Raw genomic sequence first — 57,671 nt, 5'->3', positions numbered from 1 at the left:
TTCACCTATCTGATGAATGCCATGAAGTACTGGTCAACAGCGCGACTGTTTCGCGTGAACTCGCAGCAGTAATGGTATTAGTGACAAGAAGGTTTCACGAGATCTCAAGTGAACAATATGCACACCTTGAACAAGACAAAGCCTTGTTAGTCGGTTTTCTCGCAGACATTGGCCTATTTTGCTTGGTTAACGAATATCATCTGTACCTTGAAAAAGGCAATTACTTAAATCCTGATCTTGCGATGCAGATTTTCCAATCTCGCTGTGCCTTAACCAGTGAGCAGGTCCTCAATACCTGGGGCTTCGACCGCGATTTTATCGAAGTGGCCTCAAACCAAGTGAAGCAAATTGAACGCCCTGAAGTCTCCTATCTCGACGTTGCCCGCATTGCCAATCATATCTTGCTATTCCGTAAGCAAGACCATGATGCTCTTGAAGAGCACGAGGTAGAGATCAACGTTGATGGCGCAGATGTCATGTATCAGTTAACTTCACTGAGCGAGCAAGACTTCCAAAACAAAATTGCTGAAGTCATGCATTCTACAGGCATGTAATACCACCTCCAGCCAATAGCGGCGATCATTAAGGATAACAAAAGAGGCTACACGCGATGTTTTCAGGGATGTTGTTTATTTTTACGCCGCTATTTATTGGCTACCTATTTCCCATTTCGAATACTGAAAAACTCGATGCCATCAACCGAGCAACGTCTTGGCTTATCTATGTCATCTTATTTCTAATGGGACTCAGCCTCGCCGCTCTGGACAACTTCGGCAGTAACTTTAAGACAATTATTTCCGTCACCGCGACATTTTTCGTTGTCATAGGAGGCTGCAATCTGCTTTGCCTGCCTTTAATCGACAAAGTCATGCCATTACAAACTGAGCAGTTGAAAAATCAGTTACCACTTTCTTCTATGGCAATGGAGTCCGTCAAGCTGATTGCGGTCGTAGGCTCGGGGTTACTGCTTGGGCTTTTACTTCCCATCGGTCTGGGTTGGGTAGAGACTGCCAGCGAGTGGATCTTAATCATTCTGCTGCTCTTTATTGGTATCCAACTTCGCAATAGCGGTTTGACGCTGAAACAAATCCTGGTCAATAAGCAAGGTATGACTATCGCTGCGGTTATCGTGGCAAGCTCGATGGTTGGTGGCTTGATTGGCGCGCTTATCCTCGATATCTCTCCATACAAAGGCCTCGCCATAGCGTCTGGTTTTGGTTGGTACTCTCTCGCAGGCATTTTGATTGGTGATGCATTTGGCCCTGTATACGGCGGTGCTTCTTTTATGATTGAGCTTTTGCGCGAGCTGGTCGCATTGGTGATGATACCGATGTTAATTGGTAAGCGCCCTTGTACCGCTATCGGCTATGCTGGCGCGACCGCAATGGACTTTACGCTGCCTATCATTCAGAGCAGTGGCGGCGTACGGTGTGTTCCTATCGCTATCGTCAGTGGTTTCATTTTGAGCTTGCTGGTACCGGTTTTAATCCTGTTTTTTGTTTCTCTTGCAGGGTAGATCTCAGGAAAACGCTGTCTATTGCTGTATTCTTGCTTGCGAATATAGCCCAAGTCGCCGCAACATGTGAGTGGCTTGGGTACAATTATAAGAACCAACTCTCGTTAGCCCACCAAAGGAAATAATAATGAAAAACTGGCTCACTGCTGCCGCACTGATTGGCACCTCATTTGGCGCAATGTCTGCCGATGTAACACAATGCCAAGCCACTAAATACGATGCGTACATCGACGCGTCAATCCAGTGGTATCAAGACTTGGCACAAATGACCACTAACGAATATCCAGATCTTGATGAAGTCAGCCAATGGTTTTTAGAGGGTCGCAAGCACCACTTTGAACTCAATCGAGAAGCCGTGCACTACTACCTGAGTAATGAACCGGCAAAAGTAGCCACAGAACAATCCGTAGAAACTTGGCTGCAACTCGAGCAACAGGATGTCAAAGCTCTTTCACAGCGCGATGATAAATTGGGTCAAATGGCGGCTAAGAGCTTCGCTGATAGACAAGCGGCACCACACCCACAAAACTACGAGCTACGCAGTGCGTTTGCTGACCTACTCAGCCATCCCAAAAAAATCGAAACGGCTTTAAATCGCTATAACCAATCGATTCAAAAAGTAGAAGGCATCGACTGCCAATAGTGCTTTGCACTCAACAGTCATAACGCGGCCTGTTAACTTTATCTATAATTTAGGTAGCGTATGCCGATACACAAAAAGCTGGCTGTTATGTCAGCTTTTTGCATTCTAAGTAACCAATTAGCGTAATAATGCCTTTTGGCGCGGCAAAAAATCGGGACTGTGCCACTTTTTTGCAAGACATTTTCGCCCATTTGGTTTAGATTGTGCCGCTTGCAGTAACGGAATAATAGTAGATAACGATATGGTATCTGAGCAAAAAATTGCTGATGTCAGCTTTGAGAGCCTCCTTCGAATATTCACTATCCCAGAAGGACCTGACTCTACGCTGACCCAAATTGAAGACAGTTTATCCAAAAACTTGAACCAGTTTTTGCGAGAGCATATTGTTGCTGAAGAAAAACCCCTTCACGAAATAGAAAAAGACTTCTCTAGTGCCACCATTCCCGAACAGCCAGAGTTCGTGTCTGCACATACTGAACATCTATTAGATACCCTGGTTTCGCATTCAGTACATACCTCTTCTCCAAGCTTCATCGGTCATATGACCTCTGCGCTGCCCTACTTTTTGATGCCACTATCAAAAATCATGATCGCGCTAAACCAGAACTTGGTGAAAATTGAGACATCGAAAGCATTCACTCCACTTGAACGTCAAGTCCTCGGCATGCTTCATAAGCTGATCTATTCCGAGTCGGAGCCATTCTACAATACGTGGATGCATAGCTCAGAACATTCCCTAGGTGCATTTTGCTCGGGCGGTACCATTGCTAACATCACCGCGCTTTGGGTTGCACGCAACCGCGCATTAAAAGCAGAGGGTGAGTTCCAAGGTGTTGAAAAACAGGGTCTGTTTAAAGCCATGAAGCATTATGGCTATGAAGGACTAGCTATCTTGGTCTCTGAGCGTGGTCACTATTCGCTTAAGAAAGCCGCTGACCTACTCGGCATCGGGCAACAAGGTTTGGTGGCGGTCAAAACTGATGAATACAACCGCATTTGCCCTGTCGATCTCAAACAAAAGTTCGTCGAACTCAAACAGCAAAAGATCCATCCGTTTGCCGTTATCGGTGTTGCGGGTACGACGGAAACAGGCAACGTCGATCCACTGCGTGAGATTGCGGACATTTGCGCACAAGAGTCGTGTCATTTCCACGTTGATGCAGCATGGGGTGGCGCAACCCTCATGTCAGACAAATACCGCTCTATCCTCGACGGAATTGAACTGGCGGACTCAGTGACTATAGATGCACACAAGCAGCTCTATATCCCTATGGGTGCTGGTATGGTGCTGTTCAAAGATCCGCAAGCAATGAAGAGCATTCAACATCATGCTCAATATATCTTACGTAAGGGGTCGAAAGATCTAGGACGACACACGCTTGAGGGCTCCCGCTCTGGAATGGCGATGTTGGTATATGCTGCCATGCACATTATCAGCAGACCGGGTTATGAACTGCTTATAAACCAGAGCATTGAAAAAGCACGCTATTTCGCTGACCTCATCGACAAGCAAAGCGATTTTGAGTTGGTCAGTAAACCGGAATTATGCTTACTTACCTACCGCTACGTTCCTGACAATGTCAAACAAGCCTTGGCGATCGCTTCAGAAAGCCAAAAAGATGAGCTGCATGATCTCCTAAACCAGCTCACCAAGTTTGTTCAGAAAAGGCAACGTGAAACTGGCTTGTCGTTTGTCTCACGTACCCAACTGAACCCTATTCGTTGGTCTGAACGTGATACCATTGTTTTCCGAGTTGTACTGGCTAACCCTCTCACATCAACGGAAGTACTGGGTAACATACTTGACGAGCAGCGACAAATCGCACAATCTGCATCAGCCTTAATGTCAGCCCTTAACACCTTAGCGGAGCAAATTTGCAACTAAGGTAACGCATGCTCACGCATATGAAATCTATCTCACTCTCGCACTTATGAAACTTTCTTTCTGTTTTGTGGGAGTGATACGGTAAAATTGCGCTAGAAACTGGCAAACAGTGACCATTTTTCGGTCAATTGTTTTTTTCTTCCAGTTTTTTGTTTGATGCCTGTCATATTCTAAAGATTTCATGTGAGCTTTTGTTACAGCTAACCCAGTGCTTCGTTTATACTGAGGCTATGGAGTTGGCGTTGATCGACCTATTATAAAAACTCGACATCCCGGTTTCTTGGCCTTTTATTTCGATTCATTGCAACAAATGAACGATTCAAGTACCCGGATAATCAGCGCCAGCAAGTTGTTCTCTTTACCCTGTGAACACTATGAATACATTAGAGAAAGTCCAAAAAAATCTAGAAAACTTCAGCAAATCTGAACGTAAGGTAGCTGAAGTTATTATGGCGTCTCCCCAAACCGCCATTCATTCCAGCATTGCTACGCTTGCCAAAATGGCAGATGTGAGCGAACCGACGGTAAACCGCTTTTGCCGCCGACTCGACACTAAAGGCTTCCCTGACTTTAAACTGCATTTAGCACAAAGTCTTGCCAACGGCACACCTTACGTAAACCGTAACGTTGAAGAAGACGATGGCCCGGATGCCTACACCCATAAGATTTTCGAATCAACAATGGCGTGCCTTGATGTTGCGAAAAACAGCTTAGATTCTATGCAGATCAATCGTGCGGTTGACTTGCTTACTCAAGCAAAACGTATTTCATTCTTCGGTTTGGGTGCCTCTTCATCTGTAGCTCGCGATGCTCAGAATAAATTCATTCGCTTCAATATCCCAATCTCGTGCTACGAGGATGTGGTTATGCAACGAATGAGCTGCATCAACTGTTCAGATAACGATGTTATCGTCCTTATCTCACATACTGGCCGAACTAAAAGCCAAGTAGAAGTGGCGCACCTAGCCCGTGAAAACGGCGCGACCGTGATTGCGATTACAGCAAAAGACTCACCGCTGGATAAAGCGAGCTCGCTGTCCATTACCGTCGATGTCCCTGAAGATACTGACGTTTACATGCCAATGGCAAGCCGTGTAGTGCAAATGACGATTATCGATGTACTAGCCACTGGCTTTACCTTGCGCCGTGGTAGTGGATTTAGAGATAACCTCAAGCGCGTTAAAGAAGCGCTTAAGGACTCTCGCTACAACAAAGTGCCAAACTACTAATACTGAATGCGGTGGATAGATATTCCCCCCGTCAATCACTCAACAAAAGGGAGGTCAATTGACCTCCCTTTTTCTGTTTATAAAGACCTGTATCTTATTGGAACCAACCCATCAGCCTCACGACTCTGTCTCCATTGGGTTATTCCGAATCTCAACATTGGTTTTCTCCTCTTCAACCGTCGTACTGCCATCACACTGACATTGACAGACCTGATTTAGAATATAAATCAGCCTATCTTCGGTCAGTGGTATCGGGTTACCCTTGATGGCAACAGATTTCATCGCATCCGCGGCGACTTCTTCAAAGGACGTTCCACAAACCCCAAAGTCAGATAGCTGCGGTAACGATAAACGCTCTAAAATCATATTAACCCACTGAATGCCATCCTCGATACTCGCATCATTTCGCCCCGTCAGTAGCTGCGCCATGGTTCGATATCGATTGAGCACATCACTGCGCCCGGCTCGCTTGGCAGCTTTTATGTTTTCCATCATGACATGAGGCGCGAGACGCGCCGTAATCACACTATGCGGAGCCGAAATCTTGCCGCCTAGCGCCGATGCCAAACCGTGTGCCGCTCCCAGTTTCGCGTTAGTGATAGCCATGCCTCCCAGCATCGCCGCAAAAGAGAGGTCGGCACGTGATTTGGGGTTATCTTGCTTACATCCGGGAATAATCGAGTAACTTAACCTTCGCAGCCCTTCCTCACAGACCATATCCGTCAGTGGGTTAGGCTCGCCGCATACGTACGCTTCCATTAAATGAGTAAAGGCATCCATCGCCCCGCGTCCAGAGGTGTACACATCCGTTCCGTACGTCAGCACAGGATCAACGATAGCCACATCTGGCAACATCTCCGGACTTCTTAGACTCACTTTGACTTTGTCTTGTCCTGACTTAAGCACTGCGTTTTTGGTAACTTCTGCACCCGTACTGGCCGTGGTTGGAATGGCAATCATAGGGATAGGCTTAGTTTTTAACGGAACATTGCGCCCTACGACCTCCACGTAGTCGTAGACATCGCCTTGGTTGGGAATGATCGCGGCGAGCGCTTTGCCCATATCTAGCACGCTCCCTCCCCCAATCGCGACAACCATGTCCGGCTTAAAACGACGCCCCATGATTGCCGTCTCTTCAACCATGGTAATATTAGGTTCACCACGAATAGCGACATGCTGATAACGCATGTTTTGGTTATGAAGATAGTGAATGACAGGCTCGGCGCGTTGCCGGTCTTGCCCCGTCACAAGAAGGACGCTGTAACCGAACTGATTGATAATAGACAAAGAGGACTGCAACGCCCCCTCACCAAAGATAATGCGACTCGAAGTCATAAATTGAAACATACCGGATTCCTATAGGTATACCGTCAACTCACTAATCGAATCATTGCCTATACCGCCAGCAATACGAAAAACAAACCTTTAGTGAGTCTTTTCGGTAGAGCAAACATACAAAGCTACCTTCAGCATGCTATGTTCATTGGTGACTGTTTTTGATTTATGCCAAGCAATTAGCGCATGTCACCCGATTAAATACTCAACTTTTGCACAGCGTCACAACTGTTTTCATTCCACTTCCCGGCGATTTGCACAACTTCTGCGCTGATAGGTTTTACCTATTGCATCAAGAGACAAATGACGCTTTATTTCCTTCTCATCTTGAGGCATAGTGGTTTTCAACAAAATGATGAGCCCCACGTCTTGGTACTGCTGGTTCAGAGAAAAAGTTTAGTCTTCAAGGAGAAATTGAATGTTCGTTGTTATTTTTGGTCGCCCTGGTTGTCCTTACTGTGTTCGTGCTAAAGAGCATGCTGAAACGCTAAAAGCTAAACGCGACGACTTTAACTATCGTTACGTTGATATTCATGCAGAAGGCATCACGAAAGCAGACCTAGAAAAAACCGTTGGTAAGCCAGTAGAAACTGTGCCACAGATTTTCATCGACCAAGACCACATCGGTGGTTGCACAGAGTTTGAAGCTTACGCAAAAGAAAACTTGGGTCTATTCGACTAATATGTCCTTTGCAGTCAACTCAAGTATAGTTGACGAAACCGTCTTCAAAGCCAGCGTCTTTCGCTGGCTTTATTTTTTTGCGACTCGGAACACCTTTGGTATAAATCAAACACAACCAATTGGGTAACATTATGATTTCTATCTGCTTAATCCCCACAATTGAACTAATGTCAAAAGCGAAAAAATTTCACTTATCTTTTTGAAAATTTCCGCTACAATCGCCACACTTTAATCATTCTTTATCACTGTCTGTTTGAGTCGTACTAGTGAACATTGACGTCGTCAACTTACTTGACCAAAACCCGATCCTTCTTATTTTCGTCGTTCTTGCGATTGGCTTAGCCTTTGGCAAAATCCGCTTTGGTAACCTGCAACTTGGCAACTCCATCGGAGTACTTATCACTTCCCTTATTATGGGACACCTCGGATTCAGTTTTAATGCTGAAGCGCTGACGATAGGGTTTATGCTGTTCATTTACTGTGTAGGCATTGAAGCTGGTCCCAACTTCTTTGGTATCTTCTTCAGAGATGGCAAACACTACCTGATCCTAAGCTTGACGGTGCTGGTTACCGCTCTCACCGTGACCTACTTCGCGAGCCACTATCTGGGATTAGATTACGGTTTATCGGCAGGTGTGATGGCAGGTGCATTAACCGCAACACCTGTGTTGGTAGGTGCTCAAGACGCGCTTAATTCCGGGTTAGCCACCATTCCACGCGGTATGGATTTCAACCTAGTGATTGAAAACCTGTCGGTCGGTTATGCGATGGCCTATTTGATTGGTCTTATCAGCATGATCATGCTGGCGAAGCTGCTACCAAAACTTCAAAAGCAAAATCTTCATGACTCAGCACAACAGATTGCGCAAGAGCGTGGTCTTGGCGGCAGTGGGCAACGTAAGGTGTATCTACCTATCATTCGTGCATACCGTGTTGGTCAGGAGCTGATTGATTGGACCGATGGTAAAAACCTTCGTGAGCTAGGCATCTATCGTCAAACTGGTTGCTACATTGAACGTATTCGACGCAACGGCATCCTCGCCCACCCAGATGGCGACGCTATCTTGCAAGAAGGTGATGAAATTGCATTGGTCGGCTTCCCTGACAGTCACGCACGTTTGGATCCAAGCTTTCGTAATGGCAAAGAAGTATTCGACCGCAACTTACTTGACCTACGTATTGTTGAAGAAGAGATCGTAGTAAAAAGTGACAACATTGCCGGTAAGAGTCTCTCTAGCCTGAATTTGTCGGAATATGGCTGTTTCTTAAACCGCGTAGTTCGCGCTCAGATTGAGATGCCGATGGACGCCAACATCGTACTGGCTAAAGGGGATATCCTTCAGGTCAGTGGTGAAAAGAGCCGTGTGCATGGTTTGGCAGAGAAAATTGGTTTTATCTCGATCCACAGTCAAATGGCTGATTTATTGGCGTTTTGTAGCTTCTTCATTCTCGGCATTATGTTTGGCCTCATCACCATGAGTTTTGGACAAGTATCGTTCGGTTTAGGTAATGCTGTCGGGCTACTCCTGTCCGGTATTACTCTAGGCTTTTTGCGTGCCAACCACCCTACTTTCGGCTACGTGCCACAAGGGGCGCTCAACATGGTGAAAGACCTTGGTCTGATGTTCTTTATGGTGGGTATCGGATTGAGTGCCGGTGGCAAAATGTTTGAACACCTAACACAAGTGGGCCCTCAGGTTATTCTGATCGCATTCTTAGTCAGTGTGCTGCCAGTTGTGTTGGCTTATTTGGTCGGTAACTATGTGCTGAAGATGAATCGCGCACTACTTATTGGTGCCATTGTAGGTGCGAGAACGTGCGCGCCAGCGATGGATGTGGTCAACGAGCACGCTCGCTCGACCATTCCTGCTTTGGGTTATGCTGGCACTTATGCAATAGCCAACATATTAATGACTCTAGCAGGTACTATCCTGATCATTCTCTCCTGATCTTCACTGCATCAGGTTCAATCGAGAAAACAGTTCACTAGATATTACTGTTCACTTGGTACAATAAAGGGGCGCATCATGCGCCCCTTATTCATTTCAATTCAACCGCTTTCGATTATAGGTCGATAACGTCAAACTCTACGAGTGGTGAAACGTCGGCTTCGTAGTCAACGCCTTCAACACCAAAGCCGAATAGCTTCAAGAACTCTTCTTTGTACTCAACGTAATCCGTTAGCTCTTTCAGGTTCTCGGTCGTGATTTGTGGCCATAGCTCAGCACAGTGCTTCTGGATGTCATCACGAAGTTCCCAGTCATCCAAACGTAGACGGTTCTTGTCGTCAACTTCAGCTGCGCTGCCATCTGCTTTGTATAGACGCTGAGAGAACATACGGAAGATCTGCTCCATACAGCCTTCATGAATGCCTTCTTCACGCATCTTCTTAAATACCATAGCAATGTACAGTGGCATAACTGGAATTGCTGAGCTCGCTTGAGTCACAACAGACTTTAGTACTGCAACGTTTGCACTACCGCCCGTTTGAGACAGTTTTGCGTTTAGCTCTGTCGCTGCGCGGTCTAGATCCATCTTCGCTTTACCTAGCGCACCTTCCCAGTAGATTGGCCAAGTTAGCTCAGTACCGATGTACGAGTAAGCCACTGTCTTACAGCCTTCAGCAAGAACACCAGCTTCAGATAGCGCATTGATCCAAAGTTCCCAGTCTTCACCGCCCATAACAGTAACGGTATCAGCAATTTCTTGCTCTGTTGCTGGCTCAACGCTTGCTTCAATGATCTTGTCAGAGTTTGTGTCTACCGCTGTCGATGTGTACGTTTCACCGATTGGTTTCAGAGAAGAACGTACAAGTTCACCAGTTTCTGGAAGCTTACGTACTGGAGATGCCAGTGAGTAAACCACCATATCGATTTGGCCTAGATCTTCTTTGATTAGGTCGATAACTTTCTGCTTCGCTTCGTGAGAGAAAGCATCGCCGTTAACGCTCTTAGAGTACAAGCCTTCTTCTTTAGCAAGCTTGTCGAAAGCAGCTGAGTTGTAGAAACCCGCTGTACCTGGCTTTCTTTCTGTCCCTGGTTTCTCGAAAAATACGCCGATTGTAGCTGCACCACCACCGAACGCCGCAGCGATACGAGAAGAAAGGCCGTAACCACTAGAAGAACCAACCACTAGTACGCGCTTTGGTGCGTTAGCAATTGGGCCTTGAGCTTTGGTGTAAGCGATTTGTTCTTTTACGTTAGCTTCACAACCAACTGGGTGTGTAGTAGTACAAATAAATCCACGAATTCTTGGTTTGATGATCATATTCAGTTCCTCAAAAAATCCTTAGTAGGATAAGAGTTTCACTCCCAGTTCGCACCCTATTTCTGTCAATTTCTCTGATTTTTCTAAGTGGTTGGAGCACTTTCACATTTCACCTGCATAAAAAAAGCGCTCTAGAGTCTAGAGCGCTTATCCGATTATATGACTTTGTTAAGCAACGCTATTAAGCTTCGGCTTATCCACTTGATCTGTTCTTACTTCAGAGAAGTCATGACTGAAGTGGTCTACTTGAATCGCTTTATAACGTAGTGCATCTGCCGCCAGGATCTTGTCGACTTCTTGTTTGGTCAACACATTGGCCTCAATCGCTTGTTGTAAGCGTTCGTGTAACAGACCTTTTCTGGCTACTTTGCCCTCTTTTACCCCAATAAACAGCTTCTTCTCAAGGTCACGAATATCGTACATTGCCAAGAAAGCGTTCTCCATCAAACCAACCTTATCATCCGGTTGATCACCGATGTAACACAGATGCGTCAGTCGGTCACGGTGAGCGCCCGGAACCATCATGCTCTTAGCCAGTGTCAGCGTTAAGTTGTCAGACGGTTTTTCGAAGTGATTACCTAACGGGAATAATAGTCCTTTCAGCGTGACACCCGCCCAGCGCGCTGGGAAGTTTTTGTACGCTTCATTTAGTGACTTCGCCGCATGATGGAAACAGTGTTGTACTGCATAGTGCACATAATCAAGATCCGCAGCTTGGCGCCCGTCATCTTCGTATTTCTTCAGCGCAGCAGATGCCATGAACAGATACGCTAGACCATCACCTAATCGTGCCGATATCATCTCTTTACGCTTAAGATCACCACCCAGAGTCAGCATCGCAAAGTCCGCGCTGACGGCCAGCGCTTTACTCAAGCGCGTTAAGTCTTTGTAGTAGACCTTAGTTGGACCACTCATATGAGCACCAACGAACTTCGACCCTGTTAACGCTGCAGCAAAGGCACCAAAGGTATTTTTGGTCGCGTGTCCAATGTGCTTAAACAGCAGCTTATCGAAGTCTGCAGCGCCCTGCTTTGCATCTGGGTTTGCTGCGGCTTCCATCTCTTGAAGTACATAAGGGTGACAGCGCGTTGCACCCTGACCAAAGATCATAAGGTTACGTGTCAGGATGTTTGCACCCTCTACGGTAATCGCAACCGGAATACCTAGATAGCTTGATGCAAGATAGTTCATTGGGCCATCTTGAATCGCACGTCCTGCGTGAATGTCCATAGAGTCATTTAGGATAGTACGCGCCATTTCGGTCATGTGATATTTTGCAATCGCGGTCACAATACCCGGCTTCTCCCCCATATCAAGCGATGTGGTGGTTAACGTTCGCGTCGCCTCAAGAAGGTAAGTCAGGCCACCAATGCGACCCATGGCTTCAGCAACACCTTCAAACTTACCAATCGACATTCCAAACTGCTTACGAACATAGGCATATGCACCCGTTGTTCTTGTCGTTAGATGGCCAATCGCTGTACCGAGTGCTGGCAGTGAAATACCACGACCTGCAGATAGACACTCAACCAACATGCGCCACCCACGCCCAGCATATTCTTGACCACCAATCAGCCAGTCCATCGGGATAAACACATCTTTACCACGTGTCGGGCCATTCATGAACGCAAGATGAAGTGGGTCGTGACGCTCACCAATCTCTACACCTTTGTGGTCAGCAGGAATCAGCGCACAGGTGATACCAATGTCTTCTTTGTCGCCAAGCAGTTGGTCTGGATCGTGAAGCTTGAACGCCAAACCGAGAACTGTCGCCACGGGTGCCAGTGTAATGTAACGCTTGTTCCAATTGAGACGAATACCAAGAACTTCTTTACCTTCGTGTTCGCCGTAACAAACAATTCCTTTATCTGGAATACCACCCGCATCGGAACCCGCTTCAGGACCAGTTAAGGCGAAACAAGGGATATCAGTACCATCAGCGAGTCTTGGCAGCCAGTAATCTTTCTGCTCTTTCGTGCCGTAGTGAGAAAGCAGCTCACCTGGACCCAGTGAGTTAGGTACCATAACCGACACAGCAGCGCTGATACTGCGCGTTGCAATCTTAGTTACGATCGTAGAGTTAGCGAGAGGAGAAAACTCACGGCCACCAAACTGTTTAGAAATAATGAGGGAGAAGAAGCGCTCTTTACGCAGGTAGTCCCACACTTCTTTCGGCAGGTCGCGGTCTTCTTTAACGATTTTGTTGTCGTCAAGCATCGCAAGTAGCGTTTCTAGCTCGTTATCCATAAACGACTGTTCGTCAGCTGTCAGAACCGGCTTAGGATACTGGTGCAACGTTTTAAAGTTTGGCTTACCAGAAAACAATTCTCCGTCCCACCAAACACTACCGGCTTCCATTGCTTCGCGCTCTGTAGCGGACAAAGGCGGTAGCACTTTTTTAAACAGTTTAAACGCTGGGTCACTGATCCATTTTCTTCGTAGAGAGCTCATGATACATATCCTTTTGTTCAGGTGTATTTTTATTATTTGGTTTTATTACGTTTTTATTTAAAGCTTTACTCCGCGGCGACGCCCGCTGCGAGGTAAGGAATAATTTGGTCAATAATTGCTTCTGCGTTGACTTCTTTTTCGAACGAGCTCAGAGCAATCTCTGATAGTGCCTGACTTGAGGCCATTGTGAATACGCAGGTGCCGAGCGTAAGGTGTAGACGCCAGAACAGCGTTTCTGCATCTAACTTAGGATTGGCTCGCATAACTGATTGAGTAAACATCGCAAGCGTTTCGGTGTAGCGAGTGGTGATAAACCAACGCAGGTGACCTTGCACATCGGTGTAGCCTCTACCGACTAACGACATAAAGCGACTTGCCCCACCCGGCTTCAATTCATTAAGTGCAAGCAATGGTTCTTTGAGCGATTGAAACACGTCAACCATGTCGTAGTCGTCACGCTCATTCAGCTGGTAAAGCGCTGTTTCCACCGCAGGCATAAAGGCTTCCAGATAACGATTCAATACCGCTCGAACAAGCGTCTTTTTATCGCCAAAGTGATAATTGACGGACGCTAAGTTCACATTTGCCTTACTCGTAATGGTACGCAGTGATGTGTCGTTGAAACCGCCGTCAGCAAACAGTGCTTCTGCGACGTCCAGGATCTTGTCTTTTGTGGTAACTCTTGTCGTCATTTCAATCGCCCGTATCAAACATATGTTTGAATATACTCCTGCAACACAGAGATAACAAGTGATTAACATCAAACTTTTCAAATACTGGTCGGACTTCTTTTTTAAATGTCTGTTTTAAAGGTACATTGTATTTGGGGTGAATTTTTTTGAAATTGTAGTGAACTATTTCTGATCAGGTGGGTCTACTTAACTGTAGTCAGCAAAGAATGAGTTTCTGATGCCACTGTTTTTCCTTTTGTTGACTGCATGCTGCTTTTTTCTTATTAACTCCTATTTGTATCCGCCCAAACCCCTTGTTGGTTTGGGCTTTTTTTTGCCCTCGCAGATCCAAAACACTCAGCGCAGAAACAAAAAAACCCAGCCGAAGCTGGGTTTATTGTCAGGTGACTAGAAAGCCTGAGCAATTAGTATTGGATTTTTGGCTCTGGCGCAGCTTCCTTCGGAAGTGACAAGTTCAACAGGAAGTAACCTAAAACTGCAGCTGTCGTAGACCCCATCAAAATACCTAATCTTGCGTATGTATCAAACTCTGCACTAACACCTGTGAACGCCAACGAAGCAATAAAGATAGACATAGTGAAGCCGATACCACACAGAACGGAAACTGCGAAGATTTGTTTGAAATCAACACCCTCTGGCAGTTTAGCAACGCCCAACTTCACGGCTGCCCAGCTGAATGTAAAGATACCCAGTGGCTTACCAACAAGAAGACCCAATGCGATACCCAGCGGTAACATAGAAGTAAGGCCAGACATCGACACACCTTCTAGTGAAATACCTGCGTTAGCGAATGCGAAAATAGGCAAGATACCAAACGCAACATATGGGTGAAGTGCATGCTCTAGATGTTTAAGTGGCGAATGCTCACCTGGCTTGCCATTTAGAGGGATGGCAAAACCAAGTACCACACCAGCAAGAGTCGCGTGAACGCCAGATGCTAATACGCTCACCCAGAGCACTGCACCGACGGCCAGGTAGACCGGAATACTCGTCACCTTCTTGGCGTTGAGGATAAACAAGAGGCCGGTCATTATGAAGCCAAGCGTCAATGCAATTGTCGATAGATCGCTGCTGTAGAAAAGCGCAATGATTACGATAACGCCTAAATCATCAATGATGGCAAGAGCAAGTAGGAACACTTTCAATGCAACCGGTACACGTTTGCCAAGTAGCGCCATAATACCTAGAGCAAATGCAATGTCCGTTGCCGCTGGAATAGCCCAACCACTCATTGCTTCAGCATCACCCATATTAAACATCACATAGATAAGTGCTGGCGCTACCATACCGCCCACAGCAGCAATTGCAGGGAAGATGGCTGTCTCTTTCGACTTTAACGCGCCTTCAAGCAACTCACGTTTTACTTCCAAACCAATTAGGAAGAAGAAAATTGCCATCAAACCATCGTTGATCCAGTGTGAAATTGATAGACCGAAAACGTAGGTATGAAGCACGCCTTGATACATTTCATTGAGAGGAGAGTTGGCGATAATCATCGCAATTGCCGCAGCAATAACAAGGATGATGCCCCCTGCAGATTCCATCTTAAAAAAGTTACGAATGACGTCATTCATAATGTAAAGCCCTTAATATTTATTCACATTGTTTGAATGTTAAAAATTGTATATCTAGTTAAATTCCATAAAAAATCGATTCTACGGATGTTAATTGTAGGAATAACCGAATAATCCTCATACAAGTTTCGAGATATGTATACCAATTCAGCACCACTAGTAACAGTATAGAGTATAGATTGATGCCATGAATGATATGCCACACTCAGTCTACGCAGTGTCAATATCATTCTAAAACAATAATGTAACACCACAAGGTAACAAGAAATTACAGATGTAACTAAATCACGGGCAAAAAAAAGCGGCTTAGTAGCCGCTTAATTGCATGAAACCTTGGGCTCGATGAGAGCCATTGGCCATAATTGCCCCCTGCCATTGGGGGACAACAAAGTTGACCCAATTGTCTCGTTTACGAGCTTTGAGAACGAGGTCTATATCCTGGCTCGGAATTTGTAGTCGCCAACTTAAAGGCACGCGCCTACCCGAATCGAATTCCGTATAGCCAATGGCTCGAATAGCGATATCGTCTGTAGGAATATTCTTCGCGTTACCTTGGCGGTCCACAATCGCAGCGCTGGCATAAGGCATGTTGTCTTTATATCGATAGCGGCTAACCAACAAAGCTTCGGCGTCATTAAGCCAGAGAACAAAGTTATCTTCCCCAACATAACTCGCACCTACCAGTTCACTGCCCCACTCTTTGCTAAGCCATGCGCGGCCTTTTACCTTAAGAGCCTTGCCATTTGCGAGCGACAAAGTCCCCATCGATTTAACAAACGGGGCTTCAATTGCATAAGAAGCACGAGGCAATAAATCGTGCTTTTTGTGATAACCGTTGTCACCGAGCAATGCGTAGCGACCCGATGGCATGAGTTGCAGGTTAATCGCAAATTGCTCTGTCGCCAGTTGTAAGTTGCCAGGAAGCGGTTCACTCGATAAAGAGCGCCATGACCAATCATCGATCCACACTCTGAATGGACGACTTAGCCCACCGGCTTGGCCGATACCACCACGCGCTACACGCTGATCAGTAAACATCCCCAAATGGCTATTTAGCACGACATTGGCAATATAGATCTGTGGATCTTGCCAGCCAGTTGCGATTCGATCATCGCTGGCATAACGGAAGAAACGCACTCTTAGCCAATAGGTTTGCCCTGCCTCGTCTTCTAACTGCGCGACAAACTGCCACCATTCATGCTGAAACTCAGGGTGAAAACGAAAGTCACGGGGCAATGTGATCTCGCGATCAGGCAGAACTGGCTCAAAGACTTTCTTGCCCGGCGAACCAAACACAGCATTAATTTGACTGGTTTTGGTTAGGGTCACCTTACGATGCTCAGGCTTAGTCAACCAAATGACGCTGCCGGCGATCACCACAATCAGCAAACAAGAAAAGATGAGTTTCTGCATTCGGTTCATCTACAGTGCATCCCTCAATGAATGAATCGGCGAGTTACGGATAAGCTTCAATACCGGAAGCGCTCCTGCAACGACTAATGCCGCCAGCGACCACAAACAAGTGCCTAAGTATTGCCATGGAACGATTTGCAGCTCAAGTGACCAACCGAACGACTGCTTAATCACGATGTCGACGATAAGCTGCGCCAAGGCCACCCCTAAAGGCATAGCGATCGCCGCAGAGATCAGACCAAAAACTAATAATTGCAAGCCGCCAATCATCACCAATTCTTTCCCCGAGACGCCCAAACAGCGTAACAAAGAGGTATGCCGTTGACGGGTTATCTCTCCAGCAATGGTCGCGAAGAAAATACCAAACACTGCAATCACTAACGTGATGTTGCCCAGCGTATCGGCAATAGCGAAAGTACGATCAAACGTCGTCATCGCTTTATTATGGATAGAGGTATTGTCGTAAATACGTTCGCTGCTCAGTCTAAAGCGTGATTGAAGCCTTTGCTCCACAAACAAAGATTGCGACTTATCATTTAATACTGCGCCCAGCGCCACATCACCAGAGCCTGCTAAGTTCGCGAGCCAGCGCTTTTCAGACAGCAGTACTTGATGATATGGGTTACCGTAATCGTAATAGACCCCAACAATATGCCAATTTCCGCCCAGCGGGGCTCCTAAATCAACATAATCACCAGGGCGTAATTCCCGCTTCAATGCCATAGATTCACTGATCATAATGCTGCGAGAGTGATGCAAATGATACCAATAGTTTGGTACGGCAATTTTTACCGTCAATGCGTCCATTTCACCAACAGAATTGCCGGTACTCACAACTTGCATTAAACCGGATTCGGTTGGGATCTCTTCTTCCCAACGCCACCATACGCGTTCGACTTCCGGCTGCTGTTCTAGCCAGTGGCTCATGCGTTTGGCACTGTTGTTTGTAGGATATACATAGATGTCCGCTGCCAAACGTTGTGTTAGCCAGCGATCGGTGGTGTCGCGGAAACTGCCAACCATGGTCTCTACCCCCATGTTCGCCGCCATAGCCAACATAAAGGCCATATTCGCCACGCCGCGGTAGCTCATACTCGCTGCCGCATCGGCAAAAAACCAACGCAATTTAACCCAGCGAAGTGAGTACGAGAATAGAGTAAATATCTTCCAAGTAATAAACGGCGTAATCAATGCCACGCTAAGGAGCATCAACACAATAATGGCATAACCTGAGTTTTGCGATTTCGGTGCCTGATAAATTGCAATAGCCGCCACACACAAGCCACATGCCAAAAATGCCTGCCAAGTGAACTCTGCGCCAGTGAAGCGCATTAACGACAATCGCGCTGATAAGCGAATTGGTTGAGTTTTCAACAAACGAATCAAAGGCCAGCCACACGATATCACCGCCCCCGACATAGCCAGCACAAAGCTGTACAAGCTCCATTGCCAACTCCAATCGATGCTTAGCCCGATATTGGCGTCATAAAGATCGCTCAAACTTTGGGACACGGCAGGAATAAGTTGATTCGCCAACACAAGACCGAAAACGTTGCCACACAGCCAGCTCAGCAGCACCAATACTGCAAGCTCCATACACAGTGCCAGCGCCAGTTGCCATCCAGAGACCCCAACTTGTCTCAGACTACCCACCAGCGGCTGACGCTGAGCTAATGAAAGCGACATTGCTTGATAGAAGATAAACAGACCAACCACGAAAGACAGCATACTCATCGCTGATAGATTGGTATGGAAAGCCGCCGTGAGCGATTCCAGCTCAGACTGAGAGCTGCGAGAAAGTGTCATGCCATTCGGGATCAACTTACGAAGCCTTTCCAGCTGACTTGGGCTCATTTCACCACAGGCAATGACCGAAAGACCAGCAGAACGTTTGATGGCGCGTACCAAGGACATATCGGCGACAACTTGCATCCCTTTGATGCCCACTTTGTGGTCCACTTTCACCGGCCCGAGCACTAAACCATTGTCTAAGGTAATGGAGTCACCATTTTTCCAGCCTTTTAGCTGTGAAAGGTCATGGCTAACCAAGATGGTAGTCGGTACTTTAATCAAATCTTGTGATTCGATATCGCTAATCGTAATTTTGTTTTTAAGTTGCAGCAGAGAGATAGGGTCCGCACCAACTAGATTGAGCTCCAGCCCATCATTGGTGGTCACCTTTTGAATATCAAAGGGCACGCATTGCTTAAAGCCGTCGCGGCGCAACTGAATATAGAAACCTTGAGGGATTTTCGTATCGGCATGTTTTGGTCGAATACGGTACGGAACCGGATTCGCAAATAAGCGCTCGCCACTGGCGTAAGCCTGTTTAGCATGATGGTTAATCGCAGTCACACCAACAAGCAGTGATACCCCGAGAGTCAAACCAAGCCAAACAAGAAGAATTTGTAAAGGGTGACGGCGATAATGCCCGAGTAGCGCCTTAACTACGGGCCATAACATGCAATTGCCCCCCTTGAAGGCGAATTGAACCATCTAGATGCGAGGCCACTTTTTCACTGTGCGTCACCACCAATAAGGTGCATTCTAAGTGTCGGCTAAGAGATGTGAGAAGACGCATAACCGCTTCGGCATTGCGTTCGTCCAGACTTCCTGTCGGCTCATCCGCCAACAGAATTTTTGGTTCCATGTACAACGCCCTAGCTATCGCAGCTCGCTGCTGTTGACCACCGGAGATTTCTTCAGGATAACGTCCAAGCAGTGCCATTAAATCCAATGCGGAGAGTATTTGACGCCACAAGCCGCGATCTTCAGGTAACCCTTTAATCTGGCGACAAAAGCGGATGTTGTCAGCGATATTTAGCGTTGGAAGCAAGTTAAATTGCTGAAAGATATGACCAATGTTATTGCGGCGATAAGCAGTGCGCTTACTCTCCTTCGCTTCGTGCATTGCAAAGTCTGGGTACCATATTTCACCAGAATCCACTTTGTCGATCCCAGCAATCAAGTTCAGTAGCGTACTCTTTCCGGAGCCACTTTCACCCATTAATGCCAGTTGTTCACCTTGTGCCAGTGTTAACTCCGCACTTTGCAGTACAGGATGGAACTCACCACCATCAATATAGCCCTTGCTAAGGTCAGACAACTTAAGCATTGAAACTCTTTAAACATACGAAAATTAGGACACTGAATTTACACTAAAATCGCCCTACAAGGAAGGAAAAACCCCCTGAGAGCACGACTATTCTGCGAGTTCAACATTTAAACAAAATAAGTGGTCGTTTTACGATAAAAAACACCTCAATAGTTGGTTTCCCAACCTTGGGAGATCCACGGATTATCTCAACAGATTCTCTGAAAGTTTTCTAAAATGTGTTAGATTTTAGAGAGATAGTTTTTATATGAATGGATTCGAGGGATATAAATGAAACGTGTTTTGGTTCTCGGCGCATCGGGCTATGTTGGCTCTCAGTTGATCCCTCTTTTACTCAGTCAAGGTTATCAAGTTACCGCCGCTGCGCGTCAAATTGACTATCTAAAAGCAAGGGTAATTCCCCACTCACATTTGACCTTCGAATACCTCGACCTTGCCGATCGTGACGCCACGCTCTCACTGATCCCAAAATTTGATCTGGTTTACTTTCTGGTCCATGGCATGGCGCACGGTCATGACTTCATAGACTACGAATTATCACTGGCACAAAACTTTCGCGATGCGCTGGAAATAAGCGAAATACAACATGTCATCTACCTTAGCGCCATACAGCCACAAACCGGCAACTCTGAGCATCTCGCCGCTCGTAAAGCAACAGGCAAACTGCTCAGAACCAGCAAAGTGCCCATCACCGAGCTTCGAGCCGGTGTCATCATAGGGCCAGGCTCTGCTGCTTATGAGATTATGCGCGATTTTGTCTACAACCTTCCCGTTCTTATTGCGCCTAAATGGGTAGAATCCAAAGCGAACCCGATAGCACTAGAGAATCTCAACCACTACCTGATTGAACTTGCCAAAGAGTCACAACCCAATAGCAACATCTACGAAGTCGGCGGCCCAGATGTGCTCTCCTATCGCCAGCAATTCGAAGTCATCTGTCAGCAAATAGGAAAACCGCTGCGGCTATGGGCTACTCCACTGCTCACACCCAAAATTGCGTCATACTGGTTGGGCGTTGTCACGTCGGTACCTTCCAGCATAGGTAGAGCCCTATTGGCTGGTCTGGAGCACGACTTCATTGCTGACTCACAGTCCATTCGGCAACGATTCCCACAACCGCTCATTTCCTACCAACAATCCGTCGCTACGAGTATTCAGCAAGATGGGGAGTTTATACGCAGCAACGTTTGGGGCTTTGAGCCCGCCGCACTCAGTCGCTGGCAAGCGGGCTACGGTTATTACCCAAAGAAAACGGGCGCGAGTTTTACCACGACCAAACGCGCAGAGCAGCTATGGGAGGTAGTAAAAACGATTGGCGATCCCAAAGACAGCTACTTTTTTGCCAACGCGTTATGGCGAACCAGAGAGTGGCTCGACATCTTCTTTGGCGGCGGTCGTCCAGTTAGGCGTTCACCAGAGGGTCCAGAGCTCAAAATCGGCGACTTTATTGACTCATGGAAAGTTATTCGCTGCGAGCAGCCGCACTTTCTCTCGCTATTGTTCGGTATGAAGGGACCGGGGCTGGGGAGATTGGAATTCACCATCACCGACCACGGTGACCAGCGAGAAATAAACATCAGCGCCTGGTGGCACCCGAAGGGCTTTTTAGGACTTCTATATTGGTTTGCTATGATGCCCGCCCACCTGTTTATATTTAAGGGCATGGTTCGAGCTATTGTCCGAAAAGCGAAGTAATACAGCGATAAGCTTTACCACTTTCATAAATGAAAAGCGCAGCCAACTGGCTGCGCTTTTCATTTTAATACACGGTATTTTAAAGCATAGAGTTATGCTTTGAACGACAGCGGAATTTCAGCAAGTTGTGTTCCTTGGTTCAATGGGTAAACCAAATACTCACCGTGGTACTTCACCTTCGACTTGTAGTCCGTCACTTTGTGAAGCATAAACCCAGCTTCATACGCCTTGGCAATAAACTCTGCGTGATTACCTCGAACAAACCAACTCATTGGTTTTACTAGGTTCTCACCGTCAAAGCAGTCATCACATTGATTAGCACACACAGCAAATGAGTTGGCACCATCGGTAAAGAACTGGACTTTGCTACCATCGGTCAATACTTCCGACGTACACACGCCCCAGCCAGCTTGTTCCATATCATCAATAAACTGCTCAATTTTAGCATCAGTAATCGGAGCTATCTCGCCACCGAAGAAGCTTTCGTAATAAGCAGAGATACGCTTAAACGTAGGCTCTAGCATCGACTCATTGCCCTTAGAACGCCCGGTCTTTTGCCATTGGATAAGGTTCGCACTGGTCGCTTTACCAAAACGCTGGGTTTTGATCGTGCGTGTTACCCATCTCACCAAAAAATGGTTATTGGTTACAGGCGAGTTAATTAGCTTTCCTGTAGCGTGTTCCGCCGCCAACTCGTCTAATGCAGAGTTCACGACTTTTTGAATTTCTGAATAATATGCAGACATTATGCTTTCTTTCCAAACGTCCAATACAAGGCGGCGGATAATACCGAACAAATCGCCATTAATGCAATCATTGGCCACGGTGTACCGCTCGGCAAAAACGCCACAATAGCGCCGACTACCGAGCCTGTGCCAAATCGTAACGTACCAGCCAATGACGAAGCTGTACCTGCCATGGTCGGATAACCACTCAGCAGTAGGCCCATCGCATTACTACCAATCGTAGACAGCGTACCAACAAATAGCATCACAAACGGCACTATGCCCCAAATACCAAGTTCTAGCGCGCCACTCACTAATAGCCCCATGCCCGCAAAGAGCTGGACACCGATGCCAAAGCGCAGCATACCGTGTAAGCCTACTTTCTTGACTAAGCGGCCGTTAAGGCTGGTCATGATAATCATAGTCACAATATTCAGACCAAACAGATAACCGAATTGATCGGGCGATACACCATAGATATCAATATAGACAAACGAGCCAGCAGTCAGGAATGCAAACATCCCTGCAAATGAAAATGCCCCAGCGAAAATAAGCCCCATCGCGACCGGATTTTTGCATAGGCGCAGATAGTTTCGAATCGTGGTTCTAAATCGCAGTGGCTGCCTGTTTTCAGGTGCTAGTGTCTCTGGAATTTTCCAAAGTACCGCGGCAATCACCACCACAGAAAAACCCGTCAACACCCAAAAGATTGAACGCCAGCCAAACCAAACGGCTAAGTGGCCACCAATCATAGGCGCAACCAATGGCGCCAAGGTAATCACTAGCGTGACAAACGACATGGTGCGTGCAAAATCTTCTTTGTCGAACATATCACGCACAACCGCTTGGATAATTACTGCCGCAGCAGCCCCAGCAAATCCTTGCGCAGTGCGAACTAAGGTAAGTGATTCAATGCTGGTTGTGGTTGCACAAACAGCAGATGCGACACCGAAAAAGAACACGCCAAATAACAATATTGGCCTACGTCCAAAACTGTCTGCAAGCGGGCCATGCAAAAGCTGACCAATCGCAAACCCAGCGGTATACACAGTTAACGTGATTTGCACAGCACCTGCGGTGACACCCATATCCTGAGCGATGGTCGGCATCGCTGGGAGATACATGTCAATCGCTAATGGTGTCAATGCACCGATAGCGCCAAGCACTAAAAACAGTAACAAACCAAGTTGAGGTGTATTGGGCTGCGATGAGGTTTGAGAACTCATATCGCTCCTAATAATACATCGATGAGCCGCATTCCTTGCTTTAATGCTCTTGTTTTACTCAACATCCCGCTGAGTGAGAACGGTTGTGATATAGACCGCGAGAATAGGAAGGGTATCAGCACAAAATCTAGCGATATTTCATACCAATTAAATTAGAAGCTCGCGGCCATTACATTCACAGAGTGAATCTATACTTTGTAGTCAAACTATTAGTATTACTTTTTCCAAACTGAGTCAATTTCTTCTTGAGTGAGATATCGATACTCGCCAGGCTCAAGCATCTCATCCAAAACAATTTCACCCACACTCTCACGATGTAGACCTTCAACCTTGTTACCAAGTGCCGCAAACATGCGCTTAACTTGATGGTATTTACCTTCATGAATGGTCAGTAGTACTTCATTGTCATCCACAATTTCAAGCTGAGCAGGAAGCGTTGGTGCTTTCTCATTTCTCAGCTCAATGCCCTCTTCAAATGCTTGCTGGTAGTTTGGCTGAACAGGGTCGGCTAACCACACGCGATAAGTCTTGGCACACTTGTGTTTTGGCGATGTAATTCGGTGTGACCATTGGCCGTCATCGGTAATCAAAACCAAGCCTGTGGTATCGACATCTAGTCGACCCGCAAAGTGAAGGTTTTCCATTTTCACTTCATCAAGCAGCATAAAGGCGGTGTGGTTGAATCCATCTTCATGAGAGCAGACAAAACCGTCTGGCTTAAATAGCATGATATAGCGAGGGCCTTGCATACGAACCTCACGATCCTGCCACTCGACACTGCTCTCTTCTGTTACCTTAAATGCGCCACTCTTTTGAATCACGCCATCAACAGTGACGTCGCCCGATTTGATGATCTTTGTGGCTTCTTTACGTGTAGCGCCTAACGCGTCACACAAAAACTTATCTAAACGCATGAATACCTCGTTTTCATTTCGTGGGGTATTATAGAGGGGTTTTTCAAAATGTAGAGTAAAACTGAGCCGTATGTACACGCTTCGACCTTATCAAGCCGACTCCGTTAAAGCCGTTATCCATTATTTCCGCAAAAATGACACGCCAGCTGTCATTGTGCTCCCAACAGGCGCTGGTAAAAGCTTGGTAATTGCTGAACTCGCTCGCCTTGCACGCGGTCGAGTGCTGGTGCTTGCCCACGTTAAAGAGCTAGTGGAACAAAACCACGCAAAGTATGAAGGCTATGGCCTGAAAGGATCGATATTTTCAGCGGGTCTCGGACGCAAAGAAACCTCCGAACAAGTCGTCTTCGCTTCAGTACAATCTGTGGTTAGAAACCTAGATGCGTTCGCCAATCAGTTCTCACTGCTGGTCATCGATGAGTGCCACCGCGTGCCAGAGACCAAAACATCGAGCTACCAGAAAGTCATTAGTCATTTATGCGAGATTAACCCTGGCATAAAAATACTTGGACTGACCGCGACCCCTTACCGTCTTGGTGTGGGCTGGATTTACCAATATCACACCAAAGGCTTAGTACGCAGCGATGAGCCACGTTTCTTTAAAGACTGTATTTTTGAACTCCCGATTCAGTACCTTTTGGATGAAGGCTTCCTAACCCCTGCAAAACTCATCGATGCACCAGTGCTGAGCTACGACTTCTCTCAGTTAAAACCCACCAGCATGGGCAAATACAAAGAGTCGGAAATGGACTTGGTGATTGAGCAGTCCAAGCGTGCGACACCTCAGATTGTGGAGCAGATCATCCGCTACAGTGAAGATAAGCAGGGTGTGATGATTTTTGCTGCAACAGTGCGTCACGCGCAGGAGATCTTATCTCTGCTGCCAGAGCATGCCAGTCAAATCGTCATAGGCGACACACCAACGCCCGAGCGCGACGACATCATCAATCGATTCAAGCAGCGAGAAATCAAATTCTTGGTCAATGTCTCCGTACTGACCACCGGCTTTGATGCGCCGCATGTCGATTTAATCGCGATATTGCGCCCAACCGAATCCGTTAGCCTATATCAGCAAATTGTCGGGCGAGGCCTTCGCCTTTCTGATGGAAAGACGGAGTGTTTAGTCCTCGACTATGCAGGCAACACTTACGATCTTTATCAGCCTGAAGTCGGCAACCCAAAACCTGATTCAGACTCAGAAATCATTACCATCCCCTGCCCTGCCTGCGGCTTTAACAATGACTTTTGGGGCAAACTCGATGCCAACGGTTTTTTGATTGAGCACTTTGGCCGTAAGTGCCAAGGCTACTTTACCGATGAAGAGACAGGTGAGCGCGAGCACTGTGACTATCGATTCAGAGCCAAATACTGCTCTGAATGTGGCGCGGATAACGATATCGCCGCTCGAATTTGTCACGAGTGCGACGCAACCTTGGTCGACCCAGATAAAAAGCTCAAAGAGGCACTCAACCTTAAAGACGCATTGGTCTTCGAGTGCGTCGACATGAACCTGCAAGTCCACAAAGATGACAAAGGCAAAAGCAGCCTTCGCGTTAATTACATTGGCGAAAACGATGCTCAAGTGAGTGAGTTTTGGTCTTTGAGCACCAAAAAGCAAAAACAGACTTTTTTGTCTAAGTTCGCGCGCCCACATTTGGCGGATAAGCATCGTGAGTTTGACGCCACCTCGCCAACTAAAGTGGTCAACAATCAACATAGGTTTAGATTGCCCGCTTTTGTCATCGCTCGTAAAAGTGGCCGTTTCTGGAAAATGCGCGATAAAGTGTTCGATGATGAATTAAACTGAAAACCTGTTCAGGTTTGATTCATATTTCGCTCTTTATATTAATACCATGTTTGATAACGCTGAGATCTTGCTATGACCTACCCAGTAAATAAAGTCTTTGCCACACTCGCTCTTTCAGCCTTGCTTGTCGCCCCCTTAACAGCGAACGCAGGCTTTTTCTCTAACGACCAGGCTGCGAATAAACAGAGTGGTCATGAGTTAGTTCAAGATGTCGAGACGGGTGATACTCGCGTTGAGTTCGATGAAGATCAGGACGAAGTCTTTGATGCCGTTCAACAAGGTCTTATTAAGCCCTTCTCTGAGCTATTTGCGACGGTTGAAAACGATCTCAATGGCCGCGTGATTAAAGTCGAGCTTGAAGAAGATGACAATGAATGGATCTACGAGCTCAAGCTATTGCACGACCAAGACGTTATAAAAGTTGAATACAATGCAACTACACTGGAGATGATGGAGATCAAAGGCCATAATCTACAACGAGTTATCAAAAAATAAGTCGCAACTAACTATATAAGTCGCAAACAACTATAAATAAAAAAGAGAAAGATAATGAAGATTCTTGTTGTTGAAGATGAACCAAGATTGGGTGAACAGATCTTAGAAACTCTTGAAAGCGCAGGCTGGGTACCTGAGCTGGCTCAAGATGGTATTGATGCACTTTATCGCGCTACATCTGAGGATTGGGATGCGATTGTTCTCGACCTAGGGCTTCCTAAAATTGATGGTCTAACGGTATTAAAAGGTATTCGAGATGAAGGCATCAACACGCCAGTTGTGATCCTTAGCGCTCGTGACACACTCACACAGCGCGTTGAAGGCCTCAACGCAGGTGCAGACGATTACCTCACCAAACCATTTGAAATGATTGAGCTCATCGCCCGTATCCGTGCACAGCTTCGACGCGCCTCGGGTAACGCCTCACCACTGATGCAAATTGGCGATCTGAGCTTAGATACACGAACGTCTAAAGTGATGTGGCAAGGTAACGCTGTAAGTCTCACGGCGCTTGAGTACAAAGTTGTTGCTTACTTTATGCACAATGCCGACAAAGTCATTTCTCGTACTGAACTGGTTGAACACATTTACAAACAAGACTTTGACCGCGACTCCAACACGATTGAAGTATTCATCGGTCGTATCCGCAAAAAGATCGCTCCGAATGTCATAAGAACCGTTCGAGGACTAGGGTATCAGTTGAATGCCTAACCTTTCCAAAGAGAGACTGCGCAAAGGAGTCAAAAAGCTCAGTCTCAAAACACGCCTATTGCTCGCTGCGACGCTTTGGCTCTCCGCCATGACAATTGCGGCTGGCGTATCGATTCCAGGATTAGTTCGAGATTACTTAATCAGTGATCTCGAAGTTCAACTTGGTCATGCCATGGATGAAATTGCCGCCAACCTCGAAGTCGACGACAAAGGTCAGCTTATTCTTTCAGCTCGACTCTCAGACCCCCGCTTTAACCAGCCATATAGCGGTCTCTATTGGCAGATTGAGACCAAGCAGGACACGCTGCGCTCCCGTTCACTTTGGGATCAAACACTGCGCACTAAAGGTAAAGACAAACAGCCTCATTACTTTGGCGCCAAAGATGAAAAACTCATTACGATAAAACGTACTTTGTTTCTGCCAGAAGTCAGTGACGGGGTCACCATTATTATTGGCCAAGATGAAGATCCTATTGATGACACGCTAGAGTCATTAACCGGAGAGCTTTGGCTCATTCTCGGTGTTATGGTCTTCGGTATATTAGCGCTCATCATTGGTCAGGTAAGCTGGTCTTTGCGTCCACTCGGTAAAATGCAACGTGAGCTACAAAGTCTAAGAGCGGCAGAACAACACTCATTAGACGAGCAGTACCCTAAAGAGATCGCGCCTCTGGTTAAAGACCTGAATGCCCTGCTGTTTCACTATCAGGAGCTGCTTGAACGAGCAAGGCATCATGCAGGCAATCTATCACATGCGCTTAAAACGCCACTGTCTGTGCTTAAGAACGAGCTTGAAAGCCTATCTGCTGAAGACCGCGCCAAATTGGAGCCACAAATCGCTCAAATCCAAGCACAAATCGATTATCACTTAGGCCGTGCACGTATGGCCGGGGCTATGAATATTCTCGCGGTAAAATCTTCACCAAGTGAACGCGTTGATGCTATCTCATTAGCATTTGATAAGGTTTACGTAGAAAGAGACATCGCGCTGATTAGTGAACTTGATACCGACTTAGAAGTCGCTGTAGAAAAAGCAGACTTAGATGAGATGCTTGGCAACCTACTCGAGAACGCCTACAAGTGGGGCAACAGTTTTATCCGAGTTTACTCCAATGATATTGGTGACTCTGAGGTAGAGCTCATCATCGAAGACGACGGGCCTGGCATTCCAGCAGAGCAATGCAGAGAAGTCACTAAGCGCGGCGTTCGCCTTGATGAAAGCACTCCTGGCACCGGTCTTGGTCTCAATATCGTCTCTGAAATGGCACACAGTTATCGTGGCCGACTGGAGCTTGGAGAGAGTAAAATGGGTGGATTACGCGCAGTTCTTAAGCTAAAGCGCGCAAAGGGCGAAAAATAGTAGAGATATAAGCAATTTGCTATTGCCGAGCCACAGTATGGATGTTAGTATCCGCGCTCGTTTTGAGAGTATCTTTACGATCACTCAAAGCGATTTAAGTTTTGACTAGGTCGCTATGTCAAAACGTATTTGTTAATTTTACTATTTTGAGAGTAAAAACTATGAAATTCGAAGCAGTAGTACGTACTGAACTAGGTAAGGGTGCGAGCCGCCGCCTACGTCACGCTGGTCAATTCCCAGCAATCGTTTACGGTGGTGAAGCAGCACCTGTATCAGTTGCTCTAAACCACGATGACATCGTAAACCAAATGGACAAGCCAGAATTCTACGAAGGCATCACTCTAGTGATCGCTGGCGAAGAAGTTAAGGTTAAGCCACAAGACGTTCAACGTCACGCGTTCAAGCCAAAAGTTGAGCACATGGACTTCATCCGCATCTAATTCCCCTACCAAGGAATTAATCGGATTTAATCCAAACCTTATGCATAGAAAGATTCTCGGCCTTACCAACCAAGAATTTTAAAAAATTCGAAACCCCGATGCTACCAACATCGGGGTTTCACCGTTTTAAAAGGGAGCAAAACTCTCTTAACCTCTGGCTAATAAAGACTTTGTAACCTTCTCACTTCTTCGCACTCTCCTTTGCGATCAGTAAGGTTACAAAAAGCAGTTTGAATAGCACGCTGGTTCAACCTGCGTACATAATCAAAGTCACTCGCACCTAAGATCCGACTCGTACTAGTTTCTCGATTTTTGTCTTAACCTACCTGCCTAAAACCTGACCAACATCAAAACAAAAACATCTTCATTTAACTATTATATTAGCAATCACTTAAAAAGGTTTTACTTAATAACAACTCAGGGAGAGTGTTATGCGTAAAGTTACTAGGTCGTGGTTGATTGGCTCCTTCGTCATTTTGGCTCTCATTGTCATCCCAATATTACTCATTGTTGAGCGAGACCAAACGCCTGTCTCTCCTTGGTCAGCGGTGCCCCAACGAGCAGAAGCGGTTGACCATAGTGACCTGTTCCCACAAACGTCTTTTCAAACGGGTCCAGAAGTGACGGCCGCTTGTCTGCAATGTCATGAACAATCCGCCGAACAAGTGATTCATACTAAACATTGGACCTGGCAATCTGAGCCTGTCGCGGTCGAAGGGCGAGAACAGCCCGTGGCGATTGGCAAAAAAAACGTCATCAATAACTTCTGTATCGGTGTGCAGGGCAACTGGGAGTCTTGTACCGCCTGTCACACTGGATATGGCTGGAAAAATGAAGCGTTTGACTTCGCTAATCAAGCCAATGTTGATTGCGTTGTGTGTCACGATCAGACCGGAACCTATAAGAAAGGCAAACAAGGGCTTCCGTTGCAAGGCGTCGATTTGTTGGCGGTGGCGCAAAGTGTTGGGCGCCCTACTCGCAGTAACTGTGGTAGTTGCCACTTTAATGGCGGCGGCGGTGACGCGGTTAAACATGGTGATTTGGATCAGAGTCTAAAATTTCCTGAAGCGTCACTAGATGTCCATATGGGTCGCTACGACTTCGCCTGTATTGATTGTCACCAAACTGAAGACCATAACATCGCTGGTCGCTCCATTACCGTGAGTCTGGACAATCATAATCAGGTCTACTGCCAGGATTGCCACCAACAACAAGTTCACACCGACGAACGCATCACGCTCCACCTCGATTCCGTCGCCTGTCAAACGTGTCATATTCCTGAAGTCGCCCGCAAGCAGCCAACGAAGGTCAGTTGGGACTGGTCGACATCTGGGGATGAGTCCAAAGAGGAAGATCCGCATCACTACCTAAAGATCAAAGGCAGCTTTGTGTATGAGGACAACTTACAGCCAAGCTACCTTTGGTTCAATGGGTTGGCAGACCGATACCTTTTGGGCGATCGTATTGACCCAACCTCCATCACTGCCATTAATCAACCCAAAGGCTCAATTAACGATCCTAAAGCGAAGATTTGGCCGTTTAAGATTCATATCGCCAAGCAGCCCTACGACAGTGAGCTAGGTCACTTGCTTCAACCTAAAACCGTTGGCAAAGACGGCTATTGGAGCCACTTTGACTGGGACAAAGCATTGGCACTCGGCGCAGCGTTTGCTGGTATTGACTACAGCGGCTCGTATGATTTTGCCACTACGTCTATGTTCTGGCCGCAAACACACATGATTGCTCCAAAAAGCGACGCCCTGCAATGTCAGGACTGTCATGGTGAAAACTCGCGCATGGACTGGCAGGCTCTTGGCTATGGCGGTGACCCGCTAAAGTGGGGAACGGGTGTTCGCCAAACGGTGAGCGACAATATGGAGGCAGGCTATGAACGTTAAATCACTCTCTCTTGTTTGCCTTCTCGTTACCCTGAACATCGCGGGCACCAACGCGAGTACAGAAAATGCCCTTTCAACCACTAGTCGGCCAACGGGCGCATTGGAAACAAATCTGCATCCCAATGTGGTACTCAAAGATGCGAACGGTGCTGCTGTTTTAGACGCGAAGCAAACCATCTCATCGATCGAGAGCTGTGGAGGATGTCATGATGTCGAATACATCCAGTCACACAGTGACCATCAAATCTTGTGGCAATCAGACTCAGCGTTCACCGTGGACGACTATTTTCTTTATCCACTTCGAGCGAGCTCTTTAGCAACGTCGACAACACAGCCCCCGCTATTGCACGATGATAAACTCTGCCTTACTTGCCACACCAGTCAGCAGCAACGTGTCGATTTAGATCTGGCTCAGTTGAGCCCAGCCGGTGAAGTGACGCACTCTCAACTGCAGATCAGCAAACCTAACAACGACAACTGTGCGCAGTGCCATGGAATAGTAGACAATCAGCTCCATCAGCCGCTAACACTCGATCAAGATCTACGCCACGTCCAGCTTACACTTACGACTGGACAAATCCTCTCTCCTCAAAAGATCGCCCTCAGTGGGATTAACATTGCCGATAAAGGTTCGCAAACTCGCAGTTTTGACATCCACAGTGAACGACTGGTGGATTGTGTTGCCTGTCACTACTCTCGTAATAACCCTGTCTACACTCAGCAGCACAGCCAACAGCGATTGGCGCATTTAACCTTTGATCCGAGAAGGCCAGATATCGGGGACTACTTAATTCAACCCTCTCATCAATTGGCCAACACCCGTTTCAGTAATGATGGCTCTTGTCAAAGTTGCCACGACGGCACGCAGACCCATGACTGGTTGCCTGCTTACAACAAGCATGTAAAAGCTCTGGTCTGCGAGTCCTGTCATGTACCGAGTCTATTTGGACCCACATTAAAAACCATTGACTGGCGCATATTGAATGAAGATGGCTTGGGCGTACCTACCTATCGCAATGTCGCAGAAGATGGCCTGATTTCCGGTTTTCAACCGCAGCTTGTGCAATTGCCAGATTCTGGTGAGGTATGGCGACCTTCAAACAGAATCACAATGAGTTACTGGCAACACGGTGTGCAGCAACAGCCTGTGCCTGCGGCTGCGGTTATACAGGCCTCGCTGGCAGCATTGGATGCTGATTCAACGTCTACGTCTTATGAGTCCGTTGAGGAGCAGTTAAGGTCTATGGGTTATTGTGACATCACGATGGCAGAGCAAACCAAAGTGCTTCCTATTGCTCATGGCGTGGTCTCCGGTGAATGGGCAATCCGAGACTGTCAATCGTGTCATAGTGGAGCGTCATTGTTAGCCACGGATGGCGGTCGTAGCTCCTATATTTTGGGGCGGGATCGCACGACTTGGCTCGACCAACTGGGGTTAGCACTGTTTATTACTGTCATCGCTATCACCAGCTTGCACTCGCTACTGCGTTACAAGTTGTCGCCTAGTCAATCGCAGCATTCGTCAGCCAATGAAGTCTACATGTATGATCGATATGAACGCTTGTGGCACTGGTTGCAAGCCACCACAATCTTTATACTGCTGAGCTCTGGGTTAGTCATTCACCTTCCTGACACGTTTGATTGGCTAAGTTTTAGTTATATGGTTCAGATCCATCAGATCTTAGGGTTCGTGCTACTCATTAATGCGGCTCTGTCTCTGTTCTATCACCTTGCCAGTGGCGAGATCCGCCAGTATCTGCCTAGACCGTATGGACTAATCCACGACATGATGGCTCAGGGGCTTTACTACGCGAAAGGCATTTTCCAAGGCGCGCCACACCCATTCCATAAGACAAAAAACCGAAAACTAAACCCATTACAGCAGATCACTTACTTTGCCATTTTGAATCTGCTGCTGCCTGCACAGCTCATCACTGGCTTTGCTCTTTGGATGGGTAATTATTGGCCAGCGCTCACTGAGTGGTTCGGTGGCTCTGAGTTGCTACTTCCGTTGCATGTCGGACTCGCTTGGATGTTCGCCAGTTTCATCGTCATGCATGTCTACCTAACCACGACTGTGGGTAGCAAACCAAGCGATGGCATCAAAGCCATGGTCAGTGGTTGGGAGCCAACTGAAGCGGCAACCGTTGAAGAAACCGCAATGGCGCCTAATGGTGCAAGCACCACCCCCTCTGCTCACAAAGCGGCCGATACCGCTCAACCGCTTCAAGGAGGTCGCTCATGAACCGACAACCGCAACCGTATTGGAACCCTTATATCGCCGGCACTCTGCTAGGGATTGTGCTGTTTCTGGCCTTCTTTATTTCGGGTAATGGTCTTGGTGCCTCTGGCGGGCTCAATCGCATCCTTGTCTATGTTCAAAACGGATTCTTTCCTGAACACATCGACCAAGTACCCTATTTACTGAAACTGGCTGGTGGCGACAAAAATCCACTAGACAGTTGGATTGTGTTTCTCACTGTTGGCACCATGCTTGGCGGTGCGATATCTGGTTGGCTTAATGGAAGAATGCGTTTTGAAACCAACAAAGGGCCACAAATCCAAGTCTCAACCCGCTGGGTATTGGCCTTTGTAGGCGGCATTTTCATGGGTTATGGCGCTCGCTTAGCTCGTGGCTGTACGTCGGGTCAAGCGTTATCGGGTGGAGCTGTCCTCTCCGTGGGCAGTTGGGCTTTTATGTTTGCCGTTTTCGCTGGCGCATACGCTCTCGCTTATCTGTTACGAAAATGCTGGAATTAGGAGGTTATCATGGCTGACTTTCCTCTCCCCCTCATCGAACTGCTGGGCATTTGGGGCGCTTACGGCATCTACCTCATGATTGGTGTCGGTTTTGGGTTTGTCCTTGAAAGTGCTGGATTTGGTAATTCGACCAAATTAGCCGCACAGTTTTATGGCCGCGATCTCACGGTTTTTAAAGTGATGTTTACCGCAATCATCGTCGCTATGTCGCTGATATTTCTCTCCTCTGCTGTCGGCTTACTGGACTACAACCTGATTTGGGTGCCGCCGACCTACCTATGGCCAGGGATCATCGGGGGCCTTATTATGGGTGTGGGTTTCATCATCGGCGGTTTTTGTCCCGGCACCTCTTTAGTCGCGATGACCACAGGCAAACTTGATGGGGTGTTGTTTGTGTTCGGCGTGTTGACAGGTATCTTCTTATTTGGCGAAACCGTTCAATACTTCGACGTATTCTTCGATAGCTCGTATCTAGGGCGCTTTACCCTTCCAGAGCTGTTCAACGTATCAACTGGCAGTGTGGTGCTAGCCATTGTGGCTGTCGCTCTCGCGCTCTTTTGGGGAGCAGAGCATTTAGAGGCTTGGGTCAACCAAAAGATGGGGACTCCTCCCTCTTCGACTCAACAACCGTCAGAAAAAAGGGCTAACCGCTCCCTTGCTATACCAGGAGCCGCCGCGATGATAGGGCTGGCGCTGTCGGTTTACGTGATAGGGCAACCCACCAATGAAGAGCGTTGGCAAAAGTTAGCGCCAGAGCTGCAAACACAAATTGACGACCGATCCATTTATGTCAGCCCAAGGGAAGTCTTAGCCACCCACTTTGACCACTCGCTTCAGCTGGTCATTTATGATGTTCGCAGTGAGGCCGAGTTCAATCAATTTCATTTGACGGATGCCAAACACCTAAAACAGGATCAACTCACTGAAGAAGCAAAAACCTTGAGGTTAACCCCCGCCAACACTGTGATATTGTTGGTCGATAATGAAGAACGCGATGCCACTGAGATCTGGAAGCAACTCAAAGCAGAAAGTGTACAAAACGTCTACGTCCTTGAGGGAGGCGTGAAAGGATGGCTGAATTCGTTTACCGTGCAGCCAAAGAGTCTTCAGGCACAACCCATTTCTTCATCACAACCGCTGCGGTTTCAGTTTGATCGCGCCGTCGGCTCACAACACCCAGCAGCCAAACCCAGTCCCGTTAATTATCCCTTTGAAGGGGTACCGAAAATAAAACTGGAGCTTAAACGAGCCCCAGCAAGTGGAGGTTGTGCATAGCACAAAGAGAGCGCTTGAAGGAAAAGCGCTCTCCATTTCATCTTCAAATTGAAAACCCTCTCCAAGCAACCCTATTAATCGCTTCAAGTAGACTTCAACTCACTTCAACTCCCCACCTTTGTAAATAAGTCAAATTATCAACTATGTTTATAATGGTTTGCTAATGTAACAGTAGCCGTCTCCCTCCAACAAAATACAACGAGCCCTCCTCGCCATCAATGGTGTTCCAATGTGGGCGGCTTTCTCCATTACCGTGTTTTGTGGTGTATTGCTGGGCGCTTTCAACGGCTTGTTAGTGGTGAAGTTTAATATCACCCCTGTAATAGCCACCTTGATTACCTTGAGTTTGTATAAAGGTATCGCACTGCTTCTCGTTGAAGATGGCGTGTCAGCTATCAAGTCCATGGGCGATCTAAAAATGCCGGCTTGGTTTAACGACTATGGTCGCGATGCTGTTTTACTTGGTTTGCCGATGGCGTTTTGGGTAGCGGTGGGGGTTACGGCTCTGCTCATCATCCTGCAGAACCGCTCATTACTAGGTAAGTACGCAGCAGCGACAGGGGGTAACCCTACCGCCGCTAAACTATCGGGAATTAAGACTGGGCTAGTCGTCTTCACGCTCTACGCCATTGTCGGTGCAACAGCTGCGCTTGCGGGGATTGCTCGCTCAAGCTTTATGTCGCTTGGTGACCCGCTGTCGGGTGACGGTATGGAGTTGACTGCTATTCTTGTGGTGTTAATTGGTGGTACAGCGTTTAGTGGCGGTGAAGGTAAAGTGCTGCGTTCATTTGTTGGTGCGCTGATTATCATGACGCTGACGGTTGGGATGCTTACTCTCGTGCCTGCTTATTATCAAACCTTGGTGATTGGTGGGGCGCTGTTGGCAGCGGCGGCCTCCAACCACTTAGTCAGTCGCAAGCGCAACGAAGGCTAGAAAGAACTCAGTTCACGTCTGATATCAGACGCCTCCTGATTTAACGCTTCTTTGCACTGCAATATCTAAAAAAAACAACCCAACCACCGATATGATGGTTGGGTTGTTTGTTCTCATGTCTTTTACTGACAGTAAGGAGCCAATTTGCCTGCCTCTGCTAACGCGAGATCCCAAGCAAATTCGTTGTTATCACTAACGTAGTAATAAATCACGTCATTAGGTAGCATCAAAAATTGGATGCCACCATAACCAGACATATAAGGGGCATAGATGTCACAGCCACCCGCTACCGACTTGAGCTTGGCCCAAATACTATTACTGTAGTATTTGCTGTCTGACCTTGCATCTAAAGGAGGTGTATTCGGGTCTTCAAACATAGCTATTTTCAGCTCAGCAGGATCCAGCATGGATTGACCATTGATCTTACCGTCCTCGATAGCGGTAAACCTCACCAGTTTGACAATATCATCACGTAGATATGTTAGCCCGTAACCACCAAACGGCATGGCCACAGAATCATACGTGCGGCGTGTATCTTTAGTGCCTTCATCGATATTCAGCGGTGTCCAAATATCGTTAACAATGGCGTCATTAAACACATCCGAGCTCGCACCATGTTGTTGTTTCCAATAGTTTTGTGCGGCAACCGTCGCAATATAGGTATCGGTGGTGTGATAGTTAAAGAACGTACCAGGTGTGGCTTTGCGTGGGTAGCGGGATACCGAATAATCGAGCTTACCTTGATGATCGAGAGCTAAGAAGAACCCGGTATCATTCGCTGACGAGTATTCATCGCTAAGGTAGCCGGTAAGACGATAATTGCCGGTCGCCATATCAATCGCATTGTTCGGGGTGACGTCGACCCAATCCCCTTCTGGATCGGCAGCGGCTTCAGGAACGATATCAGTGAGTCGACTGCTCATATACCCTGGATACAAGCTTTCTAGTCTCATTGATACCGTACCTGCAAACGTTGTTTTGGCCGTTGAATATGAAGGGACACGTAACCTATCACAGTATGGATGAGTGCCCTGGCGGGTATCACAACCAGCGCTGTAGTGGACACCATTATAATACAGACCAAACACTGTCATATGCTCTGGCGTCACCTCCGATGCATGACCAAAATTGGTAACGTCGATATTGGCACTTGGATAGTCACTTGCTAACTCACTAAGCGCTCGCGTCTCCACTTTGCTCGCCTCGTAGGCCTGGTAGGCCTGTTTAATCGATAAGCTATCGGTAATTGCTTGCGGTGTGTATTGGGCATTGACGCTTCCCCACATATCAAATTTGTAATACAGACACGTCTCTGACGCGATCTGATAGGCGACCTGACTGATGGATTGATTGTCGAAGGTAAACGTCATCAGGCCGTTATGAACACAGTTCGAGTTTTTCTGCATGATAGAGAATGGAATGGCAGCGCGAGAATCTCCATTATCGCCGTTTTCTTTCCAAACCCGTCCTGGCTCTAAAATGTATTCCCAGTAAGGATGAGAACTCAGCTGAATGCCTCGTTGGACAGGTATCAAATGGGTGCCACTTTGCACGAACTCAAAGTCAAATGGAGGAATATGTTTACGAGGGTCATCGCTATTCGATGTGTAGCGATACGTATCTTCGTGTTCAGTAAACTGACCAATGCCAGCAGTTTCTGGTGAAACGAGAACAATACGTCCCTCCAATAGATGCTCCGGTTGAGCGGCATCGCTTGGCACCGCAAAAGCCCCTGTAGCAGAGAGGTAGCCTATTGCAGAGCCACTGTTGAGCTCCGTATGAGTCAATTGTGTACGAGTCACATTGCCACTTCCCGACAACGGATCGTAATTTTCAATATATCCTCCAGACGTACTGCTTGCACCATACCCAATCAAGTCAACGCGGGTTTGTGGTGAGCTTGGGTCGTCGCTATCTAAAATAAGCTCTGCACTTCGGGTACCGGTTGCTGTTGGTGTGAAGCTCAGTGACACTTGGCATGTGCTATCAACAGCCACACTGTTCGCGGTACAAGTTTCAGAGTCTATCGAATAGTCACTAGCCAATACCGATACGCCGCTGATGGTAAGCGCTTGACCTCCAGTACTGCTTACTACGAGCGTCTGAGAAACACTGTCACCAATAACAACCGTACCAAAATTAACACTGTCCGCTGTGGATAGTTCAGGATCATTACTTGGCGCTTGTGTCTCTCCTGCTACCAGCACATTCTCGACGTAACAATGATCGGCAGAGCCTGTCGCGGCTCTGAATCTCACACTTAACGTGTTGGCAAGCGCGACACTTTCGCTATGAAAGTAAAAGTTTGAGTTATCTTGCCCATTACCTAAAGATGACATCACGTTATAGCTGCCACCATCTAATGAATACTCGGCGATACAAAAATCAGGGTCTTCAAGCAAACGAGCGGCTATCGAATAACTCACCACGACGTTGTCGTGACTTGAGACATCAATATCCTTACTTATCGTGGCTGACTCTTGAAGGTAAGCAGATAAGCCGTCTATGACTACATTATCATCCGTTGTTACTGCTCCGCTCGTCGACCAATGCCCTAGACCGTTGTTGAAATCATCGGAAAAGATCGTTTCAGCGGAGGCTGTTGAATAAACCAGTGCACCCAACATAATGGATACATAGTTCGTTATTTTCATCAGTTTTTCTCCAGTTAAATGTACCTGAAACGGCAATTAACACAGCGAAAGTCAATATTCAGGAGGGTAAAAGTCAGCCACGCCTTAATTACATGGCTGACATTAGTCTCTAATTCATCATTAAGTTCGGCAACCAAAGTACGATTTCAGGGAACAGCATACAGAGGATTAATACACAAACTTGGACCAGTACGAAGGGGGTAATTGAGCGATAGATATCCATCATGGTCACGCCTTTAGGGGCAATTCCCTTGAGGTAAAACAGAGCAAAACCATAGGGGGGAGTTTGAACAGCAATGACGATATTTAAGATCATCAACACACCAAACCAAATCGGGTCATAGCCCAACATCACCGCAACCGGAGTAAATATCGGCGCGCACATCAATACAATAATAAACTCATCGATAATAAACCCAAGCAGCAACATGATAACTTGGAACATAATAATGATGGCTATAGGTGGCAGATCCAAACTGGTCGCAAAGTTTGCCACCATATTTTGTACCCCCATTAATAAATGGAAGTTACTAAAAATAGAGGCCCCTAAAATGATCCACATTGCTACACTGACTAAAAGTGCAGTCTGAACCCCAGATTTATGTAGGATCTGCGGTTTGAAGCGCTTGAAAATTATCGACAGAATAATCGCACCGACTACGCCTATCGCCCCTGATTCCGTCGGTGTTGCAATACCCATGATAATACTGCCCAGCACCGCGACAATGAGCAACAATGACGAAGCACCATCACGCAACGTCTTGAAGAGCTCATAACCTTTAGGGACTTCGATTTCATTTTCCGCGTCCAAGGGCGCTTTAGACGGGTTGAGCTTACAGGTAACCACTACATAGGTGATAAGCAATAGAATGGTAATCAGTGCTGGTCCCATTGCGCCCAAAAACATACGTCCTACTGAATTTTGTGTTGCAGAGGCAAACATGATCATCGGAATGCTAGGTGGAATAAGGATCCCTAACGACCCACCAGCCATAATCACCCCCAAGGCCAAGCGCTTATCGTAACCACGTTCTAGCATAGGCTTAAGAGCGATACTGCTTGAAGTCATGATGCCCGCGCCAATAATGCCAACCATAGCGCCAATCATTGAGCATACACCGATAACACTGATCGCCAATGACCCTCGAACACGCCCTATCACCAACTGACTGGCATTAAACATGGCATCGCCAATACCAGATCGTGTCAATAGCTGCCCCATGTAGATATATAAAGGGATTGCTAACAGCACAAAACTAAAAAACGTCGACTCAACGGTAGTAGGAATAATATTAAATAACGTGTCACCCCAACTGAGGTAACCAATCCCCATCGCGATACCTGCCAGAGCTAATCCAACCTGAGCCCCCAAAGCGAATGTCACCAAAATACAGCCAAGTAGTACCAATGTGAGCAACTCAATTCCCATGTGAGCCTCCTACCGAAATATCCAATGTCTCTCCTGCCTGATTCGCTTTTTTTGTATCAGCATTATCGGGCTGTTGTTCTGCGGCGGGTGTGGTGCGATAGGCATCAGGAATCAACGCTTTTTGAGTGAACAGCGCATAGAGGTGGCAAATAAGCTGAACCGAATATTCAGCAATAAATAGCACGCTTGATACGGTAATCATCAACCAAAAATGGTGAACACTTGGCGCCCACTCCGATTGGCGTCGATACCCGTATTCCCAAACTTCAAAAAACTTCTCTAAACTCACTTTTGCCATCACCAGCAAAAAACCCATGGCCAAAATTATCGTGACGACACTAAACAGATGCTGAACTCTCTCTGAGACATGTAGATAAAGAATATCCACATTAATATGCGCTTGTTTTTGTTGAGCGTATGCGCCACCTAAGGCTGAAATGTAGCCAAAGAGAAACAAAGATGTGTCATAAGCCCAAATCGTCGGGGCATCAAGGAAGTACCTCGCGAACACCTCATAAGCGACAATACCAGCGAGCAATGGCATCAACAGTGTGACACTGCGACCGACCGCTCTGACGACAAACCTAATACTCAGACAATACCGAACCAATAACAGCTTTAGCATCTTGTTCTCCATCACCCAATGCTTATTAAAACGGAAAAAGGTGAGCATCTCTGCTCACCTCAAATGGAAGGTTTATAAGCCTTCTAACTGTTCGATAAGTTGCTTAGAGAACTTATCTTGGCTTGCGTATTCCTTCGCCAGTGTTTTGCCTGCATTGCTCCAAGCTTCAATGTCCGCCGCACTAGGCTCTGGGCTCCATTTCAAACCCTTCGCTTCCATTTGTGCAACAGCTTGTGATTCCCAAAGAATCGACTTCGTCATCTGTTCTTGTGCATGCACTGACGTCGCGGCTTTTACGATGGCTTGCAGATCTTTAGGCAGTTTGTTGTATTCCTTCGTGTTGACAATAATTGGCAGTACCTGAGCACCAGCCAAAGGCAAACGATACATATACTTAGCAACTTCAACGTGATTACCGTCACGGTGGTCAATCATATTCGAGCCAATCGAGCCATCAATAACGCCTGTTGCGAGCGAGGTATAGATTTCACTCCAAGATAACGACACTGGTGAGGCACCAAGATTACGTAAGAACTTGCCATAAGCGCCTGGAGCACGAATTTTTAGTCCTTTGAAGTCCTCAATTGATGTAATTTCTTTCTTTGTAATAATGTACACCGGTGGCTGAATATAAGGCGCTAGCCACGTCATACCTTGAGAGCCATAAGCTTGAGTAAGAATTTGGTCCCAGCCTTGCTCATGGAAAAGCGTGGATAGCTTACCCACATCATCCGTACCACCTGGCAAACCAATCTCGACCACACCCGCTGGTAGCTCACCTGCGTGCATCGACTGGAAAGGTGCCCCCATGGTGACAAGACCAGATTTAACCGCGGAAAGAATACCGCTAGTGCCCACGCCCTCGCCTGAATACAGAACCTGAACTTCAATACGCCCATTGGACATGGTTTCAATATTTTGTGCCAAGTTCTCATACACTTCGCCGTAAGCGGTGCCACGACCATATAGATTAGCAAAGCGCCAGTTATACTCTGCAGAGTGCGCTAACGCAGACGCTGCTAGAGAAGATACACCGATAGCCGCGGCTAAAAGACTGCTTAACAGTTTCTTTCCTTTTATCATAGACATGCGATTGTCCTCTTCCTTCTAATTCAAGTTTCCGTGCGGTTAAAATGTTTCGCAAATGTTGCAATCTCAATATAGAAAAGCATGTCCAAAACCCGAAAGAACCAGTTTGTTACTTTCGATGGTACCAGAGTAAAAACTTCCAACTGGTACCAAAACAAGCTCGCAACTGGCTCTAAATGCCGTTCATTTTCTGGCCTATCCTCAAAATCGGTAACTTCGAAGTTAACGAGGTTGTGGAAAATTCAATGGTTAATACAAAATGGGAGCTAAGTTAAATGGAAAATATTGTTAACAAGTCGTTACTCAGAATTCTCTGTGACAAAAGTGACGATGCGATTGCCGTTTACAATCCGGCCAATGATTCGCTTATTGGTTATATACCCTCGATGAACTCCGATGCCATTTACGAAAAAATTAACGCATCAAAAGTCGCCCAAGCTGAGTGGCAGCAAACAACCGCAAGCCAAAGAGGCGCCATCTTAAAACGATGGTACGATTTAATGGTTGAAAACGCCGACGATCTGGCTCGAATCATGACGCTTGAACAAGGAAAGCCACTGGCCGAAGCCAAAGGTGAAGTGATGTATGGTGCGGGATTTATCCAATGGTTCGCGGAAGAAGGCAAAAGAGCATACGGCGAAACCATACCAACCCCCGCCAACAATAAACGTATTCTTACCATAAAGCAGCCCGTTGGCGTTACCGCGGCAATTACGCCTTGGAATTTTCCTATCGCGATGTTGGCCCGAAAAGCAGCACCTGCACTCGCGGCAGGGTGCAGCTGTATCGTCAAGCCCGCCAATCAAACTCCTATTAGTGCCTATGCGATTGCCGAACTCGCTTACCAAGCAGGATTGCCGCAGGATCTATTGATCGTTCTCAACAGCCATTCTTCTATCGAAGTTGGGACTATTTTCTGTGGTCATGACGACATTAAAAAACTGTCTTTTACCGGTTCCACCGAAGTAGGAAGAACCTTGCTTAGACAAACCGCAAAGACCATAAAGCGCACCTCGATGGAACTGGGCGGAAATGCGCCGTTTATCGTCTTCGACGATGCCGATGTAGACGCAGCGGTACAAGGCGCTATCGCCTCCAAATTTCGCAATGCAGGGCAAACCTGTGTTTGTGCCAACCGCTTCTATGTGCACGATAAGATTTATGACGTATTTGTCGACAAATTCGTTACTGCCGTGAGTCAATTGAACGTCGGCAATGGCTTGGATAGCAATGTGGCTATCGGCCCACTCATCGACCAAAATGCCAAAACTAGCATCCTTGAGATCATCAATATCGCAACTAAACAAGGCGCAAGTATCCGATATGGCGGAGAGGCACAAAGCGGAAACTTCATTCAGCCGACCGTACTGACCAATGTCACTCATGACATGGATATCGTCCAACAAGAGATCTTTGGTCCCGTTGCGCCCATCATCCGATTTGAAAATGACGCTGATCTGGTTCAACAAGCTAACGACACCATCTATGGCCTCGCCAGTTACTTCTACTGTAAAGACATTCAACGTGCTTTCCACATTGCCGAAGAGCTGCAATATGGAATGGTCGGGATTAATGAGGGCATTATTTCGACCGAAGTTGCGCCATTTGGTGGTATTAAACAATCTGGATTTGGTCGGGAAGGTGCGAAACAAGGCATCGAAGAATATATGAATACCAAATATATCTGCCTAGGGGGGATGTAGTATGGAAAACTATGCAGAAAACACGAACCAACATTGGCAGCAGCGCAAAGAGCAAGCTGTCGCAAAAGGCATGGGCAACCTACTCCCTATCTACGCGCAATCCGCCTCTAACTCGACCATTATCGATGAAGAAGGCAACCAGTATATTGACTTTGCCGCCGGCATCGCTGTCACCAACACGGGTCACTCTCACCCTGATATTGTTGACGCTGTGATAGAGCAACTGCGTGAGTTTAGCCACACCTGTGCAATGGTAACACCCTACACAAGCTTGGTTGAACTTGCAGAACAGCTGGTTGATATTGCTCCGGGCCAATTTAATAAAAAAGCCGCCTTCCTCACGACTGGCGCAGAGGCCGTTGAAAATGCGGTCAAAGTGGCCCGCGCCTATACTGGAAGAAGTGGTGTCATCGCCTTTAAAGGGGGATTTCACGGCAGAACAAATTTATGCATGGGACTAACAGGGAAAATAACCCCCTATAAAGCCGACTTTGGCCCGTTCCCGAATGAGATCTATCACGCGCCGTATCCCAACGACTATCATGGGGTGGCGATTGAAGACAGCCTAAACGCCCTTGATGACCTTTTTTCCTGTGATATCGAGCCATCCCGCGTCGCCGCCATTATATTTGAGCCCGTTCAAGGCGAAGGTGGATTTTACGCAGCACCAAAGTTGTGGGCGCAAGCGCTGAGAAGCTTGTGCGATCAACATGGAATTGTCCTTATTTGTGATGAAATCCAAACTGGATTTGCGCGAACGGGTGCCATGCTTGCCTCAGAACACCTCGATGTCATCCCCGATATCACCACAATGGCTAAAGGGATCGCTGGCGGCTTCCCTCTTTCCGCGGTGGTCGGCAAATCTGAGATCATGGACGCCGCCAAACCTGGTGGTTTAGGAGGCACTTATGCTGGATCTCCCCTCGCCTGTATCGCTGCACTAAAAGTGTTAGAAGTAATAAAAGAACAGGAGCTATGTCAGCGAGCTAAGGAAATTGGTTCTGAATTCAAGCGCCAATTATTGCAAATACAATCTGACCACTCATGTATTGGGGATGTGCGACAAATAGGCGCCATGATAGCCATCGAACTTAATCACCCCGCCTCAGGTGAACCGTTGACTATGGAAACAAAACAATTAGTTCAGGACTGTGCTCATCATGGACTAATTATTTTGTCCTGCGGTATTAAAGGGAATGTTATCCGATTCTTACCCGCCTTAACGATCGAAATGCCGACCATTGAAAAAGGCTTAAGTATTTTGAGAGATCAACTCAATCGGCTGGATTTATAACGCGCCTTCGACGGCTAAGTGCCTTTGCACTTAGCCTATTTCAAACGCTCCGTCCTAATATCAACCTCTCTAAAATCCATTAAACCGTCTGCCATCCTATTGATGTTAAATAAAAAATACATTTGCAACATTTTTCACAAATGGGACAAACATCTCAACATAAAACGAAATCCTGTCAAATAATGATAGAAAAGTTAACAAGTTGACCTCATATGCTCGAAAAATATATCCACATTGATACTGCTCATACTCTCTCGTTACAAGATCAAATAAAGATAGGTATTACTCAAGCGATTGCGAGCGGGTTTATTGACAAACAGACTCCAGTAACTTCATCTCGTAAATTAGCAATGAGCTTAAATGTGTCTCGAAATACAGTATTAAGAGTCTACGAGCAACTTAATGATGATGGCTTCTTTATTTCTAGAGAACGCCGTGGCTACTTTATCAATCCGGATATAGAGTTTCACTCTCAGACCACTAAAACCAAACCGAATAACACGTTAGATTGGGGACGCTACCTCGCAGAGAAGCAGGAAGTATTTGATTTAGAGCCGCCAATTTCAGAAGGTTATCCCTATCGATTCGTCCACGGAATGGTCGATGAAAGTACCTTCCCCGTCGCGGAATGGCGACGCTGTAGTATCCAGTGTTTGAACAAATCCAACAGCAAATTGTGGACGTCGGTCAACAAAGACTATGACGACTTAATTGAGCAAATTCGCACTCGAGTACTCCCAAGACGCGGAATCTTCGCCCAAGCAGATGAAATTATCGTGACACAGGGCTCACAGCAAAGCCTCAACTTAATTAGCCAACTGCTAACCACGAAAAGCACCGTTGTTGGCATAGAAAACCCTGGCTATCCCGAGGCATACCATCAACTTGCAGCAAACAACGCACACATGATCCCGCTGGATGTGGATGACAATGGTCTGGTGGTTAACTCAGATTTAGCCGACTGTAACCTGGTGTATACAACCCCAAGCAACCAGTTTCCGACCACCGTCCGAATGCCGACTAAACGGCGAAAAGCACTCCTTGATGCGGCAGAACAGCACGATGTCATCATCATTGAAGATGACTTTGAAAACGAAGTGAATTTTTTAGAAGCCGACACCCTTGCGTTAAAAGGTGAGTTTAATTCTGAACGCATCATCTATTTATCGAGTTTTTCTTCCACCATCGCTCCAGGTTTGCGTTTAGGCTTTATGGTTGCATCGCCTCCATTGATTAAAAGCGCCATGCAGTTACAACGTAAAAACCACTGTTACCCGCCTCAAAACAACTGCAAAACGTTAGCGCTATTTTTGAGCCTCGGACATTGCGACTCGTTGTTAAAAAAACTTGTCAGTAATCTGCGTCAAAAGTGGCTGACCATGGAAAAGGCTCTGAACTACTACTTCCCTCAATCTGGGGCTGCCCCTTCACTTTCCGGCACTGCTTTTTGGATAGACTACAAACATGGATTTGACGCACATAGGTTAGCCGAACTTGCCGAAAAACAAGGGATACTGATTAACTCTGGCGAACAGTATTATTTCTCGAGGCCCAGCGCTAATTGCTTTCGACTCAGTTTTAATTCTATCGAAGAAACCCATATTCGCGAGGGAATACGTCAACTCTCCATTCTCGCTAAGAAAATCTTACCGATTAGCAGTGTAGAGTCGACGCGGGGGCAAAGACTAAAGGGTGACGATATTCGCTCAGTGCTTACTCAACACACACTATTGACCAGCGACTGTTTTAAAATTCCCTACACCATCACCTTCCAAGCCGATGGCCGTATGTTTGGCGTTTCAGACCGACCTAATGACCAGGATGAAGGGTATTGGTGGGTAGAAAACGACACCTTATGTTTCCAATGGAAGGAATGGCAGTTTGCCGATATCCGGCGACACCTTTTAATCAAACAGGGGAAAATACTCATGCGATTTGACGCAGAGGGTAACTGCGTCAGTACTGGAGTCTTGCTCTAGTGCACTGCAATCTTGCTACAGCGCACCGAGCTTTCCAATATCAAATGCTGACTTCCGCTACTGCTGTCTGTAGTAATCCGAAATAGACGCCATCACGGTGTCAGTCATTTTTTGCATCGAATTCAAGAACTCGCGATTGGTTGATGGCTTGCCTTGAGCGACATTTCTCCATCCAACTACAGATTCATGTGCCCATACTTCGGCAACAGGGTTATCAAACTCTTCTCGATATTGAACGTTCGACGTTATGTCTAAGATCGATTTCACCGTCACGTCTTCCCATTCTAAATAACTCGCGCACACTTCCAAATAAAAAGGTTCATCGCGGATTAGCGGGAGCTGAAAACAAAAACGGTAGTTAATGGTATGGTTACATCGCCAAACACAACCTGCCAAAAACTACCGTTTTCATGTCGAATAATACTTTCCTATCTTCCTTCTGGGAAGGCTTTGAAGTCATAAAGTCCCACAAAACTGACTCCTTAATTACAATCACCTTGAAGCCTGACTCTACCGCTCACTGCCAATGCGGTCGCTCATCCGACTCTATTCATGACTACCAATGGCGAGTGCTAAAAGAAACAATGATGTTCGATATTCCTGTTGAGCTTTTGGTACAAACTCGACGGATAAACTGTCCTGACTGTGGCGTAAAAACGGAAGCTATACCATGGGTTGCACCATATGCTCGAATCACAAATCGCTTGAAGGGCTATATTGAAAAGTTACTGCCCCTATTGCCTATCAAGCATATCTCCGAGCTGACCGGAGTGCATTGGCATACGATTAAAGAAATTGATAAACAACGTCTTAAGCGAGTTGTGCCAACGGTGCCTTGGAGTGATTTGCGTCAACTTGTTATGGACGAGTTCGCCATCTTCAAGGGGCACAGATATGCGACGGTCATTGCTGATGCTCAAACACACCAAGTGCTTTGGATTGGCATAGGCCGAAGCCGAAAGGACATTCGCCCATTCTTTGAAGAGCTCGGCGACAATGCCGTCAACATTGAAGTTGTGGCAATGGATATGAACACAGCTTTTGACCTTGAAGTGCAGGCGCATTGCCCAAATGCTCGTATTGTCTATGACATGTTTCATGTTGTAGCCAAGTTCGGTCGAGAGGTCATGGATAGGGTTCGTGTAGACCAAGCAAATCAATTAAAAACGGACAAGAAAGCACGTCGTTGGATAAAACGTTCCCGTTGGGTGCTTCTGAAAAACCGAGAGAACTTGAACGTAAAACAACAGAGTTATCTTGATGAAATACTCTCAATCAACCGAGACCTCATGATCACTCATCTGCTTGGAGCTCAACTCAAGGAACTTTGGTATTGTGACTCAGAGGAGCACGCTAAAGGTTTATGGGAAGTATGGTGGCAGCAGGTGAATGAAAGTGGCATACAACCTCTTATTAATTTTGCTAGAAAGCTCAAACCTTACCTTCACGGAATAGTGGCATCAGCTTCATACCATCTGAATACTTGCACCTTGGAAGGTATCAATAACAAGATAAAACTCATCAAGCGAATGGGTTATGGTTACCGAGACACGGACTACTTCTTTCTAAAGATTAAAGCGGCCTTCCCCGGAAAGCCGCGATGAACCAATAAAAAGCCCACCGGAGTGGTGGGCTCAGAAAAGAATCTCTATTCAGTCTAGCAAGCATAACTAAAGGTCAAACAGTAGTCGTCCCCACCCTTAGCCACATACTCTTTATCTTCATTGCTCGCCGATGGATGACGTTTCTCGTCCCCTTTTACCAGGCTAACCCAGTGACGTAGTCCCATCTCTTTGTCTGCACCAAACGTCGTGCATGTTTCGATTTGAATGTCATCAATCTCTACTAGCTCAAGGCAACCTGTGCCTTTGCGGCGAGCGATGGTCATTTCTACATGCGTACCGCTTTCGTCGCGGAACAAGATATTGTCCGGGTTGCACTCGTCGCCAGTGTAAGCAACAAAGTGTTTGTTGTGGCGTAGACCGCTATGCTGGCCATTTTTGAAGAAGGCTTGTACATGGCGATAGTTGATTTCGTAGCTCACTACATCCTCGTGTGAACCGTTTTCAAGCGGGAACAGCGTATCAAGAAGCTGCTTGGCCATTTTCTGCTTTTGCGTAGGCTCGCCTGCGTCGACCATTTCAACGGCAAACACGGCTTGTGCGATAAAGTTTTGTGGATTTTGTTGTTGTGTATTATCGAATGTTTGCATTTTCATAGTCTATTCCTTCAGCTACTTTGAGTACTGCATTAACCAAGCTCTGTTACTTCTTTATGACCGTTTGGTTACCGCTTGATTTTTAGAATAGCGCTTTTTTACAAACAATTTCACAACAAAATTTTTACACTGTCAATTTTACAAAAATGCTTTTTTTACACACTGCTGTTTTTGCCCAAGTCACATTCAATAAAAAAGCTACACTCAACAAAAAAGCGCAAACCATCGGTTTGCGCTTTGCTTTTTATGGTGAACTCACCAACCTACAAGTTGGAGTTTATCAAGCCTCTTGCTCTACGCTGCGCCTTTATCAGATAAACGTTCATCGACCGTTGAGTCATTGCTTTCTGAAGGTTCACTCGTTGCGCTATCACTTAGTACTTCTGCAAGTGTCGACTTAGATAGATGGCCTTGAAGGTCACCGTTATCATCGACAACAGGAAGTGGGTGATCACTATCGAGCGTCTCAGGGATCACCTCTTCAAGCAGTGCATCGCTTTGAACGGCAGGTACGTCATCTAACAAATCTTCCGGTATCTCTTTGTGATAATCGTTTTTGTTCACTTGATCTAACGTTTCTTGAGTAATGACACCTTGGTAACCGTCATCGTTAACAACGTATCCATAGTCCTCGGAAGATTTTCGCATCTGGCTTATCGCTTCGCCCAGTGTTTCCGCTGTGATACGAAGCACAGGAGGCTGCATAACCGTCTCAACCGTCAGTGCTCGAGCTCGGTTCACATCTTTAACAAACGCTTCTACGTAATCATCTGCTGGATTAAGCAGGATATCAACGGGTTTGTCTTGCTGGACGACGACACCGTCTCTCAAGATGGCGATACGATCACCAATCCGAAGTGCTTCATCCAAATCATGAGTAATGAAAATGATGGTTTTATGAAGCTTTTCTTGAAGCTCGATCAACTGATCTTGCATTTCACTACGAATGAGGGGATCGAGAGCAGAGAAGGCTTCGTCCATCAGCAAGATCTCGGCGTCAGTACACAGCGCGCGAGCAAGTCCAACACGTTGCTGTTGTCCGCCAGATAACTGGCTAGGATACTGCGCTTCATAACCTTCTAGACCAACGGTCTTGATCCAATCTCTGGCTTTTTCGAATCGCTCTGTTTTACTCATTCCTTGGATTTGCAATCCGTACGCAACGTTATCAATCACGGTTTTGTGTGGAAGTAAGCCAAAGCGCTGAAATACCATAGACATCTTATGACGCCTAAAATCACGTAACTCTTTGTCAGAGAGTTTCATAACATCGGAGCCATCAACAATAATCTCCCCTTCACTTGGGTCAATGAGGCGATTGAAGTGTCGGATAAGTGTGGATTTTCCTGAGCCAGATAGACCCATAATCACAAAAATTTCTCCCGGATAGACATCTAGGTTGATGTCCTTGAGACCGAGGGTATGGCCAGTACGCGCTAGAAGATCATCTTTTGATTCGCCATCCTTTACAGCTTGGAGATAAGACTTATCTTTAGGACCAAAAATCTTATATAGATTCTTAATTTGAACCATTGGCTGAGGTTGAGTAGTGGACATTATTCTCTACCTCCTAAGTGAGCTTGAGTACGTTTTGCATAACTTTGTGAAACACGGTCAAAAATAATGGCTAGCGCCACGATAGCAAGGCCATTGAGTAGACCGAGCGTGAAATATTGGTTAGTAATCGATTTTAGAACCGGTTGTCCCAAGCCTTTTACACCGATCATCGAAGCAATCACGACCATCGCTAGCGCCATCATAATGGTTTGGTTGATACCAGCCATGATGTTAGGCATTGCCAGCGGCACCTGAACTCCAAAAAGGCGCTGTGTAGGGCTCGCACCGTATGCAGTGGCCGCCTCTAGCACTTCTTTGTCGACAAGTCGTATCCCTAAATCCGTCAATCGGATGACTGGCGGGATGGCGTAAATCACAACCGCGATAACACCGGGAATTTTGCCGATACCAAGGAGCATGACCACAGGAATCAAATACACAAACGCCGGCATGGTTTGCATTACGTCAAGTATAGGGGTAATGATGGCTCTGGCTTTTTTCGACTGAGCCATGAGGATCCCGGTGGGTATCCCGAGGGCAATTGCGAGCATGGTTGAGACTAAAATGATGCTCATGGTTCGCATCGTATTGTCCCACATACCGAAAAAGCCAATTACAAAGAAAGCGATACCGACAGAGGCGCTGAGTTTCCAAGATCGGCTCGCCACATAAGCAAGACCAACCAGAATTCCGATAATTAGCCACCAAGGGCTGGAAAGCAGTAACTTCTCAAACCAAATCAAGAAGCTCAATAATGGGTCGAATAGAGATTCGATGGTGTCGCCGTATTCTCGAGAGAAATCTCGATAGGCACCGTCTAAGGTTTTTCTTATTTCTAATAGTTGTTTGCGGTCTAATTGAGGTATTTCACTCAACCACGTGGCATTAGACATCTGTTACTCCTTGATTACTTCTGCCAGAAACAGCAATGACTGCTGCCTTGTGTTCGCCTTTGAAAATAGCGAGCTTGTATCAAATAATAAGGGGCTATATCTCTAGCCCCTTTTACTAGTGTTTGGGTTTAAAGTTCATCTACTGCTTTTTGTACTTTTGCTGCAACCTCAGGCGTTAACCATGCAGACCACGTTGATTTGTACTCTTTCATAAAGTGTTCAACCACGTATTCGCCATCGGCTTGCTCGTCTTCCATCCAAGCCAAAAGACCGTTCATTTGCGCGTTGGTAAACTCACGCTTGGCAAAGTACGCCATCGCTTGTGGAGAACGCTTAGCAAAGTCAGTCGTCACAACCGTTTCTACGATTGATGGTGGGTACATAGTTGCTTTTGGCTCTAGACAGGTTTCTTGAGTGATACACTCTTTAAACATCGTCTCGTCCACACCACTACCGAAGTCGACTTTCACCATTTTGTATTTACCAAGAACCGCTGTCGGTGCCCAGTAATAACCAAACCATGCTTCTTCGCGCTCATAAGCTTTTGCAATTGAACCAGACAGACCAGCACCTGACCCTGGATCGATTACCTCAAATCCTTTTTCTTCCATACCTAGAGCGGTGAATAGGTTGCCAGCAGAGATTTGGCAGTTCCAGCCAGCTGGACAAGAGTAAAACGCCGATTTGCTTGGGTCTTCTGGGTGCTTAAACATCTTCGCGTTGGCGAGTACACCTTCAATTGTTGCCAATGATGGGTCTTTAGCGACCATATATTCTGGTACCCAAAATCCTTCTTCACCGCCATCCGTTAAGGTTGTACCTGCGTATTGGATTTGACCGTCTTTGACACCCATATCCAAGGCTTCACGCATTGAGTTACTCCAAAACTCTGGTGCAATATCTGGCTGACCTTTTGAGATCATAGACGCACCCGTCGGTTGAGTATCACCTGGGACGAGTTCTGCTTCACAATCGAAGCCGTGTTGAAGTATGAACTTGTCTACGTTCGCAATAAGAGTTGCAGAGTTCCAGTTCATGTCTGCGATAGTCACTTCACCGCATTCGTTAGCAGAAGCGGTTTGAAGGGAACTTGCAGCAAGAAGAGACGAAAACAATAACGTCCTAGTTAAGTTTTTCATAATGATTTCCATATGGGGTTGTCAATAAGTGTATGAACAGTAGGTTATTATTACAAAATTCACTGACACTCTGTTTGCAGCTTGAATCAATCACCCTAGCGATAGCAATGTTTATGTTGCGTGCGATGATATTGATGAACAGAAGGCTCACAGCATGAACGCCTTTAAGAAAGGCTTCTACATAGCCGTTGGTAGGATTGTGAAGAATGTCATCAGGACAACCAGCTTGCAATACGTCGTCATTGTTCAAGTGAATCAGGTACAGACAAGTCGATTCGTTTTGCATTTCGATTGGATTAAAAGAGTAGTGAGCCGAAAAAGCCCCGCCCATGAATGGAATAGCAGGGTTAGATGAAAGTTCACGAGCAAGACCTACACACTGCTTCGTGACGTTCCACTTTTCAACTTCTATGTCGGTGAATGAGAACGCTCTCTTCGAGTTTCCCCCAAACACTTTATACAGTCCCTTAACTTCCAGAATGGGATCCATGTCGAGTTGCCTTTAAAGTCCTTTGTAATGTAACGTTTAGCACTCTAAGTAAAGCTCGCGTCAATTTCAAGGTATAGCATTCTGTTAACAACTGGAAAACATCAATAAATTGATGATTTAGACATACGATCTCCCTCGCACAACAATAGGCAACTGACTGAAATTAAAGAAAATCCTTACAAAGGACATGTGTATAGATATTACCGATGCAAATATTTTTAAGTTTTTGATAATAAAAACAACAATTGGCAAACAGCTTTCAATATGCTAGCTGCTTAATCAAGCACATAATAATAATTAGAACACTAACCTTTAACGTCCCTGTTTCACCAAACCTTACGGATAGATACACCCTACACTAAGCATATTTTCTTCATTCAAGTGCTTCTACAATGAGACTCAAAGGATGCACACAAGATAACCCTGTATTCTCTTCGATTTGCCAACGACACGTTTCGCAATCAGAAACAGCCAGATCGGCCTGTGAGTGATCAATTTGCTCAAATAAACCGTGACCTATCTTCATCGATACATCGTAGTTTTCTCGCTTGTAACCATAAGTTCCGGCCAACCCGCAGCACTCGCTATCTAGCACTTGGACTTCCAGACCTGGGATCATTTTTAGAAGCTCAATAGTGAAGATATGGTCACCGCTACGCTCCAAGTGGCAAGGCGTGTGATAAACAATACGCTTATCCAGTGGCTTCATTTTTGGTAAGTTGCCCTCACGCCATTCACTGAACATAAAGCGACTAAATAGGTGAACTTTATCAGCGACCTTCTGGTTATCGACATCGAGTACATGGGGATACTCTTCTTGTAAGGTAAACGCACAGGTCGACGACGTTGAGATCACCGACTCAGAGCGGCTCTCTAACGCTTTCTCCAACTGACTCACATTAAGCTCTGCGTTTTTCTTTGCTTTGGCGTGAAAACCATTAGCAATCAGGGGCACGCCACAGCACTTCTCTCGTTCTAAAAGCTGAACACCGATGTTCATCGCGTTCATGACACGAATGAAATTTTGCCCAACACTGTGATCGTTATAGTTAACGTAGCAACCATGAAAATAGCTGATTTGACGGCGATATTGGCTTTGATCGGCGACGTGTTTTTTATACCAACGACGGAAAGTGCCATGTGAATATTTAGGTAAAGACTTATGATCGTGCACCTGAATCGTATGGTGCATGGCCTTTTTCACGAGGCTTTGCTCGGTAAGCTTATTAACAATAGGGGCAAATGGCGTGGCTAAGCGACCAAACAGATCGGTATGGCTCAAAACGAAATCTCGTGCCGTTGTCAGGCTCAATGGTTTGCGCCCATGCTTTCCACGCGCGGCAGCGATAATGTCACCGATTCGCACACCAGAAGGACAAGCCGTTTCACAGCGCTTGCAATTAGTACAGAGCTTAAGTACATCATCAAAAAACTCTGGGCTTTTAAGCCTCAAACGCTCTCCATCAGGGCCACATTGTTTGGGGCCAGGGTATTCAGGGTTGGCTTTTGCGACCGGACAATAGACGGTACACACGGTGCACTTAATGCAGTTCTCAAAGGTTTTCGTTTGCTCATCACCATGAAGGCTAGCGACGGCGATAAGTTCAGCTGGGCGTACGGCAGTCATACTAGCGCTCCTTTCTTTTGTGATTGATTAAGCTGCTGTGAGTGGCTCAATTTTTGTGAATAACAAGCTGACTCTTGGCTTTCAGCGATAGCTTCAGCAACATGGAAACCAGTGCTTATTGCCACGCCACCGCCACAGCCATGAGCGATAGGGTCATAATGAGCAAGAATAGAGCCTGCACAATAGACATTATCAATACACTGCTGCGCTTTAAGGGACTTGAATTCCCGATTAGTTGACACACCAAAATTCATAAATGGATGGGATTTGTGGGAGAAAAAGTGCTTTGAATACCAGGATTCCCGCACGCCGATGTCTTCAATATCCAAATCAAAAATGGGCTCGCTCACCTTATGATGCTCTGCTTTCAGGCCTTTGCTAAAGAAGCTTCCAGATGCCAGCACCACATGCTTGGTATTGATAGGTACCGTTCGCATTTTTCGGGTATACAAACACGCAAGCGAAAGCTGTTCACCATTTTGCTTGAACACACCGTGCGTCACCTCGTCGCCGACGTGAAGCGCACCACCCGCTTCAATAAATGCTCGTCTTAGTGTGTCTTCTATTCGAATACCCAAAAGCGATGGCGGCATGGTCGGCACTTCATGCAATTTCAGATGGGTTTCAGCGGCCAGTTTTTCCATCAGAGCTAAGCCATCTCCATTGCCAAGAATTGAAGGCATCAGCACCAAGTCGTTCGGCGTGGCAACTTGTCTAAGCTGGGAACATACGCTTGCAAAATCTGCCTCTTGACGCAGCAACCGAGACACATCAATGGAGCGAAATTCGTGGCAATTTCTTTGAGCTATACCTGATGTATCAAGCGTGATTTTTACTGTGAGCAGCTCTTTATCAGCGGACATTGGTAAACTCGCCAACTTGGCTTTGGCAATCTCCGGCTGGAAATCTCGGAACCCTTCAATCGATACTAAGATCACTCGTTCAATCTGATTAAGAGCTGCAAATTTATGATCAAGTTGCCATACGTAAGGTTGAGATAACCATGTGGACTTTAGTGTGCCTAGGCTACTGATTCGATAGTGATTATCCATTGAATCTTGATGTTTCAAAGGCAGCCCATGTTTACTCATCAACTTCTGAAACCAGCTTAGCGATTCGAAGACCCGTTTCTCACCTAACTTTGCGTAAGGGTGTAAAGACGAAGTCTTAGCAAGCTCAGCAATTTCATCAAAAGGATTACTGATTGCTTCGCCAGTTGTTGGCGAATGACTCAGCACATCGATAGAGCCAGATGAAAAATGCATCGCACTTTGACCATGAGAAACCACGGCGGTTTTGAGTCCACGCTCAATACATCTTAAAGCGCTGCTAAACCCTGCAAGGCCGCCACCAATGACAACCACATCATAATCAATCATTGCTCAGCCTCCACTTCCTTATCTATCGCTTGTTTCATTTCGCCGTGATTTACATCATCTTGCTTGAACTCAAAATCCCCAGCGCCAAATAACCCTTGATATATCCAATAGCTAAATTCCGCCTCCCGTAGAGCATCTCCCCAAAGCACAGGTTTGGTGCCCTTCCAGCGCTCTTCAAGAAAGTCATGCAGCATCTCTCCAACTTCGTATCCCGAAAAATTACCGTATTCGGCCAATAGACTGGCTGCTCGATAGCTGCACATTTCGCCCTGACATGGTCCCATTCCCAACCTTGTTCTTCGGCGCAAGTCGACGAGGTTATGCACATCCAACGCTTTTACCGCGTATTCAATTTCACCTGCTGTGACCATCTCACACTCACAAATCACAGACTGACTGGCTTGATCATCAGATAAAAACGCCAGTGCCCGCTCTCCATGTCGATCAATCGCAGAATGATAAACAGGCTTCGCGATACTTGCGGTTTTCTTAGCAGGTGTTGGGGCACTAAAAGAGCCAGGCAAAGGTGTGGTGTGTGTGATACAAGGGTTGATGTTGCCAAGCTTTTTCGCGACGCTGTCGGTCGCCATTTGCGCCATGAGTCTGTAGGTCATTAGCTTGCCGCCGGTAATCGTGGTAAAGCCGTGCAGGCCGTCAAACTCCGCGTGATCAACAAGAACGATGCCGCGGCTGATATTACGGCCGCTGGTGTCTTCACTAAGTGAAACCAAGGGCCTGACGCCTGCATAAGCGCGTAGCACTCGGCTTTGACTCATAATTGGCGCAAGCTTCGCACCTTCTTCCAAGAGAATGTCGACTTCATCGGCACTCACACGAAGATCGTCTATTTGGTCGTAATCAATGTGTTCGGATGTGGTTCCGATGAGGGAAATAGTGTCGCCGGGCACTAAAATATCGGCATCAGCTGGTTTGCGGCATCGATTGATGACTCGGTTATTGATGCGGTAGTCGAGTATCAGTAGAGATCCTTTAGCAGGGAACATTTTTACGCTGAGATCCGCATACTCACATATCGTCTGTCCCCAAATACCAGCAGCATTGATGACCTCTTGCCCAAACACCTCAAACGGTAACTGAGTGCGTGTATTAAAAGCATTAACACCAATGACTCGATCCCCTTCTCGGATGAGCGAGGTCACGACACAATGGCTAAATAGTCTAGCGCCTCTCTCTTTGGCATCGAGTACGTTTGAGGCACAAAGCCTAAATGGATCAATGGTGCCATCCGGTACTTTAATAGCGCCAAGCATTGCTGGGTTGGCGTTAGGCTCAAACAGCAGCGCTTCTTTGGTCGTCATTCGCTCGGTCTCGATTCCGGCGACATCACAGGCTGCAACGAACTCATCTTGAAAGGAGAGTTCATCTTCTGGAAGCGTGATGAACATACCGCCAGTATCTTCAATACAGTGTGAGGCAATGGACTTTAAGATGCGATTTTCGGCAATACACTCCATCGCAGAACCTGGATCAGTGACAGCGTAACGAGCACCAGAATGCAACAAGCCGTGATTTCTCCCTGTCGTACCAGAAGC

At 46.6% G+C, this 57,671-nt stretch carries 46 protein-coding genes (2 of these 46 cut by a window edge); 22 read left to right on the top strand and 24 right to left on the bottom strand.

Annotated elements, in window-relative coordinates; translation table 11 throughout:
* From AAA946_RS07020 to AAA946_RS07000, 5 genes are all read left to right on the top strand, one after another.
* Positions 1-554 carry the 3' portion of an HDOD domain-containing protein gene (locus tag AAA946_RS07020; RefSeq protein ID WP_338164215.1) on the top strand. 370 nt of this gene lie to the left of the window's left edge, so only the last 554 of its 924 coding nucleotides appear in the window; the start codon falls outside the window, past its left edge; it ends in the stop codon at positions 552-554.
* Between the two features lie 56 nt (positions 555-610).
* Positions 611-1,516: a lysine exporter LysO family protein gene (locus AAA946_RS07015; protein WP_338164214.1), complete on the top strand. Its 906-nt coding sequence runs from the start codon at positions 611-613 to the stop codon at positions 1,514-1,516.
* A 127-nt stretch (positions 1,517-1,643) separates the two neighbouring features.
* Positions 1,644-2,159 (top strand): hypothetical protein, encoded by a 516-nt coding sequence (locus tag AAA946_RS07010; RefSeq protein WP_445206063.1) that lies wholly within the window; start codon positions 1,644-1,646, stop codon positions 2,157-2,159.
* Between the two features lie 241 nt (positions 2,160-2,400).
* Positions 2,401-4,044: a pyridoxal-dependent aspartate 1-decarboxylase PanP gene (gene panP / locus AAA946_RS07005; RefSeq protein ID WP_338164213.1), complete on the top strand. Its 1,644-nt coding sequence runs from the start codon at positions 2,401-2,403 to the stop codon at positions 4,042-4,044.
* Between the two features lie 374 nt (positions 4,045-4,418).
* Positions 4,419-5,273, top strand: a complete 855-nt coding sequence (locus AAA946_RS07000) for a MurR/RpiR family transcriptional regulator (protein WP_042475430.1) — start codon at positions 4,419-4,421, stop codon at positions 5,271-5,273.
* Positions 5,274-5,390: 117 nt separating this feature from the next.
* Here AAA946_RS07000 and AAA946_RS06995 read toward each other — a convergent pair whose 3' ends face one another.
* Positions 5,391-6,620, bottom strand: coding sequence for an iron-containing alcohol dehydrogenase (locus tag AAA946_RS06995; RefSeq protein WP_338164212.1), 1,230 nt, complete (start codon positions 6,618-6,620; stop codon positions 5,391-5,393).
* A gap of 406 nt (positions 6,621-7,026) precedes the next feature.
* Between AAA946_RS06995 and AAA946_RS06990 the strand changes: the two genes are divergently transcribed.
* Together AAA946_RS06990 and AAA946_RS06985 are read left to right on the top strand one after the other, a co-directional pair.
* Positions 7,027-7,290 (top strand): GrxA family glutaredoxin, encoded by a 264-nt coding sequence (locus AAA946_RS06990; RefSeq protein ID WP_338164211.1) that lies wholly within the window; start codon positions 7,027-7,029, stop codon positions 7,288-7,290.
* A gap of 266 nt (positions 7,291-7,556) precedes the next feature.
* Positions 7,557-9,239 carry an aspartate:alanine antiporter gene (locus AAA946_RS06985; protein WP_112479811.1) on the top strand — a complete coding sequence of 561 codons (1,683 nt, stop codon included), beginning with the start codon at positions 7,557-7,559 and terminating at the stop codon, positions 9,237-9,239.
* A 115-nt stretch (positions 9,240-9,354) separates the two neighbouring features.
* Here the strand turns inward: AAA946_RS06985 and fabV are convergent, their stop codons facing one another.
* The 7 genes from fabV to AAA946_RS06950 form a co-directional block, all read right to left on the bottom strand.
* Positions 9,355-10,557 (bottom strand): enoyl-ACP reductase FabV, encoded by a 1,203-nt coding sequence (gene fabV / locus AAA946_RS06980; protein ID WP_338164210.1) that lies wholly within the window; start codon positions 10,555-10,557, stop codon positions 9,355-9,357.
* 168 nt (positions 10,558-10,725) lie between these two features.
* Positions 10,726-13,008 carry an acyl-CoA dehydrogenase gene (locus AAA946_RS06975; protein WP_338164209.1) on the bottom strand — a complete coding sequence of 761 codons (2,283 nt, stop codon included), beginning with the start codon at positions 13,006-13,008 and terminating at the stop codon, positions 10,726-10,728.
* Positions 13,009-13,073: 65 nt separating this feature from the next.
* On the bottom strand, positions 13,074-13,700 hold the full coding sequence (locus tag AAA946_RS06970; protein ID WP_338164208.1) for a TetR/AcrR family transcriptional regulator: 627 nt from the start codon (positions 13,698-13,700) through the stop codon (positions 13,074-13,076).
* Between the two features lie 404 nt (positions 13,701-14,104).
* Positions 14,105-15,274, bottom strand: coding sequence for a Na+/H+ antiporter NhaA (gene nhaA, locus AAA946_RS06965; protein WP_338164207.1), 1,170 nt, complete (start codon positions 15,272-15,274; stop codon positions 14,105-14,107).
* Positions 15,275-15,580: 306 nt separating this feature from the next.
* Positions 15,581-16,696, bottom strand: coding sequence for a lipocalin-like domain-containing protein (locus tag AAA946_RS06960; RefSeq protein ID WP_338164206.1), 1,116 nt, complete (start codon positions 16,694-16,696; stop codon positions 15,581-15,583).
* Positions 16,697-19,150, bottom strand: coding sequence for an ABC transporter permease (locus AAA946_RS06955; RefSeq protein WP_338164205.1), 2,454 nt, complete (start codon positions 19,148-19,150; stop codon positions 16,697-16,699).
* Positions 19,131-19,802 (bottom strand): ABC transporter ATP-binding protein, encoded by a 672-nt coding sequence (locus AAA946_RS06950; protein WP_112479805.1) that lies wholly within the window; start codon positions 19,800-19,802, stop codon positions 19,131-19,133. Before AAA946_RS06950 ends, AAA946_RS06955 begins: the two co-directional genes overlap by 20 nt.
* A 270-nt stretch (positions 19,803-20,072) precedes the next feature.
* On the opposite strand from AAA946_RS06950, the gene AAA946_RS06945 reads away from it, so the two are divergent.
* Positions 20,073-21,497 (top strand): DUF2867 domain-containing protein, encoded by a 1,425-nt coding sequence (locus tag AAA946_RS06945; RefSeq protein ID WP_338164204.1) that lies wholly within the window; start codon positions 20,073-20,075, stop codon positions 21,495-21,497.
* A 92-nt stretch (positions 21,498-21,589) separates the two neighbouring features.
* Here the strand turns inward: AAA946_RS06945 and AAA946_RS06940 are convergent, their stop codons facing one another.
* The 3 genes from AAA946_RS06940 to rsuA all read right to left on the bottom strand — a co-directional run bounded on the left by AAA946_RS06940 (position 21,590) and on the right by rsuA (position 24,362).
* Entirely contained in the window at positions 21,590-22,243 is a 654-nt protein-coding gene (locus AAA946_RS06940; RefSeq protein WP_338164203.1) for a DUF2913 family protein, read from the bottom strand.
* On the bottom strand, positions 22,243-23,448 hold the full coding sequence (locus tag AAA946_RS06935) for a Bcr/CflA family multidrug efflux MFS transporter (protein WP_338164202.1): 1,206 nt from the start codon (positions 23,446-23,448) through the stop codon (positions 22,243-22,245). The genes AAA946_RS06940 and AAA946_RS06935 overlap by 1 nt, the downstream gene beginning before the upstream one ends.
* A 215-nt stretch (positions 23,449-23,663) precedes the next feature.
* Complete coding sequence (gene rsuA, locus AAA946_RS06930; protein ID WP_338164201.1) at positions 23,664-24,362, bottom strand: 16S rRNA pseudouridine(516) synthase RsuA; 699 nt, start codon at positions 24,360-24,362, stop codon at positions 23,664-23,666.
* A gap of 70 nt (positions 24,363-24,432) precedes the next feature.
* Here rsuA and AAA946_RS06925 point away from each other — a divergent pair, with 70 nt between their 5' ends.
* The 10 genes from AAA946_RS06925 (at position 24,433) to AAA946_RS06880 (ending at position 36,042) form a co-directional block, all read left to right on the top strand.
* Positions 24,433-26,169 (top strand): DEAD/DEAH box helicase, encoded by a 1,737-nt coding sequence (locus tag AAA946_RS06925; protein WP_338164200.1) that lies wholly within the window; start codon positions 24,433-24,435, stop codon positions 26,167-26,169.
* Positions 26,170-26,241: 72 nt separating this feature from the next.
* The gene (locus tag AAA946_RS06920; RefSeq protein WP_338164199.1) at positions 26,242-26,664 is read left to right on the top strand and encodes a PepSY domain-containing protein; all 423 of its coding nucleotides are present in this window, start codon (positions 26,242-26,244) and stop codon (positions 26,662-26,664) included.
* 54 nt (positions 26,665-26,718) lie between these two features.
* The gene (locus tag AAA946_RS06915) at positions 26,719-27,375 is read left to right on the top strand and encodes a response regulator transcription factor (RefSeq protein ID WP_042498375.1); all 657 of its coding nucleotides are present in this window, start codon (positions 26,719-26,721) and stop codon (positions 27,373-27,375) included.
* Entirely contained in the window at positions 27,368-28,735 is a 1,368-nt protein-coding gene (locus tag AAA946_RS06910) for an ATP-binding protein (protein ID WP_338164198.1), read from the top strand. The genes AAA946_RS06915 and AAA946_RS06910 overlap by 8 nt, the downstream gene beginning before the upstream one ends.
* A gap of 161 nt (positions 28,736-28,896) precedes the next feature.
* Positions 28,897-29,175, top strand: coding sequence for a 50S ribosomal protein L25 (gene rplY, locus AAA946_RS06905; RefSeq protein WP_042475403.1), 279 nt, complete (start codon positions 28,897-28,899; stop codon positions 29,173-29,175).
* A gap of 431 nt (positions 29,176-29,606) precedes the next feature.
* Positions 29,607-31,073 carry a tetrathionate reductase family octaheme c-type cytochrome gene (locus AAA946_RS06900; RefSeq protein WP_338164197.1) on the top strand — a complete coding sequence of 489 codons (1,467 nt, stop codon included), beginning with the start codon at positions 29,607-29,609 and terminating at the stop codon, positions 31,071-31,073.
* A complete protein-coding gene (locus AAA946_RS06895; protein WP_338164196.1) occupies positions 31,063-33,318 on the top strand; it encodes a cytochrome b/b6 domain-containing protein in 2,256 nt (751 codons plus the stop codon). The genes AAA946_RS06900 and AAA946_RS06895 overlap by 11 nt, the downstream gene beginning before the upstream one ends.
* Positions 33,315-33,833, top strand: a complete 519-nt coding sequence (locus tag AAA946_RS06890; RefSeq protein WP_338164195.1) for a YeeE/YedE thiosulfate transporter family protein — start codon at positions 33,315-33,317, stop codon at positions 33,831-33,833. Before AAA946_RS06895 ends, AAA946_RS06890 begins: the two co-directional genes overlap by 4 nt.
* Before the next feature lie 9 nt (positions 33,834-33,842).
* Positions 33,843-35,108, top strand: coding sequence for a YeeE/YedE thiosulfate transporter family protein (locus tag AAA946_RS06885; RefSeq protein WP_338164194.1), 1,266 nt, complete (start codon positions 33,843-33,845; stop codon positions 35,106-35,108).
* A gap of 193 nt (positions 35,109-35,301) precedes the next feature.
* A complete protein-coding gene (locus tag AAA946_RS06880; protein WP_338165787.1) occupies positions 35,302-36,042 on the top strand; it encodes an ABC transporter permease in 741 nt (246 codons plus the stop codon).
* 122 nt (positions 36,043-36,164) lie between these two features.
* Here the strand turns inward: AAA946_RS06880 and AAA946_RS06875 are convergent, their stop codons facing one another.
* The 4 genes from AAA946_RS06875 to AAA946_RS06860 form a co-directional block, all read right to left on the bottom strand.
* Complete coding sequence (locus AAA946_RS06875) at positions 36,165-38,696, bottom strand: choice-of-anchor D domain-containing protein (RefSeq protein WP_338164193.1); 2,532 nt, start codon at positions 38,694-38,696, stop codon at positions 36,165-36,167.
* Between the two features lie 109 nt (positions 38,697-38,805).
* Entirely contained in the window at positions 38,806-40,125 is a 1,320-nt protein-coding gene (locus AAA946_RS06870) for a TRAP transporter large permease (protein ID WP_338164192.1), read from the bottom strand.
* Positions 40,115-40,750 carry a TRAP transporter small permease subunit gene (locus AAA946_RS06865; protein WP_338164191.1) on the bottom strand — a complete coding sequence of 212 codons (636 nt, stop codon included), beginning with the start codon at positions 40,748-40,750 and terminating at the stop codon, positions 40,115-40,117. The genes AAA946_RS06870 and AAA946_RS06865 overlap by 11 nt, the downstream gene beginning before the upstream one ends.
* Before the next feature lie 72 nt (positions 40,751-40,822).
* On the bottom strand, positions 40,823-41,839 hold the full coding sequence (locus tag AAA946_RS06860) for a TRAP transporter substrate-binding protein (protein ID WP_338164190.1): 1,017 nt from the start codon (positions 41,837-41,839) through the stop codon (positions 40,823-40,825).
* A gap of 275 nt (positions 41,840-42,114) precedes the next feature.
* Between AAA946_RS06860 and AAA946_RS06855 the strand changes: the two genes are divergently transcribed.
* From AAA946_RS06855 to pdxR, 3 genes are all read left to right on the top strand, one after another.
* Positions 42,115-43,542 (top strand): NAD-dependent succinate-semialdehyde dehydrogenase, encoded by a 1,428-nt coding sequence (locus AAA946_RS06855; RefSeq protein ID WP_338164189.1) that lies wholly within the window; start codon positions 42,115-42,117, stop codon positions 43,540-43,542.
* Between the two features lies 1 nt (position 43,543).
* Positions 43,544-44,836, top strand: a complete 1,293-nt coding sequence (gene gabT / locus AAA946_RS06850) for a 4-aminobutyrate--2-oxoglutarate transaminase (protein ID WP_338164188.1) — start codon at positions 43,544-43,546, stop codon at positions 44,834-44,836.
* 212 nt (positions 44,837-45,048) lie between these two features.
* A complete protein-coding gene (gene pdxR, locus AAA946_RS06845) occupies positions 45,049-46,815 on the top strand; it encodes a MocR-like pyridoxine biosynthesis transcription factor PdxR (protein WP_338164187.1) in 1,767 nt (588 codons plus the stop codon).
* Positions 46,816-46,872: 57 nt separating this feature from the next.
* Here pdxR and AAA946_RS06840 read toward each other — a convergent pair whose 3' ends face one another.
* Positions 46,873-47,082 carry a hypothetical protein gene (locus AAA946_RS06840; protein ID WP_338164186.1) on the bottom strand — a complete coding sequence of 70 codons (210 nt, stop codon included), beginning with the start codon at positions 47,080-47,082 and terminating at the stop codon, positions 46,873-46,875.
* Positions 47,083-47,225: 143 nt separating this feature from the next.
* Between AAA946_RS06840 and AAA946_RS06835 the strand changes: the two genes are divergently transcribed.
* Positions 47,226-48,419 carry an ISL3 family transposase gene (locus AAA946_RS06835; protein ID WP_338164185.1) on the top strand — a complete coding sequence of 398 codons (1,194 nt, stop codon included), beginning with the start codon at positions 47,226-47,228 and terminating at the stop codon, positions 48,417-48,419.
* Between the two features lie 53 nt (positions 48,420-48,472).
* Here AAA946_RS06835 and AAA946_RS06830 read toward each other — a convergent pair whose 3' ends face one another.
* The 8 genes from AAA946_RS06830 to glpA form a co-directional block, all read right to left on the bottom strand.
* Positions 48,473-49,033: a hypothetical protein gene (locus tag AAA946_RS06830; RefSeq protein WP_112479782.1), complete on the bottom strand. Its 561-nt coding sequence runs from the start codon at positions 49,031-49,033 to the stop codon at positions 48,473-48,475.
* Between the two features lie 294 nt (positions 49,034-49,327).
* A complete protein-coding gene (locus AAA946_RS06825) occupies positions 49,328-50,590 on the bottom strand; it encodes a quaternary amine ABC transporter ATP-binding protein (RefSeq protein WP_338164184.1) in 1,263 nt (420 codons plus the stop codon).
* Positions 50,590-51,483: an ABC transporter permease subunit gene (locus AAA946_RS06820; protein ID WP_112461590.1), complete on the bottom strand. Its 894-nt coding sequence runs from the start codon at positions 51,481-51,483 to the stop codon at positions 50,590-50,592. The genes AAA946_RS06825 and AAA946_RS06820 overlap by 1 nt, the downstream gene beginning before the upstream one ends.
* 128 nt (positions 51,484-51,611) lie before the next feature.
* A complete protein-coding gene (locus AAA946_RS06815) occupies positions 51,612-52,622 on the bottom strand; it encodes an ABC transporter substrate-binding protein (RefSeq protein ID WP_338164183.1) in 1,011 nt (336 codons plus the stop codon).
* The gene (locus tag AAA946_RS06810) at positions 52,606-53,112 is read right to left on the bottom strand and encodes a hypothetical protein (protein WP_338164182.1); all 507 of its coding nucleotides are present in this window, start codon (positions 53,110-53,112) and stop codon (positions 52,606-52,608) included. The genes AAA946_RS06815 and AAA946_RS06810 overlap by 17 nt, the downstream gene beginning before the upstream one ends.
* A gap of 373 nt (positions 53,113-53,485) precedes the next feature.
* Positions 53,486-54,739, bottom strand: coding sequence for an anaerobic glycerol-3-phosphate dehydrogenase subunit GlpC (gene glpC / locus AAA946_RS06805; protein WP_338164181.1), 1,254 nt, complete (start codon positions 54,737-54,739; stop codon positions 53,486-53,488).
* Positions 54,736-56,118, bottom strand: coding sequence for a glycerol-3-phosphate dehydrogenase subunit GlpB (gene glpB, locus AAA946_RS06800; RefSeq protein WP_338164180.1), 1,383 nt, complete (start codon positions 56,116-56,118; stop codon positions 54,736-54,738). Before glpB ends, glpC begins: the two co-directional genes overlap by 4 nt.
* Positions 56,115-57,671: the 3' portion of an anaerobic glycerol-3-phosphate dehydrogenase subunit A gene (glpA, locus tag AAA946_RS06795; protein ID WP_338164179.1), read on the bottom strand. The gene runs 126 nt beyond the window's last position; 1,557 of the gene's 1,683 nt are visible here — the last part of the coding sequence; the start codon falls outside the window, past its right edge — the gene reads right to left on this strand; its stop codon occupies positions 56,115-56,117. The genes glpB and glpA overlap by 4 nt, the downstream gene beginning before the upstream one ends.

This window comes from Vibrio sp. 10N (assembly GCF_036245475.1).
Classification (GTDB): Bacteria; Pseudomonadota; Gammaproteobacteria; order Enterobacterales; family Vibrionaceae; genus Vibrio.
The sequence above is the reverse complement of the archived record's forward strand: the minus strand, read 5'-3'. Positions and strand labels throughout refer to the sequence as shown.

Bases quoted from the DNA above. Each gene is read 5' to 3' on its own strand.
- AAA946_RS07015 (WP_338164214.1), top strand. From the start codon at position 611: ATGTTTTCAGGGATGTTGTTTATTTTTACGCCGCTATTTATTGGCTAC.
- AAA946_RS07010 (WP_445206063.1), top strand. From the start codon at position 1,644: ATGAAAAACTGGCTCACTGCTGCCGCACTGATTGGCACCTCATTTGGC.
- panP (WP_338164213.1), top strand. From the start codon at position 2,401: ATGGTATCTGAGCAAAAAATTGCTGATGTCAGCTTTGAGAGCCTCCTT.
- AAA946_RS07000 (WP_042475430.1), top strand. From the start codon at position 4,419: ATGAATACATTAGAGAAAGTCCAAAAAAATCTAGAAAACTTCAGCAAA.
- AAA946_RS06995 (WP_338164212.1), bottom strand. From the start codon at position 6,620: ATGTTTCAATTTATGACTTCGAGTCGCATTATCTTTGGTGAGGGGGCG.
- AAA946_RS06990 (WP_338164211.1), top strand. From the start codon at position 7,027: ATGTTCGTTGTTATTTTTGGTCGCCCTGGTTGTCCTTACTGTGTTCGT.
- fabV (WP_338164210.1), bottom strand. From the start codon at position 10,557: ATGATCATCAAACCAAGAATTCGTGGATTTATTTGTACTACTACACAC.
- AAA946_RS06975 (WP_338164209.1), bottom strand. From the start codon at position 13,008: ATGAGCTCTCTACGAAGAAAATGGATCAGTGACCCAGCGTTTAAACTG.
- AAA946_RS06970 (WP_338164208.1), bottom strand. From the start codon at position 13,700: ATGACGACAAGAGTTACCACAAAAGACAAGATCCTGGACGTCGCAGAA.
- nhaA (WP_338164207.1), bottom strand. From the start codon at position 15,274: ATGAATGACGTCATTCGTAACTTTTTTAAGATGGAATCTGCAGGGGGC.
- AAA946_RS06960 (WP_338164206.1), bottom strand. From the start codon at position 16,696: ATGAACCGAATGCAGAAACTCATCTTTTCTTGTTTGCTGATTGTGGTG.
- AAA946_RS06955 (WP_338164205.1), bottom strand. From the start codon at position 19,150: ATGTTATGGCCCGTAGTTAAGGCGCTACTCGGGCATTATCGCCGTCAC.
- AAA946_RS06950 (WP_112479805.1), bottom strand. From the start codon at position 19,802: ATGCTTAAGTTGTCTGACCTTAGCAAGGGCTATATTGATGGTGGTGAG.
- AAA946_RS06945 (WP_338164204.1), top strand. From the start codon at position 20,073: ATGAAACGTGTTTTGGTTCTCGGCGCATCGGGCTATGTTGGCTCTCAG.
- AAA946_RS06940 (WP_338164203.1), bottom strand. From the start codon at position 22,243: ATGTCTGCATATTATTCAGAAATTCAAAAAGTCGTGAACTCTGCATTA.
- AAA946_RS06935 (WP_338164202.1), bottom strand. From the start codon at position 23,448: ATGAGTTCTCAAACCTCATCGCAGCCCAATACACCTCAACTTGGTTTG.
- rsuA (WP_338164201.1), bottom strand. From the start codon at position 24,362: ATGCGTTTAGATAAGTTTTTGTGTGACGCGTTAGGCGCTACACGTAAA.
- AAA946_RS06925 (WP_338164200.1), top strand. From the start codon at position 24,433: ATGTACACGCTTCGACCTTATCAAGCCGACTCCGTTAAAGCCGTTATC.
- AAA946_RS06920 (WP_338164199.1), top strand. From the start codon at position 26,242: ATGACCTACCCAGTAAATAAAGTCTTTGCCACACTCGCTCTTTCAGCC.
- AAA946_RS06915 (WP_042498375.1), top strand. From the start codon at position 26,719: ATGAAGATTCTTGTTGTTGAAGATGAACCAAGATTGGGTGAACAGATC.
- AAA946_RS06910 (WP_338164198.1), top strand. From the start codon at position 27,368: ATGCCTAACCTTTCCAAAGAGAGACTGCGCAAAGGAGTCAAAAAGCTC.
- rplY (WP_042475403.1), top strand. From the start codon at position 28,897: ATGAAATTCGAAGCAGTAGTACGTACTGAACTAGGTAAGGGTGCGAGC.
- AAA946_RS06900 (WP_338164197.1), top strand. From the start codon at position 29,607: ATGCGTAAAGTTACTAGGTCGTGGTTGATTGGCTCCTTCGTCATTTTG.
- AAA946_RS06895 (WP_338164196.1), top strand. From the start codon at position 31,063: ATGAACGTTAAATCACTCTCTCTTGTTTGCCTTCTCGTTACCCTGAAC.
- AAA946_RS06890 (WP_338164195.1), top strand. From the start codon at position 33,315: ATGAACCGACAACCGCAACCGTATTGGAACCCTTATATCGCCGGCACT.
- AAA946_RS06885 (WP_338164194.1), top strand. From the start codon at position 33,843: ATGGCTGACTTTCCTCTCCCCCTCATCGAACTGCTGGGCATTTGGGGC.
- AAA946_RS06875 (WP_338164193.1), bottom strand. From the start codon at position 38,696: ATGAAAATAACGAACTATGTATCCATTATGTTGGGTGCACTGGTTTAT.
- AAA946_RS06870 (WP_338164192.1), bottom strand. From the start codon at position 40,125: ATGGGAATTGAGTTGCTCACATTGGTACTACTTGGCTGTATTTTGGTG.
- AAA946_RS06865 (WP_338164191.1), bottom strand. From the start codon at position 40,750: ATGCTAAAGCTGTTATTGGTTCGGTATTGTCTGAGTATTAGGTTTGTC.
- AAA946_RS06860 (WP_338164190.1), bottom strand. From the start codon at position 41,839: ATGTCTATGATAAAAGGAAAGAAACTGTTAAGCAGTCTTTTAGCCGCG.
- AAA946_RS06855 (WP_338164189.1), top strand. From the start codon at position 42,115: ATGGAAAATATTGTTAACAAGTCGTTACTCAGAATTCTCTGTGACAAA.
- gabT (WP_338164188.1), top strand. From the start codon at position 43,544: ATGGAAAACTATGCAGAAAACACGAACCAACATTGGCAGCAGCGCAAA.
- pdxR (WP_338164187.1), top strand. From the start codon at position 45,049: ATGCTCGAAAAATATATCCACATTGATACTGCTCATACTCTCTCGTTA.
- AAA946_RS06835 (WP_338164185.1), top strand. From the start codon at position 47,226: ATGTCGAATAATACTTTCCTATCTTCCTTCTGGGAAGGCTTTGAAGTC.
- AAA946_RS06830 (WP_112479782.1), bottom strand. From the start codon at position 49,033: ATGAAAATGCAAACATTCGATAATACACAACAACAAAATCCACAAAAC.
- AAA946_RS06825 (WP_338164184.1), bottom strand. From the start codon at position 50,590: ATGTCCACTACTCAACCTCAGCCAATGGTTCAAATTAAGAATCTATAT.
- AAA946_RS06820 (WP_112461590.1), bottom strand. From the start codon at position 51,483: ATGTCTAATGCCACGTGGTTGAGTGAAATACCTCAATTAGACCGCAAA.
- AAA946_RS06815 (WP_338164183.1), bottom strand. From the start codon at position 52,622: ATGAAAAACTTAACTAGGACGTTATTGTTTTCGTCTCTTCTTGCTGCA.
- AAA946_RS06810 (WP_338164182.1), bottom strand. From the start codon at position 53,112: ATGGATCCCATTCTGGAAGTTAAGGGACTGTATAAAGTGTTTGGGGGA.
- glpC (WP_338164181.1), bottom strand. From the start codon at position 54,739: ATGACTGCCGTACGCCCAGCTGAACTTATCGCCGTCGCTAGCCTTCAT.
- glpB (WP_338164180.1), bottom strand. From the start codon at position 56,118: ATGATTGATTATGATGTGGTTGTCATTGGTGGCGGCCTTGCAGGGTTT.